A 46,280-nucleotide genomic window follows, 5' to 3' on the forward strand; every position below is an offset into this window, starting at 1 on the left:
ACGCTCCAGCACAATCGTGCGCAGTCCCTCCGACGCGCCGTACACCGCCGCGGCCAGACCGGCCGGCCCGCCGCCGATAATCATCGTGTCGTATTCAGCGAGGCGCGCCTGTGTCTGCAGACCCAGCAAGCCGGCGAGCTCGCGTGTCTCGGGCCGGTGGAGCACCGTGCCGTCGACGAGGCGCAGCGCCGGGCATTGCTCCTCCGACGGACAGGTTCCGGGCCAACGCGCCGGCAGCTCGGGCGCGTCCGGCGTCATCCAGTCGTAGCTGATCTGGTTGCGGGCGAGGAAGTGACGCAGCGCGGTGCAGGCGTTGTCCCAGCGGCTGCCGATCATCGTGACGCGGGCTTTGGGCGGCTCGGCGGAGAGGCCCTGCAGGCCGCCGATGCGCTCGCGGGCGAGCGCCCCCATCTTGAGCGCGACGTCCGGCGAGGCGGCCGCCAGCACGTAGTAACGCTGGGCATCCACCCGCATGACGCGCGACGGTTCAGCGGCCCGATAAGCGCCTGGAAACGGCGAACTCAGCGCGAGCGGCACTTCGCCGAAGATCGTGCCGGGCAGGCGCCAGCCCAGCGTGCGCTCGACACCGTCGAACGTTTTGATGACTTCCATCTTGCCGGTCAGAACGACATATAGCGCGCGCTCTCCGCCTTCATGGACCGCGAACTCCCCGGGGCATAGGCGAATGTCCGCGGACGTGTGCGCGAGATGGTCCAGTTCGTCGTCAGTGAGTGTGGCAAACAGGGGTACCGCGCGGATGTCGTCGATTGTCAGCATGGCAGCGTCCAGACAGGCAAAGGAGATTAAGCTCGGTCCAGTTGGGGCGTGACGTGAACGGATGCCGCCATTGCGCGGAGGATCGCATGCAGTCCGAATCAGTATAGAGCTTCCGGGTCGCAACTACACAGCGAAAGGGTGGCGCCGGGTTCGTTTGGCCGCACATGCTCGCCTGCGAGAGTGATCCGATCTCGCCAGATGGTTCGCAATGCGAATTGAATGAGGGCGCGGCGAAGTTAAACCGCATGGTGCAGGTTGACGGATTTCCGGCCCCTTGGGGGCCGGCGGCGCGCGAATGCGCGCGACAGGCCTACTGCGTGCCGCTACGTGGAACCGGCTGAGAGGTTGGATTGACTCCGGCGGATTTCCTCACCAGTTCCTGCGTCATTGCGGCGGAGACGGAGTTCGAGCCGTGGCTGTCCTGATAGATGGGCGGACTCTGGACCGCCGGCGGCATCGGCATTGACGGATCGGGCTTGGCCGACTCCTTGACCAGTTGTTGCGTCATCGCGGCGGCAACGGGGTTCGCGCCGTGGCGGTCCTGATAGTCGGGTGCGGTCCGTACCGGCGGCGTGAGCGGCATGGACGGCATCGGCAGTGACGGATCGGGTTTGGCGGATTCGCTCACCAGTTCTTGCGTCAGCGCTGCCGCGACGGGGTTCGAACCGTGCCGGTTCAGATCGTCACGTGCACGCGCGGTTTGCGGCGCGGGGATTGGCTTCGCAGCGAAGGACGCGCGCGCTTGAGCCGGCGCTGTTGCAGGAGCGGGTTGCTGCTGTTGCTGCTTCGGCGGCGGTATCTGCGGCTGCGGTGCCTGAATTACATTCGCGGCGACAGACTCGCGCGTGTGCGCCGGTGCGGTTGCAGGTGCGGGTTGCTGCTGCTGCTGCTGGATTTGCTGCTGCGGGGCCTGAATCGCATTCGCAGCGATGGCCTCGCGCACTTCGGGCTGTGCGGTTGCAGGTGCCTGTTGCACCACTTGTGGCTGTTTGGGCGGCTGCGGTGCTTGCGCTGTTTTGCCGGCGCCTGCGATCTTGCCTGTGACTGTGGTGGACTGCGGCGTGCGAATTACGCTGCCTTCGGTGACATGCGTGTCATCGAAACGGGAATCGACCCCCGTGTTCACGGCGGGTTGGGTCAGCTCCGCTTCCGGCGCTTTCTTGGACTGCTCATCGTCTTTGGGAATCATCAGGTAAGAAACGAAGCCCAAATCGAGCAGAACCAGCCCAACGATCAATGCCTTGCCTGTATTCGTCATATCCAATATCTAGTCGTTCAGGTGATGCGAACGACCCATGATAATCGACCGCGCAGAAATAATTTGGCAGTGCATTGGGACATGAGTTCCCGTTGCAAGCGCCAAGCCTGCTCATTCTTATGCATTTGTCGTGCCAGTTCGAGGCCGCGAAGCCCGTCACACGGCGTTCCGCGCCGGTACGGCGCGTCGTTGGCACAATCAGCAGAACGAGCAAAACGGCTATCAGGTGGTCCGACCCTCCGCCGCGCAGGGCATTTTTTACCAAGACGGCTCCCTAAAGGAGTGCGTATGCTGGGTGTACTCAGTCAATTCATCCGAGGACATCAAGGTGCCGCACTATCTTTGCCATGAGCAGCCGGACTTACTGGACTTCGAAACGACCGTCATTGCCTCGCGGCCCGGCGCGGTCGTGCTGGCCCGCTCCGCCTTGCATCCGGGCGGCGGAGGCCAGGTGCCGGACGCGGCCACGTTGACGCACGCGCATGGTGCGGCGCGCATCACCGGCATCGCGGCGGAAGGCGACGTGCTGTGGCATCTGCTCGATGAACCGCTCGAGCTGAGCGGCGACGTGCACGTGGCCATCGACGCGGCGCGCCGCTCGACGGTGGCCCAGCTGCACACCGGTACGCATATTCTCAACGCGCTGGTGTATCAGCGCTTTGCCGGCGCGCTCGTGACCGGTGCGCAGATCAACGCCGACGGCACCGCGCGCATGGACTTCGATCTGCCTGAGGCGGATAACGACGCACTGCGCTTGCTGGAGGAGCCCGTCAACGAGGTGATCCGCAGTGCGATGGACGTGCGCACGTACTACGTCAGCGCCACGGAAGCAAAATCAACCGAGGGCCTGATCCGCAGCCTGTCGGTGGCGCCGCCGCCGACGCCGGACGGCACGGTGCGCATCGTCGAGATCGGCGATCTGGACCGGCAGGCGTGCGGCGGCACGCATCTCACCAATACCGCGCAGTCGCGGCCGATCCGCATCGCGAAGATCGAAAACAAGGGCCGCCGCAATCGCCGTGTCAGAATCGAGCTGGTTTAACGGGGCAGGTGAGAATACGGATCATGGAGATATCCGAACACGGCGCGGAACACGGCGGGCCCGAAGTGGTTTGCTGGCGCGACGGCGCACTCGACGGTGCGTGCCTCGCCACGGCCCGTTATGGCAACCACAAGTTCGACCGGCACTTGCATGACGAACTCGTGATCGTCATGACGGAGGCCGGCGCGGGCCAATGTCATACGCGCGCGGGCAGTGACATCGCCGGACCTGGCAGCGTGCTGGTGTTCGGGCCAGGCGAATATCACAGCGGCGAGGTGTGGGAAGGCCGCGAATGGATCTATCGCGCGATCTATCTCGACATGGAAGGGCTCGGCGCGCTAGGGGCAGTGTTCTCGCCCGACTCGCGCACCGACAAGCCACTGCTGATCCCGCCAGGGCTCTATCAGGACGCGCACCTCGCGGGCCTGCTGGTGAAGGCCCATGCGAGCCTCGACGAGCAGGGCGGCGCTTCGCTGATGGAGCGTCAGGCGAACTGGTGGGCCGCGATGGGGATGCTGGTCGGGCGGTATGGGCAATCGGTCCATGAGTCAGGCGAGCCGCGCCGCGAAGCGCGCAAGATGGAGCAGGTGCGCGAGTACGTCGCCGCCAACTATGAGCGCGATATTCCGGTCGACGAATTGGCTGAACTGGTGGGGCTGAGCCGCTACTACCTCACGCGCGCGTTCAGCAAGGCGTTTGGCTTGCCGCCGCACGCGTACGCCACCCAGGTGAGGCTGCTGGCGGCCAAACGCATGCTCGCGGCCGGACACACCGCGGCGACGGCCGCGGCGGCGGTGGGCTTTTACGATCAGAGCCATCTCAACCGGCTGTTCAAGCGCGCTTATGGGATCACGCCGGGCACGTATGCGGCTTTGAAGCCGGGCCATTAGCGGGCTCTGCTGTTTACTCAGTTGTTCATCATCCGTTCCCGGTGCGGAACGACCCACGAACGGTCGAATCTGCCGTCGGCAATCGACTGCAACGCCGCGGTTTCTTTGGCATGCTGCCGCCGCGCGCCCTGGATCACCGCTTCCACATCGGCAGGCGCGATCGCGAGCAAACCGTCTTCATCGCCGACGATGATATCGCCGGGATGCACCACCGTGCCTCCAACCGTGACCGGCACGTTGATTTCGCCCGGCCCGTTTTTGTAGGGCCCGCGATGCGTGACGCCGCGCGCGTACACCGGGAAATCTTGCTGGCGCAATGCCCCGACGTCCCGAATCGCGCCGTCGATCACAAGACCCTGCACGCCGAGACTCCGCGCGAAGCTCGCCATGATCTCGCCCATCAGCGCCTGGGTGAGTTCGCCCGCGCCGTCGATCACCAGCACGTCGCCGGGGCGGCAAAAGTCGAACGCGCGATGAATCGCGAGGTTATCGCCCGGGCGCGTGTGCACGGTGACCGCGGTGCCCGCCATGGGCCGCGGCCGATGATACGGCCGCAAGCCGACCATGCCGCTCGCGCGCGCCATGTTGTCGCTAAGGAGCGACACGGCCAGTTCACGCAATGCGTCGAGTGTGGCCGGGTTGGCCTGCGGTGCGGACTCGTATTCGCGCCATCCGATTGGATTCATACCGTTGCTCCCTGTGCGGCGAATTGTTGATCGAGTTGACGTGACAGCCGCGCATACACGGCGCGTGCGTTGTCTTCGTAGATACGTTGGCGATCCACCTCGCTGAGCCAGTCGATGGCATCGATATAGCGGCGGGTGTCGTCGTAGTGGTGGCCGGTTTCCGGATCGATGCCTTGCACCGCGCCGATGGTCTCCGACGCGAACAGGATGTTCTCGACCGGAATGACCTTGGCGAGCAGTTCAGCGCCGGGCTGGTGGTAGACGCAGGTGTCGAAGAACACGTTGTTCAGCAGATACTCGCTCAGCAGCGGGCGCTGCATGTCTTGTGCGAGTCCGCGATAGCGACCCCAGTGGTACGGCACCGCGCCGCCGCCGTGCGGAATGATGAAGCGCAGCGTGGGGAAATCGGCGAACAGATCGCCTTGCAGCAATTGCATGAAGACAGACGTATCGCCGTTGATGTAATGCGCGCCGGTCGCATGGAAGTTCGCATTGCATGACGACGAGACATGAATCATGGCCGGCACGCCGAGTTCGACCATCGCCTCATAGAGCGGATACCACGAGCGGTCCGTGAGCGGCAAACCGGACCAGTGGCCGCCAGACGGATCCGGATTCAGATTGCAGCCGATAAAGCCGAGTTCTTCGACACAGCGCCGCAATTCAGCGATGCAATTCGCGGGCGGCACGCCTGGCGCCTGCGGCAACTGGCACACACCGGCGAAGTTGCGCGGGAAGAGTTCGCATACGCGGTGCACGAGGTCGTTGCATTCGCTCGACCACACCGCGTTGGCTTCCGCGCCCGCGAGGTGATGGCCCATGCCGGCGGCGCGCGGCGAGAAAATCGTCAGGTCGGTGCCGCGTTCGCGTTGAATTCTCAGCTGGCCGGATTCGATGCTCTCGCGAATCTCGTCGTCGCTGATAACCGGGCGCGGTGGCGGTGTGCCGCCGTCTTTCAGCGCGGCGACCTGCTGCGCGCGCCAGGCCTCGTGCTGGCGTGGCGAGGTGGTGTAGTGGCCGTGGCAATCGATGATCATGGGTGAAAATCCAATTGGTGATCCTAAATAGTGCGCGTGGTGTCCCGGCGCGTGCGGTACGTGCTTCAGGCGCGTGGCGCGGGGTCGCCGGCGGGGAGTGAGATAGCGTCGTCCTCGGCCGGTGTGACTCGCATCACGAGGGCGATGATCATCGCGACCACAAGAAACGCCGCGATGGTCAGCAAGGCCAGCTTGAAGTTGCCGGTCGCATTGCGCACGAGGCCGATGCTCCACGGTCCGACCAGTCCGCCGAATTGCGCGATTGTGTTGATCAGCGCGATCGTCGCGGCGCCTGCCGCACCGGTTCTGAACGACGACGCCAGGCTCCAGAACAGCGAATTGCCCGAATAGATGAAGAGGCCGGTCACGCACAGCAGGCCATAGGCGATCATGGGGCTGGGTGCGTACGCGCTGCCGGCAATCGCCAGCGCGCTCATGCCGTACACGAATGCGAGGTGCTTCTTGCGGTCGCCCGTGCGGTCGGAACTGCGGCTGATCAGGAAGGTACCCAGCACGCCGAGCAGCGGCGGCGCGGCGGACAGAAAGCCGACTTCGAGATTGGTCAGGTGTCCGAGACTCTTGACGATCTGCGGCAACCACAGGAACAGGCCATATATACCGACCAGCGCGCAACCGAACAGGCAAGCGAGGCTCCATACACGGATATCGCCCGCCACGCGCAGCAGCGGAACATGCGTGTTACCGCCCACTTGCTCGCGTTCCGCCGCGAGGGTCGATTCGAGCCAGCGCTTTTCGTCGGCGGACAGCCACGCGGCGTCCACCGGGCGCTCGGTCATGATGCGCAGCGTCAGCAGGCCGAGCAGCATGGCGGGCACGCCTTCGAGGATGAACATCCATTGCCACCCCTGTAAGCCAAGCACGCCGTTCGCGTAGGTCATCAAGGCGGTCGAAATCGGCCCGCCCAGCACGGCCGAAAACGAGCCGGCAATGATGTAGCCGCCCACCGCACGCGCCCGGTAGCGCACGGGAAACCATTTCGTCAGATAGACCGCGACGCCCGGCAGAAAACCCGCTTCCATCACGCCGAGCAGAAATCGCAGCACGTAGAAGCTCGAATCGTTGAAGACGAACGCCGTGGCCGCCGCGACTGCGCCCCACGTCAGAAGAATGCGCGCGATCCAGCGGCGCGCGCCAACGCGATGCAACAGGAGGTTGCTCGGCACTTCAAGGAGCATGTAGCCGACAAAGAAGATGCTGCCCGCAAAGCCGAACACGGCCGGGCTGAAACCCAGCTGCTTGTTCATATCCAGTGCGGCAAAACCGATGTTGATCCGGTCGAGGTAGTTGAAGAACATCATCGCGAAGAGCAGGGGCATCAGGCGCCCATACACTTTTCGCATCGTTACTGCTTCGTCGATCGAACTCATTCTGTCTCCTGCCTGTTGGCGACGGCCATAGCCGTGGCGGCGTTCTAGTCATGTATGGGTCAATGATAAGAACGCGCGGAGGCGGAGTCCAAGACGGTTTGCTTATGCTTCTATAATTTTTTTCTTATAGTGTGGCGTCCGCCAGCGGCGCGGGAAGGCAGCCTAGAAAGGCGCGCAGGTGGGGGGAGGTGTCGTCGGTGCGAAAAGTGGCCGCGAGCGTCGAACGGTATGACGAACCGGGACCCTCGAGATGGCGGAAGGCGACATCCGTGCGCCCGTGCCGTGCCACCGATTCGCCGATGAACGTCACGCCCAGCCCCGCGGCCACCAGCGCAATCGCGGTCTGGATCTCGTACGCCTCGTGCGCGATGAGCGGGGTGACACCCGCGTCGCGGTAAAGCGACTGCACCGAGCGTTTGAACTGGGCGTTCTGATGCTTCGGATACAGAATCAATGGCGTATCCGCGAGATCCGCGATGCGCACGGTCTTGTGCGCCGCAAGCGGATGGTTGGGATCGAGCGCGGCCATCACGCGTTCGCGCAGCAGCGTGAGCGACGTGCAGCCTTCCACCGTCGACGGTTGCCGGCCAATGCCGATGTGTATGCGCATGTCGCGCAGCGCATCGGTCTGTTCCTCGGTGAGCATTTCGAAGAGTTTGAGTTCGACCTGCGGAAACGCGGTGTGGAATGCCTTGAGCGCGGGCGGCAGGATGCTGTACATCGACGAACGCGTGAAGCCGATGCTAAGCCAGCCGCGCCGGCCGACGCCGATTTCCTGTGCGACGAGCGTCACCTGTTCCAGCGAGCCGAGAATTTGCCGTGCCTCGCTGCAGAGATAGTGGCCGGCTTCCGTCAGGCTCAACGGGCGCCTTGCGCGATCGACGAGCTGGGTGCCGAGGCGTTCTTCGAGTGAGCGGATCTGCTGGCTCAGCGCGGGCTGCGCGATATGCAGGCGCTCCGCGGCACGGCTGAAATTGAGTTCCTCCGCAAGAATCACGAAGCACTGCAGGGCTCTAAGATTCATTTCGGTGTTCCTGGTCTCCGGTAGGCAGAGGATAACCGCATCGGCGAAAGCGGAGGCGGCATGTCCCGTCGAATGACCCGCGCACTCACCCTCTGCGCCGTGGCCGGGTCGATGCAGGAGCGTCGTAGCGGTCTGGACCAGAGGGACGTGAAGTTGTATCGTTTGAAGAGGGGAGAGGAACTTTCTGCTGAAATTCCGTGCTGGAATAGCGCGAGTTCTTTTCATTACGTTGCGAGGCCAGGGGGATTTGATGGCACGCACACGAACGGTCGAACGGCGCATTCTCTGGATGCTCGTACTCTGCATTGCCGCGACATGTCTGGCAACTGGCGCAGCGCTGCTGTTCGAGTTGACGATCGTCAGTCGCGCGGTGAGCGATTTCAGACAGGACGAGACGCGGGAGAAGGCGCGCATCGCCCACGGTGGGCAGGTTACGCTCGGTGAGCGCCTCAATCCGGCCTACCTGAAACGCTACGACCTGGATCCGGGGCAATACGCCGATAGTCAGGGCCATTTTTCACCAACTGGCGCCGACTGGCAGCGATGGAGGCTTCGAACCAAAGCGGCCGCGACAGTGATGTGGCTCGGGCACGATCCACCAGGTATATGGTGGACGCTGCTACAGATCAGATGTGTCGATCGCTTTCCCCAAGCTCACGCTGATAGCGAGCCGATCGTCGACGTCGCGGATGCATGCCTCGGTCAGCCGCACTGATTGGCGCAATGTTCACCGGATGCGCGAGGGACGGCGGGCGGGGCAGGAGATGATGCCGGCCGGCACAGTGAGCAGGCACTGTCACGCAAGCGGTGAAAGGAGCGCAGCGAACATGAGCATCACGCTTAATCACACTATCGTGTACGCGCGGAACAGGGACGCATCGGCGGCATTTCTCGCGGAAATACTTGGACTTTCCGAGCCGAAGCCGTTCGGGCCGTTCCTTGCAGTGCAACTGGATAATGGCGTCACGCTGGACTTTTACAGCGATGATCGGCAAACGCGGCCGGACCACTATGCGTTTCTGGTGAGCGAGACCGAGTTCGATTGCATTCTCGCGCGAATACAGCGCCGCGGATTGCCCTACTGGGCGGATCCCTTTCACCGTCGGCAGAGCGAGATCAATACGAACGATGGCGGTCGAGGCACGTATTTCGAAGATCCGAGCGGCCACAATCTCGAGATCATCACGCGGCCATACGGCAGCGGCGCATAATGGACATTCTCCACCTGTGAATACAGGAGGATGTATGCGCATCCTGGTGGTCGGGGCAACAGGGCTCCTCGGTAAAGAAATCGTCGGTTTGCTGTCGTCCGATCACGACGTGATCGGGGCGAGCCGCAAAGGGTCGGCCATCGCCGTCGACATTTCGAGCAAGGAATCGATCGTCGCGATGTACAGGCAGGCACAGCCGCTGGATGCGGTGGTGTGCGTGGCCGGCACCGCAAGATTTGCGGCGCTCGACACGCTCGCAGACCATGACTTCGCGTTCAGCCTCGCGAACAAGCTGATGGGCCAGGTGAATCTGGTTCGCTGCGGCGTATCGGGCATCAAACAGGGCGGCTCGATCACGTTGACGAGCGGTGTGCTCGCGCATCATCCGATTGCGGGCAGCGCAGCGGTGAGCATCGTCAATGCCGGCGTGGAAGCGTTCGCCCACGCGGCGGCGCTCGAACTGAAAGACAGGCTGCGCGTGAATGTCGTGAGTCCTGGCTGGGTGGCCGAAACGCTTGAGGCAATGGGGCGCAATCCGAACGACGGCGTGCGCGCGTGGGTCGTCGCGCAGGCGTTTCGCAAGTGCGTGGAAGAAGACATCACCGGGCAGGTCGTGTCGGCAACTCATTGACACGCACCATGACAGATTGCCTCTTCGCGGCGCCCGATCTCATCGCGGATGCCCAAACCAGATTCGACGCGCTGACGAATTACCAGACGACAGTCCGCTCGACACCGTCCGCAGGCGTTCCAGTCGAAGTCCGCTATTGCTACCGCAAGCCGGGATTCATCCGGATGGATTTCATCCGCCCGCATGCCGGCGCCGTCCTCGCCTACAATCCGGAGACGGACAAGGTGACGCTCTGGCCATTCGGCTTTCATACGTTTCCGCGGCTTGCGCTCGCGCCCGACAATCCATTGATTCAAGGCCCGAACGCTCACCGTATCGATCGCTCCGATATCGGTGCCCTGCTGGGGCAGATCCGTGAACTTCAACGCCATGGCGAGACCCAAATCGTGGGCCACGAGGCGCTTGGCTCGCGCCACTCCGTACATCTGATTATCTCGGGCGCGCCGGAGCACGACGCGGCCGGCGGTGCGTGCTATCAGCTGTGGCTCGACGTGATGACCGGTCTGCCGATCAAGGTGATCCGCGCAGACCGACGCGGCGAACTGATCGAAACGGTACTGATGGAAGACCTTCGCGTCGATTTGCCTGAAATCGAGCCGTTTCTATAACACTTCCACATGCTGCCCGCGTCACGCACCACCGTTCGCGAGCGTCGGCTTCCTGGGGGTCAGCCTTCCCGAGGGTTCTCGTCAAGGTTGCTCGCGAACCCGGCCTTTTTGTGCGAACCGTCGCAGAACGGTTTGTTGTTTGAGTGACCGCATCGGCATAACCAGACTTCATCCTTGCTCACCTCGATAGGCTTACCGCCCTGAGTGATGATCCTGAATTCACCCTGGATGCGGTATGGGCCGTCATTGATCGGCGTGACGATAGCAGTTGGCATTTGCGTCTCCCATGGCGTTGAACCGGACGCCGCACAGTATTTTTGCAAACGGGTTGTTGCTGCCGTGGAGCATGGCGGTTCGTTAGAGGGCAGTTGTGTGAGGTTGACGATGAGATCAGCACGATGATCGGCTGAAGTCTGAACAACCTTCAACTCCTGGACAAGGCGAGGCTGAAATCCGCGCGGCGTGGCTACGGCCGGGGAGAATCGTCGCGCTGTGGCGATCGCCTCCCGGTCAGCATCCGGAGGATTTTCTTTAGGATACGCTCATGCTGCTCCAGTGCCACTTCGAGTGTACCTGCTCCATAGCTCTTGTTGTCTGGCGTTTTCATTCCGGCGATGCGCGTCACGAACAACAGGGCCTCCCCGGTACTCGTTTCGCAGACACCGCGGAAGCGGGTCGTGACCGTCACTCCGGATTCTTCCAGCAATGTGCGGCGGAAAGTCAGTTCGTTCTCAGACATCCAGCGCAACCACTCGCTGCTGTCGAACACCTCGACAGGCTTGTCCTTCTCATCGAGGACGTAAAATCGTTCCCACTTGGGCGGGATAGCGCGGGATTTCATATTTCAATGGGAAGGCGCGAGCAGGAAGCCAATCGCCTCCTGCCACCAGGCATCGTCGACGCGGCCGATCCAGTCGTTATGTTCAGCTGCCTTCAGCACCCTCAGTTGTCTCGGTGCGGCCAGCGAGTTGTAGAGCGCTTCGCCGAACCGCGGGGGGACTATGCTGTCGCGTTCCGCAATCACGATGAGAACAGGGCGGCCGAACGACGCCAGGTGGCTCATGCTGTCGTATCGGTCGCGCAGCAGCCACTTCATGGGCAGCCACGGATAGTGGTAAGCGGCGACGTGCTCGAGTCGATCCCATGGCGTGATGAGCAGCAAGCCCGCGGTCTTGTCGCGTTCACGCGAGCCGGCCGAGGCCACCACGCCGGCCCCGAGCGATTCGCCGATGAGCAGCAACGGCGCGCCATAGAGGCGCTGCGCCAGAGCGATGGTCTGTTGGGCATCGGCGACCAGACTCTCTTCGCCCGGCGTGCAGTCGCGCGGCCCGTAACCTGGATATTCGGCGAGGATCACGCGCAGCCCGAGCCGGGTGAGCGCTGCGGCGTAGAACGAACGGTGCCCGGCATGCCCCGCATTGCCATGAAAGACAATGACAGTGGCGCGCGCAGATCCGGCCGGCTCGGCCACGAGGCCTCGAAACGCCTCAGGTGTCGGCCAGGCGCGAAGTCCGCCGGACACGAGGTCCTCGATTGCGGCCTTCTCAGGGAAGTAAATAAAACGATCCTGCAAGATGGCGACTCCTGCGAACACGGTCAGACACGCGACGGCGAGACGCAGCATCGACCCGGCGAATTTCATCGCATCGGGCCCGATCTATCAATCTCCGTTACAGTGCCGCGATGAACTCGTGCCACGGCGTCGCTTGCAGCGTCTCGGTGGCGGCGTGTCCGTAGCCTCGGATGATCAACGCCGCCAGTTCGAGCTGTTTCAGATCGTTCGACTCAACAACGTCCACGACGTCGAAGCGCCCGAGTGTCAGATAGCTATCCTTCCAGGTGACTGCAGGGCATTCGGCGCTGATCTTGCCGGCCACTATGGCGGCGAGTTGCTTCAGGTCCGCGGGATCCTTGAACGCGTCAGGAGCGAGGCGGCTGAGGATGACATACGTTGCCATGACATACCTCCGTGCAAAAAATTGCTCCGCAATCAGGCACGGCAGTCATGCAAAGTAAACGGCCGCGTGTCGAGCGGATGCGTTGTTGGGCGTCTTGATGGCGCCGAAGTACAAATAGCCGCGGCGGGTTGGACCGGGGCCGGATTCGACCCTCATCCCTGGACGACATGAGCACGCGAAAGGCGGTTTTCTAGTGTAGGCCATAATCGTTCGCCTGCTCCGATGTGTCCCCGAAGCTCGGGCGTTGGGCTATCAACGAACAGTATCCTGCGTCCGTTGCTTTGCCGTTTTGCCCATCGCAGCGATACGCGCCGGCCGACACGGTTTCCGCGCTCCACTAAACTCTATGCGGTCTATCATGGTAGGAATAGCATTCATCAGCGCAGGAGCAAATCATGCCCTTCGATCCGTCCGCTGAGCCGGGTGACAAACCTCTCGACCCCGCGCAGTCCCCATCCGGCACGACCCGCAAGAACGGCTCACAGGGGTCGACAAAACCCGCGAAAGACAACGTTCCCGACGCCGAAGCGGCAGAGCCCGTGCCTCATGAGCATCTTCCAAGCCGGAGCGACGACAACTGATACGACGGATTGAGCGCTCTTCTGGAGAGGGTCATGAAATTCGACTACAAGGAGTTTCACATCGACGCGTCGCCACTTGATGAAGGTGGCCGCTACTACGGTCGCGCAAAGATTTACCGGCGCTCCACCGCGGGTGGCGAAGCCGTCGAGGTGAAGTACTCGGGTGACCTCGGAGACTACCCCTCCGATGCTGACGCGTTCGAGGCGGCACAGCGCTGGGCGATCCAGTGGTGCGACCAGCACGGCGTTTAGGAAGCGAACTACACCTTTCCGGGTCAATGTGACAACGCCGCAGGCACTACTGAGCAGGTGCGTGCGCCTTGCGTTGCTGTGCGCATTCCGACGTGAACGCCATGCTGGCCTGATCCGGCGTCATGCGCGGCGCGTCCGGACTGTAGATTTTTTCGATGATGGCGTTGACCGCTTTTTGATCGGCCGGATCCTTGTAGTATTTGGCCGCCTGATCCAGAGCTTGCGCTTTGGTCTTTTTGTGCGAACGCCAAGAGGCTACCTGGCCGGCGATATCGCCGAGCGCAAAACACTGATCGCTGACGGTTTGCGCAACGGCTTGAGCGGCCGGTTGCGCGAGGCACACCGCAAGCATCGTGGAGACAACTACGCGTTTCATTCCCGGAATCCTGACGATAGATGAGCGATGGTGCGAAAGTGCGGGCAGGCGCCATCGCGGCGACCCAACGGGTCAACAAGTGCGTAGTTTATCGGGAAGTGACACCCTCCGTGTTTTACCTGTCGAAGAAGGGGAAGCCGCCTCCGAAGTCGGATTTTTTGTATTAGGCAATTTGAAACCAATCGGCACTCTATGGATTGCTTGTCCTTGAGAGTGACTGTTGTGCGCCCGAACAATGGAGCGGCAGGAATTTAGGATTATTTACGTTATAGGAATTAGAGGCATTGCATTTTGGACGCTCGTGGATACCTGATTCGAGCCCGGTGTGACCGGGCTTAAAGCGGTCACCAACATTTGTCATATTGCTCTCCGTTGGAATCTTTACCTCATTTTACAAGTTGGCTCGCGGATGCGGAGTACGCTAAAAACCCGAAAACAAGACGGGTAACTTATAACGTGGAACACGCTCGACGTACCGCTTGAGACCGGATGGCAATGCACGCTCATCCCGGCAAAACAATACGACGCCATGATGCGAAGAGGCTACGACGACCAGCAGCTTGCGGAAGACCGGCGCATCTTCGCCGGATATTTCCGGCCAAATCTGGACCTACGCTCAATCACGGGTGAGAACGCGCTGCGCACTATCCAGACCTACGCCCGCAACTTCCTGAACCTGGCGCACTGGAACCTCCCGACCGATAACGCGGGGATCCGCAAGCTGCTGTGCGATGCGGTCGCGTGCGGCCGACTCGTGCCAGTGGTGAACCGCGAATACAGCGGCCTGCCGCGAGTGGCACAGCCCGATCCCGCGCCGGAGCGCTGGCCTGCGACGCTTAATCCGCTACCCAATCTTGGCGCACCGGTCAGGGTCGATGACGATGACTTTGACCTGCTTGGCATTGTGGAATCGGCGGCGGGCGCTTTGCTGGGCGGCGGTGACGATAGTTCGGACAGCGGCTATGATGCCGACGACTGCGCATTCGAGGAGGACGCGTTCAGTAGCGATAGCGGCGAATCGACACCACTCAGCGATGCGCAGTCATTCGAATACAGCGAAGACATGCCGGAAGGCGATTCATTCGACATTGCAAAAACCCCTAACGAAGGCGACCCAGGGACGTGGTACACCAACCCCGGAAGCGGCCAGATGCGCAGGTACGGTGACGATGGCCAACCGGTTGTTGATTTCGATTTTGACCACGACCATGGACAAGGCGTCCCGCACGCACACAATTGGGACAATGGGGCGCGCGGCCCCGGAGTTGCTTTTTCGCCGTTGTAGTCAGTCCTATTGGAGACCCTATGAATACAGCTACATACACTGACATTCGAAATATTGCGGATTTCCCGACTTTTCACGATGCTGAGCTATATGGCATCGACCATGACATCGAGGGACGTTCTCTTGAACTTCGCTTTCGCCGAGTGGGCGGCGAACTTGAGGCGCTTAAATTTTCGGGCGTAATTGCACAGCGCATGGTTGATTTCGCTGGGCAGAATGTAGCGTCAAGGCTTCTGATTTCGCATAGGTATGCGTTTACGCTGCTTGAGGTTCGCGGATGGATTCAGTGGATAAATAGTCGCGATGATTCGAAGGCGGCAGTCATCGGCGAAGAGAAAGGCCAGGAGTACGTGCGGGATTTCGCTGCTGGACGCCGGTTTTTGTTTGTTCTTGAGCCGTCGTGCGGAGCCGAATTAGCGGTGCTGTGCGAGTCGGTGGCGCTCAGGCAGTGATCCGCCGTCAACAACAAAAAGCCACCCCGAAAGGCGGCTAGACTGCCCGTTGCCGGGCGGCGCCGGCATAGCGCCGGCCCCTGTCACGTATTCAATGCCCAAACGACTCCGCCTTCGAAGCAGAACCCTCCACTGCATGCGGACGTGCCATCTGCTTGATCAGCAAAGCCACGCACGAAATCAAACCCGCCACCGCGATCGTCGCGAAGATGCCGGAGAACGTGAAGTGGCGGCGCGTCAATTCGGCCACGAGGAACGAGCCCGCAATCCCGCCGAAGCGCCCGATGCCGAGCATCCACGCCACGCCCGTGCCGCGGCCTTCGGTCGGATAGAACGCGGCTGCGAGTGCCGGCATCGACGATTGCGCCGTATTCATCAACACACCTGCGACGAACACGATCAGCACCAGCGCGCCCACATTGCCGGCCGCCTGGCCGATGAAGTACACGCTCACCGCGGTTAATGCATAGCAAGCCGCGATAATGCGGTTCGCGTTGAAGCGGTCCATCAGCACGCCGCATACCACCGCACCCACGCCGCCGAGCGGGAACAGCGCGGAAATCAGCGTCGCGCGCTGCGGCGTGAGTCCGGCGTCCTTCAGCAGGATCGGCATCCAGTTGATCGACGCATAGAAAATCACGAGGCCCATGAAATAGGTGACCCACAGCATCACCGAGCCGACGATGTACGAGCGCGAGAGCACCACGCCCATGCCCTTGCCGCCGGTTTGCGGCGCGGTTTCGGTCATGACGAAGGCATTGGCCTCGCCGGCATCGCCTGAAATGCGCGAGAGCGCCGCGCGAATCCGCTCAACCGGCTTGCCGTTGGCGACCATGTAGCGCACCGACTCCGGCATGTTGGTGAGCAGTACGATCATCAGCAGAAGCGGGGTGATGCCGCCGAGCATCAGCACGCTGCGCCAGCCGAAATGCGGGATCATCCACGCTGCCAGAAAACCGCCGAACGCGGCGCCGAGCGGAAAGCCGCAGAACATCAGATTGATCAAAGTCGCGCGGCGGTGGTCCGGGCAGTATTCGCCCATCATCGTCACGGCGTTCGGCATGGCCGCGCCGAGACCGACGCCGGTGATGAAGCGCAGCGTGGTCAATTGCTCGATGCCGGTCGAGAAGGCCGAACCGAGGCAGGCCACGCCGAACAGCAGCACCGAGGCGAGCAGCAGCACGCGCCGTCCGAGCCGGTCCGAGAGCGGCCCCGAGGCGAGCGCGCCGCAAGCGAGGCCGAACAGCGCGGCGCTCAGCACCGGCGCGAGCGCCGGTTTCGTGATGCCCCACTCGGCGATCAGCGAAGGCGCGATGAAGCCGATCGCGGCCGTGTCAAAACCGTCCAGCAGGACGATGATGAAACACATGAAGAAAATGAGCCACTGGAACGGCGAAAAAGGATGTTCGTTGATGAAGGTTTGAACGTTCACGGCGGTGCTGCGGCTCATGATGGTCTCCTGATTGCAAAAAGGCCCGTCACGACGAGCCTTTCCTTTTTATACGATCGTGCGCCGCCTGGAAGCGGTGCACGGTGCCTGCGCCGGCCGCGAACATGGCTGCGTGAAGACGACGGTGCGCTTCGACAAGGCATAGTACCCGGACAGGTTGATCTGCTGGTACTGCGTCGAATTGTTCGTATATAGAACCGTGATTCTTTATGCGAACGAATCGGGACTGTAAGCAATCTGACAAGGGAGGGTCAAGGCGGGATTACCCGACTCTGCTGCAAGTGCGCCGCGACGGGGTGAGTCAGGTCGCGTTCAGCTTGCGCCACAGCGTCGTCTTGCTGATGCCAAGCGCCGCGCAGACCGCGTCGCGATCGCCGTCGTGCGCGGCGAGCGCAGCGCGGATTTCGTCGGCTTCCACATGCCGGCTGCGCTCGCGCAACGTGAGCGCCGCTTGTTTCGCGCGGGTGCGGGTCTCGGCGAGTTCAGGCGCGATCGTCTGCAGCAGGTCGCGTGTCAGGACCGGTTCGGTCGAGGCCTGCGCAAAGGCATCGGCGTCCACCTCGGCGAGCTCGACCGCGATTCGTTCTATTACGTTCTGCAATTCACGCACGTTGCCCGGCCATGTGTAGCGCTTCAGCGGTTCGGCGAGCACAGCGAGCACGGGCTCCGCCGCCGCGGCATCGGGCAGGCGCGCGGCGAGCCTCGGTTCACGTGCAGCGGCTTGCAGCAGCAATTCGACGGCGAGCGGCAGCAGGTCGGCGGGGCGCTCGCGCAGCGGCGGCAGCGCGATGCTCAGAATGTTGAGCCGGTAGTAGAGGTCGGCGCGAAAACGCCCCGCTTCGATGCCCTCGGTCAACGCGCGATGCGTCGCCGCGACCACGCGGATGTCGACCCGCATCGGCTCCGTCGAACCGAGCCGCACCACTTCACGTTCCTGCAGCACGCGCAACAGCCGGCTTTGCAGCGACAACGGCATCTCGCCGATTTCATCGAGAAACAGGGTGCCGCGGTGCGCAACCTCGATCAGCCCCGCCTTGCCGCCCTTGCGCGCGCCGGTGAACGCGCCTTCCTCGTAGCCGAACAGCTCGCTTTCCAGCAGCGCTTCGGGAAACGCACCGCAATTGATCGCGACGAACGCGAAGTCGCGCCGCGCGCTCAGCTGATGCATGCTCTGCGCAACCATTTCCTTGCCGGTGCCGCTCTCGCCGAGAATCAGGACGGTGGCGTCCGAGCGGGCATAGCGCCGTGTGAGCGCGCGCACCCGTTCAATCGAATCGGACGCGCCGACAATATCGTCGAGCCGGTAGCGCGCGCTGAACTGCTGCACGCGCTGCCGCGAACGCAACGTCCGGTCGAGCCGTTCGACCGCGCGCGATTCCTGAAACGTCAGCACGGTGCCCGCTGCCGCGCCGGTGCTCGCGAGCGGCCCGCGGTGCACGACATAGCTCACCCCCCGCACGGTGCAGAGGGTGTTGCCGTCCGCGTCCGGCAGGCTGCCCGCGAGGTCCGGCGTCAATTCGAGCAGATCGCGGCCCACCGCATGCGCCGCGTCGATGCCGAGCACGCCGGCCAGGCGCTGATTCATCGCTTCCACGCGTCCTTGCGCGTCGAGCGCGACAACGCCGTCACGCAGATGCTGCAGCAGATTGTCGAGCCGTTGGCGCCGGATCGTTTCGCGGCGGGTGGCCTGCGCGACTTCGAGCGCGGTGTCGAAGGCAGCGCGCACGGAAGCGCGCGAATAGAGAAACACCGCACCCATGCCGGCGCTCGCGGCGAGATCGGTGACGAGTCCCGGACCCACTACCGCGTCGATGCCGCGATCGCGCAGGTCGAGCACGACGCTCTCCGCGTCCTGCGCGGACTGATAGGAGGCAAAGGTCACGTCGATCCCGTACGCAGCGATGAAGCGCCGCACTTCATCGGGCGTGTCGCCGTGCGTGACGAGCGCGACCTTCGCGCCGTCGCGCCGCGCCCGCGCGAGCGCATGCATCACGTCGAAGCCGGTCGGGCTGATCAGCACGACCGGAGCGGACACGCGCGTTTTCAGATACGCGCCGTTCGAGCCGCCGGCAATCACGACGTCCGGGCGGCCCGCGCCCGCGTCCTCGATCTCGCGCAAGGCGTCTTCGAAACCGTGCGAGACGATGCGCAGGTCGGCGCGCTCGACGTACTCACCGGCGATGTCGAAAAACAGATCGCGCAGGCGGCTGATACTGACCGCCCAGATACGCGGGCGCTGGGCGGATTCGAAAGGAGGGGTGCTCAAGGCAGGAGGGCTCGTGACGGGCGGGAGAGGTCCGTCTATTATGCGCGCATCCATTTCTGATCTGAAATGAAAATTTCATTTGTGAAATGAGGTGCGGGCCAGGCCAGGCGGCGCTTTGCCGTTAAATCAGGTACTTAGCGGCCATTAGCGTGGCTGGCCCGTTCTTTGCTGTTAGGGTGTCGGTCAAAAGCATCCCCCCATGCATCTGGAGACGAACTCATGAGTGAAGCAGATAACAGCACGCCGAACGCAGGCGCATTCAAACCGAAGAAATCGGTCGCCCTGTCCGGCGTGACGGCGGGCAACACGGCGTTGTGCACGGTCGGCAAGACCGGCAACGACCTGCATTACCGCGGCTACGACATTCTCGACCTCGCGGGCGCGTGCGAGTTCGAAGAGATCGCCTACCTGCTGGTGCACGAAAAGCTGCCGACCCCGGCCGAACTGAGCGCCTACAAGACCAAGCTCAAGGCGCTGCGCGGCTTGCCCGCGAACGTGAAGGCCGCGCTCGAGTGGATTCCGGCCGCCGCCCACCCGATGGACGTGATGCGCACCGGCGTCTCGGTGCTCGGCACCGTGCTGCCGGAGAAGGACGACCACAACCTGCCGGGCGCGCGCGACATCGCCGACAAGCTGATGGCCTCGCTCGGCTCGATGCTGCTGTACTGGTACCACTACTCGCACAACGGCAAGCGTATCGAAGTCGAAACCGACGACGACTCGATCGGCGGCCATTTCCTGCATCTGCTGCACGGCGTGGAACCGTCGAAGGCGTGGGTCGACGCGATGCACGTGTCGCTGAACCTGTACGCCGAGCATGAATTCAACGCGTCCACTTTCACCGGCCGCGTGATCGCGGGCACGGGATCGGACATCTATTCGGCGATCACCGGCGCGATCGGCGCGCTGCGCGGACCGAAGCACGGTGGCGCCAACGAGGTCGCGTTCGAGATCCAGTCGCGCTACCAGAACCCGGACGAAGCCGAGGCGGATATTCGCCGGCGCGTGGAGAACAAGGAGGTGGTGATCGGTTTCGGCCACCCGGTGTACACGATTTCGGACCCGCGCAACAAGGTCATCAAGGAAGTCGCGAAGAAGCTCTCGAAGGAAGCGGGCAACAGCAAGCTGTTCAACATCGCCGAGCGGCTGGAGTCGGTGATGTGGGACGCGAAGAAGATGTTCCCGAACCTCGACTGGTTCAGCGCGGTGTCGTATCACATGATGGGCGTGCCGACAGCGATGTTCACGCCGCTCTTCGTGATCTCGCGCACTGCAGGCTGGAGCGCGCACATCATCGAGCAGCGCATCGACAACAAGATCATCCGTCCGAGCGCGAATTACACGGGGCCGGACGATCTGCCGTTCGTGCCGCTCCCCAAACGCGCGTAAGCGTGTTTAGCGAGGCCTCATGTGCGGTTGAGCGCGTTAGCGCGTAGCCGCTGCAAGTTTTCTCCTCCATTGCGCCTTTGAGAGCGGGTGCGATGAAGTTGGGCCTTGGCTCGCTGGAACCCCGAGCCAAGGCTGTTTTTTGCGGCAGCGGACCGGCACGCGTTCATCGTCCCGGCCCTGAACCGGCAAGCTAAACTACACGTACTGCCTGACTGACCCGCCAGGGAAACGCCATAAAAAGGGGCAGCTGATTGCGATCGGCCGCCGCCATCGTCCCCGGATCATTACTGTTTTGTCCCCTACGCCATGAATACTGCAAACCGCAAACGCCTTCCCGGCACCCAGCTCGATTTCTTCGACACGCGCGCCGCGATCGACGCAATTCAGCCTGGCGCTTACGACAAGCTGCCGTACACGTCGCGCGTGCTGGCCGAGAATCTCGTGCGCCGCTGCGATCCGGTAACGCTCGTCGCGTCGCTCAAGCAGATCATCGAACGCAAGCGCGAGCTGGATTTCCCGTGGTTCCCGGCGCGTGTGGTCTGTCATGACATTCTTGGCCAAACGGCGCTGGTCGACCTCGCCGGCCTGCGCGATGCGATCGCCGCGCAAGGCGGCGACCCGGCCATGGTCAATCCGGTGGTGCCTACGCAGCTCGTAGTGGACCATTCGCTTGCGGTGGAGTGTGGCGGCTTCGATCCGGATGCGTTCGCGAAGAACCGCGCGATCGAAGATCGCCGCAATGAAGACCGCTTCGACTTCATCAACTGGACCAAGCGCGCGTTCCGGAACGTCGACGTGATTCCGCCGGGCAACGGCATCCTGCATCAGATCAACCTGGAGCGCATGAGCCCGGTGGTGCAGGTGAAAGACGGCGTGGCGTTCCCCGACACGCTGGTCGGCACCGACTCGCATACGCCGATGGTGGACGCGCTCGGCGTGATCGCCATCGGCGTTGGCGGCCTCGAAGCGGAAAGCGTGATGCTGGGCCGCGCTTCGTATATGCGCCTGCCGGATATCGTCGGCGTGGAGCTCACGGGCAAGCCGGGCGAAGGCATTACCGCCACCGACGTGGTGCTTTCGCTGACCGAATTCCTGCGCAAGGAGAAAGTGGTCGGCGCGTACCTCGAATTCTATGGCGAGGGCACGGCGAAGCTGACCCTCGGCGACCGCGCGACGATTGCCAACATGGCGCCCGAATTCGGCGCGACGGCCGCGATGTTCTACATCGACGAGCAGACCATCAAGTACCTCAAGCTCACCGGCCGCGACGACGAGCTCGTCAAGCTGGTGGAGACGTATGCGAAGGAAACCGGCCTGTGGGCGGACAGCCTCGCGAACGCCGAGTATGAGCGCGTGCTGAAGTTCGATCTGTCCACGGTGGTGCGCACGCTGGCCGGCCCGTCCAATCCGCATCGCCGTTTGCCGGTGTCGGAGCTGGCGGCGCGCGGCATCAGCGGCAAGGTGGAGAACGAGCCGGGCCTGATGCCGGACGGCGCCGTGATCATTGCCGCGATTACGAGCTGCACGAACACCAACAACCCGCGCAACATGATCGCGGCCGGCCTGCTCGCGCGTAACGCGAACAAGCGCGGACTGACCCGCAAGCCGTGGGCGAAGACCTCGCTCGCGCCGGGCTCGAAAGCAGTCACGTTGTATCTGGAAGAGGCGGGCCTCTTGCCCGAACTCGAGCAACTGGGCTTTGGCGTGGTGGCGTATGCGTGCACGTCGTGCAACGGCATGTCCGGCGCGTTGGATCCGTTGATCCAGAAGGAGATCGTCGAGCGCGATCTGTACGCCACTGCCGTGCTGTCCGGCAACCGCAATTTCGACGGCCGGATTCATCCGTACGCGAAGCAGGCGTTTCTCGCGTCGCCGCCGCTGGTGGTGGCCTATGCGATCGCGGGCACGATCCGCTTCGACATCGAGAAGGATGTGCTCGGTATCGACGCCGACGGCCATGCTGTCACGCTGAAGGACATCTGGCCGTCGGACGCAGAGATCGACGCAATCGTCGCCTCAAGCGTGAAGCCGGCGCAATTCCGCAAGGTGTACGAACCGATGTTCGCGGTCTCTGCCGACACCGGCGAGAAAGCCAATCCGCTGTACGACTGGCGTCCCGCGAGCACATATATTCGCCGGCCACCGTATTGGGAAGGCGCGCTCGCCGGTGAGCGCACGCTCAAGGGCATGCGCGCGCTGGCCGTGCTGGGCGACAACATCACGACCGATCACCTGTCGCCGTCCAACGCGATTATGGCGGACAGTGCAGCGGGCGAATACCTCACGAAAATGGGCTTGCCGGAAGAGGACTTCAATTCCTATGCGACCCACCGCGGCGATCACTTGACCGCGCAGCGCGCCACCTTCGCGAACCCCACGTTGAAGAACGAGATGGTGGTCGAAGACGGTAAGGTGAAAGCCGGTTCGCTGGCGCGCATCGAACCCGAAGGCAAGGTCACGCGCATGTGGGAAGCGATCGAAACCTACATGGAGCGCAAGCAGCCGCTGATCGTGATTGCCGGGGCCGACTATGGCCAGGGCTCGTCGCGCGACTGGGCGGCCAAGGGTGTGCGTCTGGCCGGCGCGGAAGCGATCGTCGCCGAAGGGTTCGAGCGCATTCACCGCACGAACCTGGTGGGCATGGGCGTGCTGCCGCTGGAATTCAAACCCGGCGTGAACCGTCTGACGCTCGGCATCGACGGCACCGAGACGTTCGACGTGACCGGCGAGCGCAAGCCGCGCGCCGACCTCACGCTGGTGATCCAGCGCAGGAATGGCGAGCGTGTCGAGGTGCCCGTCACGTGCCGGCTCGATACCGCTGAAGAAGTTTCCATCTACGAGGCCGGCGGCGTGTTGCAGCGCTTTGCGCAGGACTTTCTCGAGTCGTCGAAGGCGGCGGCTTGATCCAACAGGACACGACTTTCATGGCCTATCAACCTCAGATCAAGATTGCCGCCACCTACATGCGTGGCGGCACCAGCAAAGGTGTGTTCTTCCGTCTGCAGGATTTGCCCGAGGCCGCCCAGGTGCCGGGCGCCGCGCGCGATGCACTGCTGATGCGCGTGATCGGCAGCCCCGACCCGTACGGCAAGCAGATCGACGGCATGGGCGGCGCGACCTCGAGCACCAGCAAGACGGTGATCATCGCCAAAAGCAGCCGGCCCGATCATGACGTGGATTATCTGTTCGGGCAGGTGTCGATCGACAAGACCTTCGTGGACTGGAGCGGCAATTGCGGCAATCTGTCCGCCGCCGTGGGACCGTTCGCGATCAGCGCCGGTCTCGTCGACCCGAGCCGCATTCCGCGCGACGGCGTGGCCACCGTGCGCATCTGGCAAGCCAACATCGGCAAAACGATCATTGGGCACGTGCCGATGACGAACGGCGCCGTGCAGGAAACCGGCGACTTCGAACTCGACGGCGTGACGTTTCCGGCGGCCGAAATCCAGCTCGAGTTCATGGACCCGGCCGCGGAAGAAGAGGGCGCAGGCGGCTCGATGTTCCCCACCGGCAACCTGGTCGACGACCTCGAAGTGCCGGGTGTCGGCACGCTCAAGGCGACGATGATCAACGCGGGCATTCCGACCATCTTCGTGGATGCCGAGGCGATCGGCTACAAGGGCACCGAGTTGCAGGACGCCATCAATAGCGACGACAAGGCGCTGACGATGTTCGAGACCATTCGCGCGCACGGCGCGCTGCGCATGGGGCTGATCTCGCAACTCGACGAGATCGCGACGCGCCAGCACACGCCGAAGGTCGCGTTTGTCGCGAAGCCGGCCGAGTACGTGGCGTCGAGCGGCAAGCGCGTCGGCGCGGGCGACGTCGATCTGCTGGTGCGGGCGCTGTCGATGGGCAAGCTGCATCACGCGATGATGGGCACGGCCGCGGTGGCGATCGGCACGGCGGCGGCGATTCCCGGCACGCTGGTGAATCTCGCCGCCGGCGGCGGGCCACGGGAAGCGGTGCGGTTTGGCCATCCATCGGGGACGCTGCGGGTCGGCGCCGAGGCGAGCGGGAACGGCGGCGAGTGGACGGTCACCAAAGCCATCATGAGCCGCAGCGCGCGCGTGTTGATGGAAGGCTGGGTGCGGGTGCCGCCAGCGGAGTGAGCCGCTCACGGCGGCGATATCACCTGGAAACTGGTTCCAATAAATATTTTGCGAACCGGGCGTCAGCGCACATACCATGTGTTTGTGTCAATACGATGATCGCTGTTGCCGGGCATTGAGCGCTTCCCCGCATAACGGCGGAGCTTACGATGCTTTCGATGCGGCGTCACGATAACAGCGGCGGCCAGCGATAAAGCGAGGCCGATCGCTGCACATGGGGGGGCCGAAAATAATGAACGTCTTCGATACGTGGCTCATTGCGCTCATTCACAACGCGGCGGTTCCTTCTCGAGGCTTCGTCCATCTTGTCGAACTGGTTGTCGACATGAACCTGTTCAAGGGGCTGATCCTGATCGCCATGCTCTGGTGGATCTGGTTTAGGCCGGTCACATCATCGGGTCAGGACAGCGCGGCTGTCCGGCAATATCACCGCGAAATTGTCGTGATCGCCATTGCGAGCGGCTTCATCGCGCTGTTGGCCGGCCGTTTGCTGGCCCACCATTTGCCATTCCGGCTGCGGCCCATGTATGTACCTGAGTTGCGCGCGTATTTTCCGGAAGCCAACGTGGACGAGCCGGTGCTGCGAACATGGAGCTCGTTTCCGAGCGATCACAGCATGTTGTGGTGCGCGGTCGCCATGGGCATCTTCTTCGCTTCGCGGCCCGCAGGCATCTACGCGCTATTTCACGCCATCGTGCTGATCGGGCTGCCGCGCATCTATCTCGGCTTGCACTACCCGACCGACGTGCTGGGCGGCATCGCGCTCGGCATCGGCATTGTCTGCGTGATGAACATCAGGGCAATACGCACGCGCTTCTGCGCACCGATCCTGGCGTTCGCGCAGTACTCACCCGGCGTGTTCTTCGGCGCCGCGTTCGTGCTGAGTTTCGAGTTGACGACGCAGTTCAGTGAACTGCGCGTATTGGCGCACGAGATGATCCACGGGATGTAGGCTGTTGCGCGCAAGTAATAAACTGGTAAGCAATCCGTATAGATAATCTAGCGAGATGTCACGCGGCGGGCTTCGATCAGCGCGCCGACCAACTCGGCATCGGCCGGCGTGGCCGGGTTGTAGACCACCAGGCTCAGATCGGGCCGGCCGTCCACGGCGAAGGCTGAAAACTCGAACGCGATCGTACCGGCCACCGGATGCCGCAGGCGCTTGACGCCCTCGGCGTGCCCGCGAACGTCATGGTCGCGCCACATCGCCGCGAACTCGGGGCTCAACTGGCAGAGTTCATCGACGAGAGCACGCACCTGGCCCGTGGCGCCGGCGCGCGCGGCATCCGCCCGGAACGCCCCCACCACGAATCGGGCGACGCTGTCCCAGTCGAACTGCGCCTCGCGCACGCGCGGGTCGCAAAACATCAGTCGCAAGACGTTGCGTTGCTTCGGCGCGAGCGCGCCGTAATCGACCAGCGCCGCGGCGGCGGCACGGTTCCACGCAGCGATGTCCCAGGTGGCCGTCTTGATCAGGGCGGGGCTGGGTTCCAGCGCGTCGAGTACGCGTTGCAGGCGCGGTGTCACCCCTTCGCTGGTCTGGTATCGCACCTCGGGTGGACGGCCGAGACCAAGCAGAAACAGGTGCTCGCGCTCGACCTCGGTCAGCAGCAGCGCGCGGGCGATGCGCTCGAGCACCTCGGCCGACGGTGCGCCGCCCCGGCCCTGTTCGAGCCATGTGTACCAGGTCGCGCTGACGTTGGCGCGCTGGGCCACTTCTTCGCGCCGCAGGCCCGGCGTGCGGCGGCGGGTCAATTCAATGCCGAAGGCCGCCGGATCGAGTTTCGTGCGACGGTCCTTCAGGTAGTTCCCAAGCAGGTTGTCTTCGGCGGCCGGCATTGTCTTACCCTGTTAAGCGCTATACCTGTATAACGTCACTACTTTACCCTGATAAGGTACGCGCCAAGAATTGCTCCTGTCTACTTCGGATCAGGAGAATGTTTATGAAAGTCTTTGTCACTGGCGCGACCGGTTTCGTCGGCTCGGCGGTCGTCAAGGAATTGCTCGGTGCGGGACACGAGGTGCTCGGTCTCGCGCGCTCGGATGCCGGGGCTGCGTCGCTCTCAGCGGCGGGAGCCGGCGTGCATCGCGGTTCGCTCGAAGAACTCGACAGCCTGCGGCGTGGGGCGCTCGCGGCAGACGCAGTCATTCATCTGGCTTTCAATCACGACTTCTCGAAGTTCGCCGAAAACTGCGAGACGGAGCGGCGCGCGCTGGAGGCGCTCGGGGACTCGCTCGAAGGCTCCGGCCGGCCGCTCATCGTCACCTCCGGCGTTGCGCTTCTGAGGCCAGGCCGTGTCTCGAACGAGGACGATGTCCGCGCTCCGGACCACGCCTTTCCCCGCATGCCGGAAGAGATGGCAGCCTCGCTGCTGGCGCGCGGTGTACGCACGTCCACGCTGCGCCTCGCCCCGTCGGTGCACGGTGATGGCGACCACGGCTTCGTGCCTAGGCTCATCGCGATCGCGCGCGAGAAAGGCGTGTCGGCCTATGTGGGTGACGGACAAAACCGCTGGCCTGGGGTGCACCGTTTCGATGCGGCCCGTCTCTACCGGCTCGCCCTCGAACAGGGGCAGGCCGGCGCGCGATATCACGCGGTCGCCGACGAAGGCGTGCCGTTCAGGGACATCGCTGGCGTGATCGGCCGCCGCCTGAATCTCCCTGTGGTCAGCAAAAGCGCCGCTGAAGCGAGCGAGCACTTCGGCTGGTTCGCCATGTTTGCGGGCGTCGATGTTCCGTCCTCCAGCCAGTGGACGCAGAATCAGTTGGGCTGGCAGCCTACCGGGCCCGACCTGCTGACCGACATCGAACAGCCGGGCTACTACGCGCATTTGTGACGCGCGGGTGCCAGCATGGACCAGAAGCAGAGCGCGCCCCCGTTCCGCTTCTTCTCGCTTCGCTTCTTCTTGCTCTGCTAGTTCCCGCTCCATTCCAAACCTCCCCACTACGGCACGGATTTGCCAGCGTCATGATTCAGTGGCTAAGATATGGCCCATCCGGCCCCAACGCGGGATATAGAGATCCACTTTGGCGGATGTGAACATCCACCGGGATTTCCGCATGTGCCGGCCTACAATGGTCGCAGTCATCGCAGCGCCTGGCACCGACCACGGTGCCGGTGTGACCTCATTCCGAACAATGTATAAGACATGGGAGCAGTCACATGCCGCGTTTCAGCATGGGATGGGCGCGGCGGATGATCGGGGTCTCTGTCGCGATCCCGATGGCGGGCTGTAGCCGGTCGCCGTCGATCAACGTGCTCGGTGCGTACTTTCCAGACTGGCTGTTCTGCATCGTCGCGGGCGTGGTGCTCGCGATCGTCGTCTACATCGTTCTTCAGCGCTTGCAATACGCTGACAGGCTCGGACCGGCTGCCGTGCTCTATCCCGCGTTCGTCACCTTCTTTGCCCTCGTTGTCTGGTTGATCTTCTTCCAACATTGACCTCCTGACAGGTGGCTGCCATGACAACACCCGCCAGCAAACCGCCGAAGAAAGCATGGCCGGCCATCGTGATCGTGTTGATCACCGTGGCGCTGCTTGTCTTCGTCATCGTACTGATCGACCGTTCGCCGCGTACCGACGATGCCTATGCTTACGCGGACACCATCGACGTGGTGCCGGAGGTCAACGGGCGCATTGTCGAGCTTGCGGTGCACGATAACCAGGCGGTCAAGCAGGGTGATCTGCTGTTCCAGATCGACCCGCGGCCCTACCAGGATGCGCTCACGCGCGGCAAGGCGTCGCTCGTCGCACTCAACCGGCAGATCGAGCTCACGCAGCGCTCCGTCAATGCGCAGCAGTACAACGCCGAGTCGGTGCGCGCGGCCGTCGAAAGCGCACGGGCCGCCGCCGCGCAGGCCACCGATACATTGAACCGCACCGCGCCGCTCCTGCGGAACGGCTATGTCTCCGCCGACGACGTCGACCGCTTGCGAACCACGCAGCGTGCCACCCAGGCCCAGCTCAGCGCGGCGCAACTGCAGGCGCAGCAGGCCGCGGCGGCGGTCAGCGGTGTGGATGCGCTGGTCGCGCAGCGCGCGGTCATCGAGGCAGAAATCTCCATCGCCGAGCTGAACCTCGAATTCTCGACTGTGCGCGCGCCGTTCGACGGGCGGGTCGTGTCGCTGAAAACGTCGACCGGACAGTTTGCTTCCGCGCTCAAGCCGGTGTTCACGCTGATCGATACGCGCCACTGGTACGTGGTGGCGAATTTCCGCGAGACCGAACTCAAGGGAGTCCGCACCGGCACGCCGGCCACCGTCTATCTGATGAGCGATACCGGCCAGCGCTTTCGCGGCGAGGTCGATTCGGTGAGCTATGGCGTGTCGCCCGACGAGGGCGGCTTCGCGCCGCCCGGCGGCTTGCCGCGCATTCAGCGCAGCCTCAACTGGGTGCATGTTTCACAGCGCTTTCCGGTCAAGATCCGGGTCGACAACCCGAACCCGGAACTGTTTCGCATCGGAACCTCCGCCGTTGCCGTGCTGTATCCGGGGCACGGCGGCGACGCGCAACGCAACTGAGGAGCAGGCATGCGCCTCGCCGACTATCTGCCGGACCCGCTGCTCGATGCCGGTGCGTTTCTGCGCACCGAACTGGCGGACTATCCGGGGCGCGTGAACGTGATGTTGCGCTGTGTGCTGACGAGCGCCATCGTGATCGTCGCGTCGATGGCACTCGAGGTGCCGTCGCTCGCGCTCTCGCTGCTGGTGGTGTTCTACGTCACGCAGTCGAACGTGGTGATCACGCGGCTGGTGGGCATCATGTTCATGCTCGGATCGACGCTCGCGATCGGCATCTCGATCCTGTTGCTGAAGTTCACGTTCGACTATCCGCTCATTCGCATCGTGGTGGCGAGCGTGCTGTTCTTCTGCAGCGTGTACCTGATGCGCGTGCTGAAAGTCGGCCCGATGTTTTTTATCGTCGCGATCGTCGTCATCTACGTGCAGACTTTCGTCGATCAGACCGATCAGGCGGAACTGCTGATTCGCGCGGTGCTGTGGGTCTGGGTCGCGGTGAACTACCCGATCGCGCTGACGTTGCTGGTCAACACCTTGCTGCTTCCCTCCGAGCCGCAGCGCCAGTTGAAAGAGGCCATGCACCGGCAATTGATGACGGTGGATGCGCATCTTGCCTATCTGCTCGAAGGCGGTCCCACACCCGCGCCGCTCACGCCGACGGCGCTTCAGCAGGGTGCGTTGTCGCTGCAGAAGCTCCTCAGATTCGCCGCGATGCGCGACGCCGGCGTTCGTCAGGACCAGGCGTCGCAACTCGCCCGCGTGGCGACCGTGTCGCGTCTGTATCGTGGCGCGAGCGAGCTGACCGGGCAGCATCGCGTGCCGGGCGCGGCGCAACTGCCGATGATGCGTGAACTGCGCGCGAATTGCCGTGCGCTGGACGAGGCGATTGCCGCCGATCAGCCGTACCGCTTCGTGACTACCGTGACGGCGGAGCAACGCGAAGCCGCGGACTTGCCGGCCGCCGCGGGGGAGCTGTACCGGGCGCTGCATGCGTTCAGTGATCTCGACGCCGCAGCAAGGCCGGCCGGCAAACCCGCCGAAAAGGAGCCGATGGTCGCGCCGGACGCGTTCACCAATCCCGCCTACGCGCGGTTTTCGCTCAAGACGCTGCTCGGGGTGCTGATCTGCTATGTGTTCTACAACTCCACCGACTGGCAGGGCATTCATACGATCATGCTGACCTGCGTGATCGTCGCGCTGCCGAGCCTGGGCGCATCGACGCAGCGCGCGGTGCTGCGCGTCGGCGGCGCGGTGGCCGGCAGCGCGCTCGCGTTGTTCATGGTGGTGTTCGTGATCCCCCATCTCGACGACATCATCGGCCTGCTGCTGATGGCGCTGCCGGTCGTCGCGTTCGGCGCATGGATCGCGGGCGGCTCCGAGCGTGTCGCCTATGCGGGCATCCAGCTGGTCTTCACGTTCTCGCTTGCGCTGCTCGAACAGTTCGGGCCGACCACGAACCTCACGGATATTCGCGACCGGATGGTCGGGATTCTGTTGGGCGTCGGCGTGTCGACGGTGATCCAGATGTCGTTCTGGCGGGAAGGCGAAGCCGATGCGCTGCGGCAGAAGCTGGCCTCCATGCTGCGTCCCGTCGCCGCGCTGCTGCGCACGCCGCTCTCCGCCGCGGCGACGCCGGAGCAGTTGGCCTACGCGCAGCAGGAGCTGCGAACCTGGGGCGTGCTGGCCGATTGCGAGGCCATGCTCGCGCGCGTCGCGCTGGAGCCGGGCTGGCAGGAAGGCGAGCAGGCGCAATTGACGCTGCGCGCGCAAACGGTTCTGGCTCAGGGGCGTGAAATCATGCTCGCCGGCAATGCGCTTCACAACGCCCTGGGCGCGGACGAGGCGCGTCTTGGCGAGCCGGCGCTGAATGCGGTGCGCGCGCTTCAGGCGCAGGCCGCCGCCGCGCCGGAGCGCTATGCGGACGACCTGGCAGCGAATCCGCCGGTGGCGCACGCGCCGCGGCGCGTGGAGCTCGCCACGCTTGCGGCGCAACCGCTCGACGGGCCGCTGGTGGCCAGTGCGCGCCATCTCGCGCGCCAGGTGGGGGGGCTGCCGGACTGGCGGGTGGCGCCCCGGCCTTTGACGACTCTTCGCGAGGCGCACGGACATGACGAGGCATAAAGGGGCTCCTGTGCGTTCGCGGCACTTTGGCGGCGCGCTGGCCGCCGTGCTGGCGTGCGCGCTGGCCGGTTGCGCGCTGATCCACCACAACGGCACGCCCTATGCGCCGATTCCGCCCGAGCAGATTCAGCTTGCCGGCGATATTCATCTCGCCCGCGACGGCTGGCCCGCCGCGCGCTGGTGGACGGCTTACGGCGATCCGCAGCTCGACGCGCTGATCGAGCGTGCGCTGGCCGACGCGCCGACCATGGTGGTCGCGCGAACCCGGGTGGCGCAGGCGAAATCGGACGTCGAACTCGCACAGGCGGGTACGGGCTTGCAAGTGGTCGCGTTGGGGCTGCTCGATCGCGAGCATGTGTCGGCCAATGGCTTTATCGGACCGTTCGCGCGGAACGAACCGGCGCTAGGTCTCACCGGCCCGTGGTACACCGAGGGCATTGTCGGGCTCGGCGCAAGTCTTAACATCGACATCTGGGGCAAGCAGCGCGCCCAGGTGGCGGCGTCGCTGGGCGTGCATAACGCGCGTCTCGCGGAGGTCTCGGCGGTCGAACTCGAAATCTCCGCCGACGTCGCGCAGATTTATTACGGTATCCAGACCAATTACCAGCTCATCGATCTGCTGGAGCAGTCGCAACAGGTCACGGCGTTCGCGGTGGAAACACACTCGGCGCGCGCGGCACGCGGCCTGGAGTCGCGCACCCTGGTCGAAGCAGCGCGCGCGCAGCAACTGGCCGTGCAGCGGCAGATCGTTGCCGCACGCGGGCAGATCAAGCAATTCCGCGAGTCGTTGCGGGCGCTGCTCGGCGCCGGGCCGGCCAATCTGCCCGACATCGAGCCCGTGCCGCTGCCGAAGTCGCAGGCCAGCTTGCCGGCCACGCTGTCTTACGATCTGCTGGCGCGGCGACCCGACCTGCAAGCGTCTCGCTGGCTCGTCGAGTCTTCGTTCGACCGCATCGACGCCGCCAAGGCCGCGTTCTACCCGAGCTTTGACATTAAGGCGTTCTTCGGCGTTGACGCGCTGCATCTGGGCGACCTGTTCACGCATGCGAGCCAACAGATCAATCTGATTCCCGGTCTGACCCTGCCGATCTTCGACGGCGGACGGCTCAATGCGAATCTCGGCGGCGCGCGCTCGGCGAGCAACATACTGATCGAGCAGTACAACCAGGCGGTGCTCAACGCGGTGCGCGATGTCGCGTCCACCGGCAGCCGCCTGCAGGATCTGGACGCCGAAACGCAACTGCAGACGCAAAAAGTGCAGGCCGTCGCGTTCGCGCGCGACAGCGCCGAAGCGCACTACCGGCGCGGCCTCGAAAGCCGCCTCACGGCGCTCGAGGCGCGCCAGCCGGTGATTGCCGAGCAGGTGGCGCTCGTCAGCCTCGACGGGCAGCGGCTCAGCCAGGAAATTGCGCTCGCCAAGGCGCTGGGCGGCGGCTATCGCGCCGAAACGCCCGTGGAACTGAAACCGCGCTGAACTCACCCATGCCGCTCCCCCGTTCAGGGGATGGTCCGGCACCCTTATTGAACCGAAGATTGCCTCACTCGGGATGCCAGTGAGCGCGCCAAGCGACGACGAACCTGCGTCAGCCCGTGATCCATTTCTGGACTCAAGGAGATTTCGATGCAGGACGACGTGCAAAACCCGACGCCCACCGCCTATGCGTACCCGCTGCTGATTAAGCAGTTGCTGCATACGCCCTTCGCGCAGGCCGCGGACCAGGAAATCGTCTATCGCGGCCAGCTGCGCATGACCTATGCCACGCTGCAACAACGCATTGCGCAGCTCGCCAACGGCCTGAGCCGGCTCGGTGCGAAGTTCGGCAGCACCGTCGCGGTGATGGACTGGGACAGCCACCGCTATCTCGAGTGCTATTTCGCGGTCCCGATGATGGGCTCCGTGCTGCAGACGGTCAACGTGCGGCTCTCGCAGGCGGAGATTGCGTACACGATCAACCATGCCCGCGCGGAAATCCTGCTGGTGCACACCGACTTTCTGCCGATGGTCGAGGCGATCAAGGACCAGCTGGAAACGGTGCGCACGTTCATTTATATCGACGAACCGGGCAGCGAAGCCTCCGCGCACACGATTCCGTTCGCGACCGAATACGAAGCGATGCTGGCCGCGAGCCCGACGAGCTACGACTTCCCCGATTTCGACGAGAACACCCGCGCCACGACGTTCTATACGACGGGCACGACGGGCCTGCCCAAGGGCGTCTATTTTTCGCACCGCCAGCTCGTGCTGCACACGCTGACCGTGATGGGCGCGCTGGCGAGCCCGGTGTCGGGTCAGCGCTTTCACCGCGGCGACGTGTACATGCCGCTCACGCCGATGTTCCACGTGCACGCGTGGGGCATGCCGTACATCGCCACGGTGCTGGGCGTGAAGCAGGTCTACCCCGGCCGCTATGTGCCGGAAAAGCTGGTGCAACTCGTGCGGGACGAAGGCGTGACGTTCTCGCATTGCGTCAGCACGATCCTGCACATGCTGCTCGGCTGTGCCGAAGCGAACTCGACCGACTTCAGCAAATGGAAAGTCGTGATTGGCGGCGGCGCGCTGCCCCAGGGTCTCGCGCGTGCCGCGCTGGCGCGCGGCATCGACATCTTCACCGGCTACGGCATGTCCGAGACCTGCCCGGTGCTGAGCCTCGCGCAGCTTCCGCCCGGCAGCGAGACGCTGGACCTCGAGGAAGAGGTGCGTTTGCGCTGCAAGACCGGCCTGCCGGTTCCGCTCGTCGATCTGCGCATCGTCAACGATGAGATGGAGGACATGGAGCACGACGGCAAGGCCTATGGCGAGGTCGTCGCGCGAGCACCGTGGCTGACCCAGGGCTACCTGAACAATCCTGAGGCCTCCGAACAACTGTGGGCGGGCGGCTATCTGCACACGCAGGACATCGCCAATATCGACCCGACCGGCAATCTGCAGATCACGGACCGCATCAAGGACGTGATCAAGTCGGGCGGCGAGTGGGTCTCGTCGCTTGAAATCGAAAACCTGATTTCGCTCTATCCGGGCGTTTCCGAAGTGGCGGTGATCGGCATCAAGGACGAGAAGTGGGGCGAGCGTCCTGTCGCGCTGGTGGTGCTCAAGGCCGACGCGGCGGCCACGGCGGAAGAGATCAGGGCACACGTGATGACGTTTAGCGCGACTGGGCAGATTTCGAAGTACGCGGTGCCGCAGATCGTCAAGTTTGTCGACGCGCTCGAAAAGACCAGCGTCGGCAAGATGAACAAGAAGTGGTTGCGCGAACAGTTCGCCTGACCGGACACAAGGAGCACACGATGAGCATCAAGGAATACAGCCTCGCAAAAATTGACGACTTCGTTGGCCGCGAATTGGGTCTGTCGGATTGGGTCGTCGTCGACCAGGCACGCATCGACGCATTCGCGCAATGCACGGGCGACCAGCAGTGGATTCATGTGGACGTGGAGCGCGCCCGTCGCGAGAGCCCGTTCGGCGGCACGATCGCGCACGGTTATCTGACGCTGTCTCTGCTCGCGGCACTCGCGATCGAGATCGGCCTGATTCCCGAGGACGCGTCGGCGGGCCTGAACTACGGGCTCGACAAGGTGCGCTTCATGACACCCGTGAAGGCCGGAGCGCGTGTGCGCAACCGCGTGACGCTGGTGTCGGTCGAGAAAAAGGGCGGCGGCCGCGTCATCGTCAAGACGATGAACGAGCTGCAGATCGAGGGTGAGGACAAGCCGGCGCTGATCGCCGAATCCCTGGCGATGCTGGTGGCGTGAGCCGGATCGCGTGACGAAGACAAAGCAGTTGTTTGAGGAGTACCAGAATGGCAGCCCCTACTGAAAACCAGCCGCGCAACACCTCGCCGGACGAACTTGCAGCGTCCGCCGCGGAAGGCATGCTTGGCCCCAACCCGTTCGTCGGATTGCGTCCGGCCGATATTCTCGCCACGGCGCAGCAGATCAGCACCCAGGCATTGCGGCAACCCGCGCTGGTGGTCGAACAGGAAGCGGCGCTCGTACGCGATCTGATCGCGGTGCTGGGCGGCAGCGCGCCGTTCACGCCGCCGCCGGGCGACAAGCGCTTTACCGATCCGGCCTGGCAGGACAACGCGTGGTACCGGATGACGATGCAGGGCTATGTCGCGTGGCGCAATGCGCTCAGCGGATTCATCGAGCGCTCGTCGCTCGATGCGAAGACGAAGGAGCGCGCACAGTTCGTGATGTCGCTGTTCACGGACGCGCTGTCGCCGACCAACACGCTGCTCGGCAATCCGGCGGCGCTCAAGAAGATCGTCGAGTCGGGCGGCGCGAGCCTGCTGGGCGGATTCAAGAACTATGTGACGGACCTCCTGAAGAACCAGGGCATGCCGGAGCAGGTCGACCGGACGGCGTTCCAGGTCGGCAAGAATCTCGGCACGTCGCCGGGCGCGGTGGTGTTTCGCAACGAAGTGCTCGAACTGATCCAGTACGCGCCGTCAACCGGCCAGGTGTACGGCCGTCCGCAACTGATCGTGCCGCCGCAGATCAACAAGTTCTACGTGTTCGACCTTTCCGAGGGCAAGAGCATCGTCAACTATCTGGTGAGCAACGAGTTCCAGGTGTTCGTCGTCAGCTGGCGCAATCCCACGGCGGCACAGCGTGATTGGGACATGGACACCTACGTTTCCGCACTAATCGAGGCCATCGCGGCGGTACGCGACATCACCGGCAGCGACGACGTGAATCTGCACGGCGCGTGTTCTGGCGCGATGACGATCTCGGCGCTGCTTGGGCACCTCGCGAGCCGCGGCGAGAAGACCGTCAATGCCGCCACGCTGATGGTCGCCGTGCTGGACAACACCACGGATTCACAGCTCGGCCTCTTCGCGACGCCGGAAGCGATCGCGGCCGCCAAGCAGGGCAGCACCTCGCGAGGAGTGCTGGCGGGCGAGGAGATGGGCCGTGTGTTCGCATGGCTGCGGCCTAACGACCTGGTGTGGAGCTACTGGGTCAACAACTACCTGTTGGGCAAGACGCCGCCGGCTTTCGACATCCTCTACTGGAACAACGATACGACGCGGCTGCCGGCCAAAATGCATGGACAGCTGCTCGATATCTTCACGGGCAATCTGTTCAGCAAGCCGCGCGCGCTGACGGTGCTGGGCACGCCGATCGATCTGTCCGAGGTGACGTGCGACAAGTACGTGGTGGCCGGCATGACCGATCACATCACGCCGTGGAACGGCGTCTACAACTCGGCGCGAACCTTTGGAGGCAAGACGCGTTTCGTGCTGAGCTCGAGCGGCCATATTCAGAGCCTGATCAACCCGCCGGGCAATCCGAAGGCGAAATACTTCTCCAATCCCGAACTGCCGGCCGATTCCGATGCATGGCTCGCCGCCGCGCAGACCGAAAAAGACTCCTGGTGGAGCAACTGGCGCGACTGGCTGACAGAGCGCTCGGGTGAGCGGCGCGCTGCGCCGGCGTCGCTCGGCAATGAACGGTATCCGTCGATCACGCCCGCGCCCGGCACCTACGTCATGGAAGCTTGATGTACCCCGTTGGCCGTGTCGTCACGGCATGGCCGGCGTTTCTCTTAATGTCGTTTTTCTGGAGTATGAAACATGGAATCAACCAACCCTAACAGCCTGTTCGCTGAATACACGAAGGTGCTCGGGCAGTTCAAGCTGCCGGGCGTCGATGTCGCCGCATTACTGGCAACGCGCCGCAAGGATATCGAAGCCCTGGCAGAGGCCAACACCACGGCGCTCGCGGGCGTGCAGTCGCTCGCCAGCAAGCAGGCGGAGATTCTGCGCACGACGATGGCCGAGCTGCAGACGCTGGTGACGCGTCTGACCCCGGCGGGCGGGCAGACGGCCGCGAACACCGGTGAAGTGGTGCAACAGGCGTTGCACAAGGCGCTGGCGGATATGCAGGAACTCGCGGATACGGCTTACCGTGCCCAGACCGACAGCTTCGCGGTGGTCACCAAGCGCGTGGCGGAACACGTCGAGGAGCTGAAGTCGCTGCTGCAACCGAAGAAGTAAAGCTGCACGGCAATGCGAAACCACGATGCTGCGAATGCAGCATCCTGCCTATTCTGTCGTGTCATGAGGTTTTCCGGATGAACGAAATGGCTATGAGCCCCGAGTCTGTTACCAGCATGCAAATCCAGACAGTCGATCTGGACGGCCAGCTTCTGCGCGTCGCGGTCCGGCAGGGCAGCGACGCCTCGCCGCCGCTGCTCATCTTCAACGGTATTGGCGCGAATCTGGAACTCGTGGAACCGTTCGTCGAGGCGCTCGAGGACGTGAGCGTCATCATCTTCGACGTCCCGGGTGTGGGCGGCTCGCCCGCGCCGCTTGTGCCGTACCGCTTCTCGACGCTGTCCGTGCTCGCCGACAAGCTGCTGACGCGGCTCGGCTATGACAGCCCCGTCGACGTGCTCGGCGTATCGTGGGGCGGCGCGCTCGCGCAGCAATTCGCCCATCTGTATCCGGTGCGCTGCCGCCGGCTGATTCTTGCCGCGACGTCGCCCGGCGTCATCATGGTGCCGGCGCGGCTCTCGGTGCTCTCGAAGCTGATCGGCCCGCGCCGCTATACCGATCCGGCCTATATGCAGCAGGTCGGCGCCGACATATACGGTGGTGCATACCGGCGCGATCCTTCGCTGCTGCGGGAGCATAGCCGCCACATTCAGCCGCCGCGCGGCCGTGGCTATCTTTATCAGCTGTTGGCGGCGTCGGGCTGGAGCAGCCTGCCGTGGCTCGGCGGCCTGCGTCAGCGCACCCTCGTGCTGCACGGCAACGACGATCCGATCGTGCCGCTGACCAACGCGAAGATTCTCGCCGCCCGCATCCGCGACGCCACGCTTCATGTGATCGACGACGGACACCTGTTTTTGATTACGCGCGCGAAAGAAGTCGCGCCCATCGTGCGCCGCTTTCTACGCCAGGAGGCGGTGTGAGTTTGCCGGGCGGCGATGCAGCGGCGCGTGCGCCGGACGCGGCGCCGCAGCCCCGCAACACACAGAAGGCCGTGCGCCTGCAGCGCATGCGCCGCACGGCGACGTGTCTGCTCGTGCTCATGATCGCGCTGCTAGGGGTGTGCGTCGTGTGGCAGGGCCGGTATCCATCGCTCGCGCTCGCGCGCGCTTTCGCGGAGGCCGGCACGATCGGCGCGATCGCGGACTGGTATGCGGTGGTCGCGTTGTTCCGGCGTCCGTTCGGACTGCCGATCCCGCATACGGCGATCATTCCGCGCAACCAGCAGCGCATTGCCGAGAGTCTCGGCAACTTCGTCGAAGAGCATTTCCTGACGCCGGAACTCATCGTCGGCCGGCTCGGCGGCTATAACGCCGCGCAAGCGCTGGCCGGATGGCTCGCCGAGCCGCCGAACAGCCAGGCTATCGCCGATGTGGTGACCGCCGCGCTGCCGGAACTGCTGAACGGAATCGACGAGACGCAGGCCGCACGATGGTTCGATTCGCTGGTGCTGCCGCAACTGCGCACGCTCGACGTGTCGCGCGCGGCCGGTGGCATCCTGGCGGTCCTGACCGATCGCGACCGGCATCAGCCGCTGCTCGATCGCGGTCTCGCGACGCTGGAGACGTGGCTCACCGTCAACGTGGAGATGATCAAGGCGAAGTTCAGCGCGGCCTCGCGATTCACGCCCGCGCCGATCGACAACTACATCGTCAATAAATTCGTCGAAGGCATCATCGCGCTGTTGCACGAGGTCGCGGCGAACCCTGAGCATGCGTTGCGCCGTCAGTTCGACGAGGCCATGCGCGATCTGATCGTGCAGTTGCAGAGTTCGCCCGTGCACCGGCGTTTCGGCCGCTCGCTCATGCGCGATTGCCTGCGCTATCTGCGTGAGGGCGGTTACGAGCGGGTGCTGCTCGATCATGTGCGGGCGTGCGTGAGCGCCGATCTCGAGCGCGCGCAGCCGGTGCTGGGCAGCGTGACGGCAGCGATGCTGGTCGCGCTCGGCAAGGGCCTCGGCAGCGATCCCTCGATGCAGCACAGGCTGAATGCGTGGTGGCTGGCGCTCGCGCGGTCGCTCGTGGTGCGCTTCCGGTCGCAGCTCTCGATGCTGATTACCGAGGTCGTGAAAAGCTGGAACGCCGAGGACGTCAGCCGCAAGATCGAAACCGAGATCGGCCGCGATCTGCAATACATCCGCATCAACGGCACGTTCGTGGGCGGCCTCGTGGGCGTGCTGCTCCATATCGCCACGGTGGTGGCTGCACAGGTCTGAACCGGGCCCGAACCTGGCCTAAAGCTGGCCGACCAGCCCCAGCGCCTGGGCGCGCGCCACCGCTTGCGCGCGCTTGTCGACGGCGAGCTTCACGAAGATGCTCTTCACATGCGACTTGACCGTCTCAGGCGCGATCCCGAGCGTGCGCGCGATTTCCTTGTTCGACTGCCCTTGCGCGATCAACTCGACGATGTCGCGCTCCCGCACGCTCAGCGCTTCACGTTCGGCGTCGCGCTCGGATTTGCTGTCGCGCTGATAGAGCGCCCGCCAGCCGGCGAGCAGGCGGTCGAGGTACGCCAAGCTGTCCTTCGTCTGCGCCGTGCTGCGTGTTTCGTCGCGCACGGCCTGCAGCAACGCGCCGATCTCCGGCCCGTGGTCGAGAATGGACTGGTAGATGCCCATGCGCATCGCGACACCCAGCACCTCGCGAAAGGTTTCGACGGCGCGTTCGCGCTCATGCGCGCTCAGCCAGACTAGCGCGAGCACGGTGCGCAAGCGCAGCGCCAGGTAGTCGCCATGGCGGATTTCGAGGCCGCGCAGCGCGCCGGTCAGCAACTCGACGGCGTCCGCGGTCCGGTTTTGCGCCAGCGCCAGGCAGGCCGACGCCAGGGCGCGGTAGGTTTCGATTTCAGGCGAGACAGTGCCCATCGACGCCGCCAGCTGATCGAGCTGCACGACGCAGGCACTGGCTTCGGTGAGCCTGCCTTCGGCCAGACAGAGCCGCGTACGTTCGACGAGCGCGGCCGCGGTGAGCCTGTCCCAGCGGCGCCCATAACCCACCGCCTGGGCGTGGTCGAGCAGCGTGTAGGCGTGAGCCGTGTTCGCACGAGCGACGGCGATCCGCGCCAGCAGCCGGTAGGCGATCAACATGCTGTCGAGCAGGACTGCGGCGTCGATGACCGGCATCAGGTCGGTGAGCAGGGCCTCGGCTTCGTCGAGCCGGCCCTGCTCGTAGCGGATCTGTCCGAGCATCGGCGCGCATAGCGCGACGGCGATGGACTGCGGGCCGGAGTAGTGTTCGGCGAGCCGCATCGACTCGGAAAAGTAGCGCTCGGCCAGCCCGAAGTGCATCTGCTGCATTTCCGCGTGGCCCAGCAGACAGAGCCGGTAGGTCGACGCGAACACGTTGCGCTGGTCTTCCTCCATTGAGTAGGGGATCCAGGGCGTCGCGTAAAGGGCTTCGAGATTGCCCGCTTTCCAGTGCCCGTAGCGCACGACATTGGTGACTACGTTGGTGGTCCAGATATCCGTCGAGGGCCGCATGAGGCAGGGTTGGGCGATGGCCATCGCCCGTGGGGCGTCGTCTTGCAGCGCGGCCACCACGGAACGGATTGCCTGGCATTCCCAACGGATATCATCGGGCGACGGGTTGGCGCTCGTATCGGCCTCGCGCTCGATGACATCCAGCATCGCGAGCGCATCGGCGAAGCGCATGGCGAGAGCCATGCCCCAGGCGATCGCCAGCGTCACCTTGAGCTGGGCGCGCATCAGGTGCGCGGGGAACTGGCGCTGCCAGCCGAGCAGGGTGAGCAGATCGCCTTTCGTGACGAGCGCCATCGCGCAATGGCCCATCAGCGAGACGGCTTCGTCCGTGGCGCCGGCGGCAATCGCATGTTTGACGGCGTCGGTCCAACGCTCCTGAGCCGCGTACCACTTGCACGCGCGGCGATGCAGGTCCGGCACCTGGTCGCGCAAGTGCGTTTCGAGCCGCAGCCGCAGATACTCGCCCATCAGATGGTGATAGCGGAACCAGGTGCCTTCCAGATCCACTGGGTCGAGCAGCAGGTGGCGCGCGGCGATCGCTTCCAGCATGGCCTGGCTCGCCGCAACGCCGGTGACCGCTTCGCACAGCGGCGCGCTCAGCCGGTCCAGGATCGAGGTGCGCAGCATGAAGTCGACCATGTCGGGCGGCAGGCGTATGAGCATGTCCTCCAGATAGGCGGCAAACGGGCGCAGCGTGCCTGACGGGGCGGTCAGCTCCCGCGTGCGCTCGCCTTCGTCGCGCGGCAGCATCGACGCGGAGATGCGCAGCGCCGCGGCCCAGCCTTCGGTGCTGGCAAAGATCGACTTGACGCTGGCGGCGCGCACTTTGCCCGGGCATTCGCGCTCGACAAAGCTGCGGGTTTCATCGAGGTTAAAACGCAGCGTGGCCGCGTCGACTTCCAGCAGCTCATTGCCGGCGCGCAGCCGGGCGAGCGGCAGCGGGGGATCGGTGCGGGTGCAGAGCACCACGTGCACGTGCGACGGTGCGTTTTCGATGAAGAACGACATCGCCTCGTGAATCGGCGCGAGGCTGATCAGGTGATAGTCGTCGAGGAACAGAAAGACTTCATCCTCGACGTCGACGAGCTCGTTGATCAGCGTGGCCGCAACTGCCTGTGCCGGCACCAGCGAGGCCGCGGTCGTCAGACCGATGGCGGCGGCGCCGACGTTGCCGCACGCATGCTGCAGCGCCTGCGCCAGATGATGGAGCAGGCGAGCCGGTTCGTCATCCTCAGTATCGAGCGACAGCCATGCGACCTGTGTGCCGTTGGCCCGCAGCCGGTTGACCCACATGAGCGCGAGCGAGGTCTTGCCGAAGCCCGCGGGCGCCTTGATCACGGTGAGCCGTTTGCTTTCAGCCTGCTCGGCCAGGCGGATCAGCCGTGGGCGATCGATCAGGCCGCTCGGCAGCCGCGGCGGGAGCACCTTCGTTGCGAGAACGAGGGGAGGGTGCTTCGCAGGCGTCACTTCAGTCATGAGCATCGGCAACTCCGGGTGTTCGGGTTGACCCTGGCTGCTCTCCCCCGTTCCTGCGGCCGCGCTCCCCTGTCTGGGGGATACGGCGCGGCCTCGCGCTGAGACACCATGGATTCCATCGCGGAGATCGAAGTTCAGTCAGCCGGACAGCGGTGCGTTGCTCTCGAAATCATACGCCCAACCACCTCGAAGCAGGGGCTTGTCAGACAGATCGGCCTACGTTGCAGCGCACAAACCGGGCTGCGCGAACTCTAATTCCGCCGGGCGGCCATCACGGCGCGCCGCGCGGCATGCGTTTTATCAACATGGAGCAGTCAATGAAAGTACTTGTACCTGTCAAGCGCGTCGTGGATGCGAATGTGAGGGTCCGTGTCAAGGCAGACGGCAGCGCCGTCGACATTGCCAACGTCAAGCTGTCGATGAATCCCTTCGACGAAATCAGCGTGGAAGAAGCCGTGCGTCTGAAGGAAGCCGGGGCGGCGAGCGAGGTGGTCGCGGTGTCGTGCGGCGTGCCGGCCTGCCAGGAAACGCTGCGCACCGCGCTGGCGACCGGCGCGGATCGCGCCGTCCTCGTCGAAACCGAAACGGAACTGCAACCGCTTGCCGTCGCCAAGCTGCTGAAGGCGCTGGTGGACAAGGAGCAACCGCAACTGGTGCTGCTCGGCAAGCAGGCGATCGACGACGACTCGAATCAGGTCGGCCAGATGCTCGGCGCGCTGCTCGGCTGGCCGCAGGCGACGTTCGCTTCGAAAGTCGTGGTTGGCGCAGGCAAGGCCACGGTCACACGCGAGATCGACGGCGGCCTCGAGACCATCGAAGTCGATCTGCCGGCCGTGATCACTGCCGATCTCCGGCTGAACACGCCGCGCTACGCGACGCTGCCCAACATCATGAAGGCGAAGAAAAAGCCGCTCGACACCGTGACGCCCGACACGCTCGGCGTGGAGGTCGCGCCGCGGCTCACGACACTCAAGCTTGCCGAGCCCGCCAAACGCCAGGCCGGAATTCGTGTGGCCGATGCCGCTGAACTCGTCGACAAGCTGAAGAACGTCGCCCACGTCCTCTAATTCGCAAGGGAAGAATCATGCCTGTACTCGTTATTGCCGAGCACGACAATCAGATGCTCAAGACGGCGACGCTGAACGCCGTGACCGCCGCCGCACACCTCTCCGACGACATTCATGTCCTCGTGGCCGGCGCGCAGTGCGCGTCCGTCGCCGAACAGGCCACGCGCGTTGCGGGTGTCACCCGCGTGCGCGTTGCCGACGCGCCTCATTACGGCCACGCATTGGCTGAGAACCTGGCGGCGCTGGTGGTAAAGATCGCGGCGGAGTACAGCCACGTGATCGCGCCCGCCACCACGACCGCCAAGAACGTGATGCCGCGCGTGGCCGCGCTGCTCGACGTCGCGCAGGTCTCGGAGATCGTCGCCGTCGAATCCGCCGATACGTTCGTGCGCCCCATCTACGCGGGCAACGTGCTGGCCACGGTCCGCAGCGCCGATCCCATCAAGGTCGTGACCGTACGTCATACCGCGTTCGCGGCGGCGCCCGCGGAAGGCGGCGCCGGCGCGATCGAGGCGCTGGAGCCCGCGCCGGAACAGCCGGGCGCACGCTTCGTCGACCAGCAGCTCACCCGTTCCGAGCGTCCGGAACTGACCTCGGCGCGGCGGGTGATCTCCGGTGGCCGGGGCATGGGTTCAGGCGAAAACTTCGCGCTGCTCGAGGACCTCGCCAACATGCTCGGCGCGGCCGTCGGCGCATCGCGCGCCGCGGTGGATGCCGGCTACGTCCCCAACGACTATCAGGTGGGCCAGACCGGCAAGGTCATTGCCCCGCAGCTTTACATTGCGGTGGGCATCTCCGGTGCGATTCAGCACCTGGCCGGCATGAAGGACTCGAAGGTGATCGTCGCCATCAACAAGGACGAGGAGGCGCCGATTTTCCAGGTGGCCGACTACTGGATCGTAGGTGACCTCTTCAAGGTGTTGCCGGAACTCTCCGCAGAACTGGACAAGCTGCCGCCGGACTGATTTTTTCTCGCGGCATGACAAAGTGATGCCGTATCTATATGAACTTATATTCGCAGTCCGAAGTAATAAGGAAAACGTGATGAAAAAGATCGCCTATCTCGCCCTCATACCTGGGGTGATATGTGGCAGTGCATCGGCACAGAGTGCGGGCAGCCTCATCAGCAGCGTGGGTGGGACGTGGCTCGACTTTGGCCAGTCGTCCTCGACGGCGTTGCAGAGCACCTCGGCGGCGGGCACTTTCAACTCGCCGGGAACAGGTGGCCAGATTCACAACACGTTCACCGCCGAGCTTGCGCTGACCTATTTCATCACGGACAACCTTGCCGTCGATCTGGCGAGCGGCGTGCCGCCCAAGCTCAGTCTCTTCGCTCAGGGGACGGCGGCACCGCTCGGCCCGGGCGGCCCGACGCTCGGTCTCGGCAATCTGCAACCGCTTGCCACGACACGATCCTGGCCGCCGATTCTGTTCCTGAAATATTACTTCGGCGGCGCGCAGAGCAAGCTGCGCCCCTTCGTTGGCGCGGGTGTCAATTACACGTGGTTTTCGCACACCGAACTCAATTCGAACTTTAGCGGCGCGTTGCAGCAGTTTGCGGGGCCGGGCAGCAAGGTCACCGCGTCGCTCAGCTCGTCATGGAATCCCGCGTTCAATGCAGGGGTCTCCTATAACATCACCAGGAACTGGTACGCGACGGCGTCGGTGACGTATCTGCCGCTGAAGACGAATGCAACGGTGAACGCGATTGCCGGCAATGGGCAAACCGTGCTGACCAACAGGACGCACATCACGGCCAATCCGTGGATTACCTTTGTCGGGATCGGATACCGGTTCTGATAATGCCGGCGGTGCCCCACGAATACACCGCCCACACGCCCGCAGTTCAGAACTGCTGGGCCCTGAGCTTTTCGAACTCGGCGCGGCAGGCGTCGCTGAATGGCCCGAGGATGTCGATCGAGTTATTGGCCAGCATGTCGCGCAGTTCTTCGAAGCGCTTGTCCGGGGCGAGGTAAGTATCGACGATTCTCCGCCCGATCCGATCGGCTTCTGTCACGACGTCGGCGGAAGATTGGACGCGTATCCGGGCTATCTTGGCGAACACGCTGCCGAGCGTCGCCAGGTCCGGCTCGTTGTGCTGGAGTGCGTGCACATAGCACTTCGACGCGTCTTCAATGAACTCCCGATAGACCTCCTGCCGGCGGGCGCGGTCGTGTGCAAGCCATTCGGCCTTGACCTGAGTGTGCTGCGTGAGCCACGACGCGAGCACGGAAGTCAGGCCGCCAATGCCGGCGCCGACCAGAGCGGCGAGTGCGGAAATAAGTGATGAATTCATCGCTTAACCTTGGAAGTGTCTGTACACGACGCACGAAACTCTACCTTGAATATGCGTCAATTTGGCTGTGGTGTCGTTACACCATGCCGGACTGTATCAGTCCGGGCAAGCCCGTCATCGCGCAGCTGTTGACGCAAGGGCGCGATCTCGCGTCGGCTGAAACGCGAACCTTGCTTGAGCAATGGGGCAGACGTCACGCGGTTCGCAGTGCACTGAGCTTTGCCGCGTCGCCGATCTTTCTGGCGACTTCGATAAAGACGTGAGAAGGGGTGTCGCTCAAGGCGCGTGAGGCGTGGCACCCGGTCAGCGAGGGAACTCCACGAGGTACAGGAACACCGAACGGTTGTTCATCTTTTCCTGATTGTCGTCCGTCACCTCCGGCAGATGGCTCTTCGGCAGCTCGGCCGTGAAGACCCGCGATCCGGCGATACCCCCAGGCCCGGTCAGCATTTTCTTCACGGCGTTGGCGCGCCGCTGTGCCAGGCTATTGTTTATTTTCGACGAGCCGACGGTGTCGGTGTAGGCCATCAGAAGCAGTGAACTTCGAGGGTGCGCGAGCAGTTCATCCCTGGCGCGTTGAATCGCGGCGCGACCATCCTCGTCAATGTGAGCGCTGCCGGTGGCGAAGTAGACCGCCGGAAGGGCGGGTTCGAGT

The 46,280-nt window shown here is 63.9% G+C and carries 46 protein-coding genes (1 of these 46 only partly in view); 29 read left to right on the plus strand and 17 right to left on the minus strand.

The genetic code is table 11. The features are described 5' to 3' along the window. Both A6V37_RS18080 and A6V37_RS18085 read right to left on the minus strand, forming a co-directional pair. Positions 1 to 777 carry the 5' portion of an FAD-dependent oxidoreductase gene (locus A6V37_RS18080; RefSeq protein WP_064270590.1) on the minus strand. It extends 876 nt beyond the left edge of the window, so the window shows 777 of its 1,653 coding nt (coding positions 1-777); its start codon is at positions 775 to 777; its stop codon lies off the left edge, out of view. A gap of 310 nt (positions 778 to 1,087) precedes the next feature. Further along, a complete protein-coding gene (locus A6V37_RS18085) occupies positions 1,088 to 2,035 on the minus strand; it encodes a hypothetical protein (RefSeq protein WP_064286174.1) in 948 nt (315 codons plus the stop codon). Between the two features lie 328 nt (positions 2,036 to 2,363). Between A6V37_RS18085 and A6V37_RS18090 the strand changes: the two genes are divergently transcribed. Together A6V37_RS18090 and A6V37_RS18095 are read left to right on the plus strand one after the other, a co-directional pair. Further along, positions 2,364 to 3,077: an alanyl-tRNA editing protein gene (locus A6V37_RS18090; RefSeq protein ID WP_064270683.1), complete on the plus strand. Its 714-nt coding sequence runs from the start codon at positions 2,364 to 2,366 to the stop codon at positions 3,075 to 3,077. Positions 3,078 to 3,100: 23 nt separating this feature from the next. Further along, on the plus strand, positions 3,101 to 3,967 hold the full coding sequence (locus tag A6V37_RS18095; RefSeq protein ID WP_064270592.1) for an AraC family transcriptional regulator: 867 nt from the start codon (positions 3,101 to 3,103) through the stop codon (positions 3,965 to 3,967). A gap of 17 nt (positions 3,968 to 3,984) precedes the next feature. On the opposite strand, the gene A6V37_RS18100 is transcribed toward A6V37_RS18095, so the two are convergent. The 4 genes from A6V37_RS18100 to A6V37_RS18115 form a co-directional block, all read right to left on the minus strand. Beyond that, complete coding sequence (locus tag A6V37_RS18100; RefSeq protein ID WP_064270593.1) at positions 3,985 to 4,653, minus strand: RraA family protein; 669 nt, start codon at positions 4,651 to 4,653, stop codon at positions 3,985 to 3,987. After that, positions 4,650 to 5,690, minus strand: coding sequence for an amidohydrolase family protein (locus tag A6V37_RS18105; protein WP_064270594.1), 1,041 nt, complete (start codon positions 5,688 to 5,690; stop codon positions 4,650 to 4,652). Before A6V37_RS18105 ends, A6V37_RS18100 begins: the two co-directional genes overlap by 4 nt. Positions 5,691 to 5,755: 65 nt before the next feature. Beyond that, a complete protein-coding gene (locus A6V37_RS18110) occupies positions 5,756 to 7,078 on the minus strand; it encodes an MFS transporter (protein WP_064270595.1) in 1,323 nt (440 codons plus the stop codon). Positions 7,079 to 7,202: 124 nt separating this feature from the next. Further along, on the minus strand, positions 7,203 to 8,102 hold the full coding sequence (locus A6V37_RS18115) for a LysR family transcriptional regulator (RefSeq protein WP_064270596.1): 900 nt from the start codon (positions 8,100 to 8,102) through the stop codon (positions 7,203 to 7,205). Positions 8,103 to 8,352: 250 nt separating this feature from the next. Here A6V37_RS18115 and A6V37_RS18120 point away from each other — a divergent pair, with 250 nt between their 5' ends. From A6V37_RS18120 to A6V37_RS18135, 4 genes are all read left to right on the plus strand, one after another. Then, positions 8,353 to 8,817, plus strand: coding sequence for a hypothetical protein (locus tag A6V37_RS18120; protein WP_064270684.1), 465 nt, complete (start codon positions 8,353 to 8,355; stop codon positions 8,815 to 8,817). Between the two features lie 112 nt (positions 8,818 to 8,929). Next, the gene (locus A6V37_RS18125) at positions 8,930 to 9,313 is read left to right on the plus strand and encodes a VOC family protein (protein WP_064270597.1); all 384 of its coding nucleotides are present in this window, start codon (positions 8,930 to 8,932) and stop codon (positions 9,311 to 9,313) included. A 34-nt stretch (positions 9,314 to 9,347) separates the two neighbouring features. Beyond that, positions 9,348 to 9,944, plus strand: a complete 597-nt coding sequence (locus tag A6V37_RS18130) for a short chain dehydrogenase (protein ID WP_064270598.1) — start codon at positions 9,348 to 9,350, stop codon at positions 9,942 to 9,944. Between the two features lie 8 nt (positions 9,945 to 9,952). Continuing rightward, positions 9,953 to 10,552: a hypothetical protein gene (locus tag A6V37_RS18135; protein WP_064286175.1), complete on the plus strand. Its 600-nt coding sequence runs from the start codon at positions 9,953 to 9,955 to the stop codon at positions 10,550 to 10,552. 59 nt (positions 10,553 to 10,611) lie between these two features. Here the strand turns inward: A6V37_RS18135 and A6V37_RS18140 are convergent, their stop codons facing one another. From A6V37_RS18140 to A6V37_RS18155, 4 genes are all read right to left on the minus strand, one after another. Continuing rightward, a complete protein-coding gene (locus A6V37_RS18140; protein WP_064270600.1) occupies positions 10,612 to 10,827 on the minus strand; it encodes a CDGSH iron-sulfur domain-containing protein in 216 nt (71 codons plus the stop codon). Positions 10,828 to 11,018: 191 nt separating this feature from the next. After that, positions 11,019 to 11,393: a hypothetical protein gene (locus tag A6V37_RS18145; protein WP_064270601.1), complete on the minus strand. Its 375-nt coding sequence runs from the start codon at positions 11,391 to 11,393 to the stop codon at positions 11,019 to 11,021. Positions 11,394 to 11,396: 3 nt separating this feature from the next. Next, entirely contained in the window at positions 11,397 to 12,194 is a 798-nt protein-coding gene (locus tag A6V37_RS18150; protein WP_064270602.1) for an alpha/beta hydrolase, read from the minus strand. A 28-nt stretch (positions 12,195 to 12,222) separates the two neighbouring features. Then, positions 12,223 to 12,510 (minus strand): GYD domain-containing protein, encoded by a 288-nt coding sequence (locus A6V37_RS18155; RefSeq protein ID WP_064270603.1) that lies wholly within the window; start codon positions 12,508 to 12,510, stop codon positions 12,223 to 12,225. Between the two features lie 395 nt (positions 12,511 to 12,905). Here A6V37_RS18155 and A6V37_RS39255 point away from each other — a divergent pair, with 395 nt between their 5' ends. Both A6V37_RS39255 and A6V37_RS18160 read left to right on the plus strand, forming a co-directional pair. Next, positions 12,906 to 13,091, plus strand: coding sequence for a hypothetical protein (locus tag A6V37_RS39255; protein WP_075643516.1), 186 nt, complete (start codon positions 12,906 to 12,908; stop codon positions 13,089 to 13,091). A 33-nt stretch (positions 13,092 to 13,124) separates the two neighbouring features. Then, entirely contained in the window at positions 13,125 to 13,343 is a 219-nt protein-coding gene (locus A6V37_RS18160) for a hypothetical protein (RefSeq protein ID WP_064270604.1), read from the plus strand. A gap of 46 nt (positions 13,344 to 13,389) precedes the next feature. Here the strand turns inward: A6V37_RS18160 and A6V37_RS18165 are convergent, their stop codons facing one another. Beyond that, positions 13,390 to 13,719, minus strand: coding sequence for a hypothetical protein (locus A6V37_RS18165; protein WP_064270605.1), 330 nt, complete (start codon positions 13,717 to 13,719; stop codon positions 13,390 to 13,392). 529 nt (positions 13,720 to 14,248) lie between these two features. Here A6V37_RS18165 and A6V37_RS39260 point away from each other — a divergent pair. After that, complete coding sequence (locus tag A6V37_RS39260; RefSeq protein WP_242665915.1) at positions 14,249 to 15,004, plus strand: hypothetical protein; 756 nt, start codon at positions 14,249 to 14,251, stop codon at positions 15,002 to 15,004. A gap of 20 nt (positions 15,005 to 15,024) precedes the next feature. Continuing rightward, the gene (locus tag A6V37_RS18175; RefSeq protein WP_064270606.1) at positions 15,025 to 15,456 is read left to right on the plus strand and encodes a hypothetical protein; all 432 of its coding nucleotides are present in this window, start codon (positions 15,025 to 15,027) and stop codon (positions 15,454 to 15,456) included. Between the two features lie 91 nt (positions 15,457 to 15,547). Here A6V37_RS18175 and A6V37_RS18180 read toward each other — a convergent pair whose 3' ends face one another. Together A6V37_RS18180 and prpR are read right to left on the minus strand one after the other, a co-directional pair. Then, positions 15,548 to 16,906, minus strand: a complete 1,359-nt coding sequence (locus A6V37_RS18180) for an MFS transporter (protein WP_064270607.1) — start codon at positions 16,904 to 16,906, stop codon at positions 15,548 to 15,550. A 301-nt stretch (positions 16,907 to 17,207) separates the two neighbouring features. Further along, positions 17,208 to 19,172: a propionate catabolism operon regulatory protein PrpR gene (gene prpR / locus A6V37_RS18185; protein ID WP_064270608.1), complete on the minus strand. Its 1,965-nt coding sequence runs from the start codon at positions 19,170 to 19,172 to the stop codon at positions 17,208 to 17,210. 219 nt (positions 19,173 to 19,391) lie between these two features. Between prpR and prpC the strand changes: the two genes are divergently transcribed. From prpC to A6V37_RS18205, 4 genes are all read left to right on the plus strand, one after another. Further along, a complete protein-coding gene (prpC, locus tag A6V37_RS18190; protein ID WP_064270609.1) occupies positions 19,392 to 20,561 on the plus strand; it encodes a bifunctional 2-methylcitrate synthase/citrate synthase in 1,170 nt (389 codons plus the stop codon). Between the two features lie 306 nt (positions 20,562 to 20,867). Then, positions 20,868 to 23,465: a Fe/S-dependent 2-methylisocitrate dehydratase AcnD gene (acnD, locus tag A6V37_RS18195; protein ID WP_064270610.1), complete on the plus strand. Its 2,598-nt coding sequence runs from the start codon at positions 20,868 to 20,870 to the stop codon at positions 23,463 to 23,465. A 20-nt stretch (positions 23,466 to 23,485) separates the two neighbouring features. Further along, positions 23,486 to 24,673 carry a 2-methylaconitate cis-trans isomerase PrpF gene (prpF, locus tag A6V37_RS18200; RefSeq protein ID WP_064270686.1) on the plus strand — a complete coding sequence of 396 codons (1,188 nt, stop codon included), beginning with the start codon at positions 23,486 to 23,488 and terminating at the stop codon, positions 24,671 to 24,673. 232 nt (positions 24,674 to 24,905) lie between these two features. After that, the gene (locus A6V37_RS18205; RefSeq protein WP_064286176.1) at positions 24,906 to 25,625 is read left to right on the plus strand and encodes a phosphatase PAP2 family protein; all 720 of its coding nucleotides are present in this window, start codon (positions 24,906 to 24,908) and stop codon (positions 25,623 to 25,625) included. Positions 25,626 to 25,672: 47 nt separating this feature from the next. Here A6V37_RS18205 and A6V37_RS18210 read toward each other — a convergent pair whose 3' ends face one another. Next, positions 25,673 to 26,512: a helix-turn-helix transcriptional regulator gene (locus A6V37_RS18210; RefSeq protein WP_064270612.1), complete on the minus strand. Its 840-nt coding sequence runs from the start codon at positions 26,510 to 26,512 to the stop codon at positions 25,673 to 25,675. A 104-nt stretch (positions 26,513 to 26,616) separates the two neighbouring features. Between A6V37_RS18210 and A6V37_RS18215 the strand changes: the two genes are divergently transcribed. From A6V37_RS18215 to A6V37_RS18265, 11 genes are all read left to right on the plus strand, one after another. After that, a complete protein-coding gene (locus tag A6V37_RS18215) occupies positions 26,617 to 27,510 on the plus strand; it encodes an SDR family oxidoreductase (RefSeq protein ID WP_064270613.1) in 894 nt (297 codons plus the stop codon). A 326-nt stretch (positions 27,511 to 27,836) separates the two neighbouring features. Next, positions 27,837 to 28,115, plus strand: coding sequence for a YtcA family lipoprotein (locus tag A6V37_RS18220; RefSeq protein ID WP_242665916.1), 279 nt, complete (start codon positions 27,837 to 27,839; stop codon positions 28,113 to 28,115). A 20-nt stretch (positions 28,116 to 28,135) separates the two neighbouring features. Continuing rightward, positions 28,136 to 29,194, plus strand: a complete 1,059-nt coding sequence (gene mdtN / locus A6V37_RS18225) for a multidrug transporter subunit MdtN (protein WP_064270614.1) — start codon at positions 28,136 to 28,138, stop codon at positions 29,192 to 29,194. 9 nt (positions 29,195 to 29,203) lie between these two features. Then, entirely contained in the window at positions 29,204 to 31,312 is a 2,109-nt protein-coding gene (locus tag A6V37_RS18230; RefSeq protein ID WP_064286177.1) for an FUSC family protein, read from the plus strand. Then, entirely contained in the window at positions 31,299 to 32,786 is a 1,488-nt protein-coding gene (locus A6V37_RS18235) for an MdtP family multidrug efflux transporter outer membrane subunit (RefSeq protein WP_082902847.1), read from the plus strand. The genes A6V37_RS18230 and A6V37_RS18235 overlap by 14 nt, the downstream gene beginning before the upstream one ends. Before the next feature lie 147 nt (positions 32,787 to 32,933). Beyond that, complete coding sequence (locus tag A6V37_RS18240; protein ID WP_064270617.1) at positions 32,934 to 34,577, plus strand: fatty acid--CoA ligase; 1,644 nt, start codon at positions 32,934 to 32,936, stop codon at positions 34,575 to 34,577. A 20-nt stretch (positions 34,578 to 34,597) separates the two neighbouring features. Next, a complete protein-coding gene (locus A6V37_RS18245) occupies positions 34,598 to 35,062 on the plus strand; it encodes a MaoC family dehydratase (RefSeq protein ID WP_064270618.1) in 465 nt (154 codons plus the stop codon). Between the two features lie 47 nt (positions 35,063 to 35,109). Continuing rightward, the gene (locus A6V37_RS18250) at positions 35,110 to 36,816 is read left to right on the plus strand and encodes an alpha/beta fold hydrolase (protein WP_064286178.1); all 1,707 of its coding nucleotides are present in this window, start codon (positions 35,110 to 35,112) and stop codon (positions 36,814 to 36,816) included. Between the two features lie 72 nt (positions 36,817 to 36,888). Then, complete coding sequence (locus A6V37_RS18255; RefSeq protein ID WP_064270620.1) at positions 36,889 to 37,311, plus strand: phasin family protein; 423 nt, start codon at positions 36,889 to 36,891, stop codon at positions 37,309 to 37,311. Positions 37,312 to 37,397: 86 nt separating this feature from the next. Next, on the plus strand, positions 37,398 to 38,231 hold the full coding sequence (gene phaZ, locus A6V37_RS18260; protein ID WP_064270690.1) for a poly(3-hydroxyalkanoate) depolymerase: 834 nt from the start codon (positions 37,398 to 37,400) through the stop codon (positions 38,229 to 38,231). Then, a complete protein-coding gene (locus A6V37_RS18265) occupies positions 38,228 to 39,523 on the plus strand; it encodes a DUF445 domain-containing protein (protein ID WP_242665917.1) in 1,296 nt (431 codons plus the stop codon). The genes phaZ and A6V37_RS18265 overlap by 4 nt, the downstream gene beginning before the upstream one ends. 18 nt (positions 39,524 to 39,541) lie before the next feature. On the opposite strand, the gene A6V37_RS18270 is transcribed toward A6V37_RS18265, so the two are convergent. Then, positions 39,542 to 42,268 carry a winged helix-turn-helix domain-containing protein gene (locus A6V37_RS18270; RefSeq protein ID WP_064270621.1) on the minus strand — a complete coding sequence of 909 codons (2,727 nt, stop codon included), beginning with the start codon at positions 42,266 to 42,268 and terminating at the stop codon, positions 39,542 to 39,544. Positions 42,269 to 42,579: 311 nt separating this feature from the next. Here A6V37_RS18270 and A6V37_RS18275 point away from each other — a divergent pair, with 311 nt between their 5' ends. The 3 genes from A6V37_RS18275 to A6V37_RS18285 all read left to right on the plus strand — a co-directional run bounded on the left by A6V37_RS18275 (position 42,580) and on the right by A6V37_RS18285 (position 45,129). Continuing rightward, complete coding sequence (locus A6V37_RS18275) at positions 42,580 to 43,329, plus strand: electron transfer flavoprotein subunit beta/FixA family protein (protein ID WP_064270622.1); 750 nt, start codon at positions 42,580 to 42,582, stop codon at positions 43,327 to 43,329. A 17-nt stretch (positions 43,330 to 43,346) separates the two neighbouring features. After that, positions 43,347 to 44,294 carry an electron transfer flavoprotein subunit alpha/FixB family protein gene (locus A6V37_RS18280; RefSeq protein WP_064286179.1) on the plus strand — a complete coding sequence of 316 codons (948 nt, stop codon included), beginning with the start codon at positions 43,347 to 43,349 and terminating at the stop codon, positions 44,292 to 44,294. Positions 44,295 to 44,373: 79 nt separating this feature from the next. Beyond that, entirely contained in the window at positions 44,374 to 45,129 is a 756-nt protein-coding gene (locus A6V37_RS18285; RefSeq protein WP_064270624.1) for an OmpW/AlkL family protein, read from the plus strand. A gap of 46 nt (positions 45,130 to 45,175) precedes the next feature. Here A6V37_RS18285 and A6V37_RS18290 read toward each other — a convergent pair whose 3' ends face one another. Then, positions 45,176 to 45,625, minus strand: a complete 450-nt coding sequence (locus A6V37_RS18290; protein WP_064270625.1) for a hypothetical protein — start codon at positions 45,623 to 45,625, stop codon at positions 45,176 to 45,178. Between A6V37_RS18290 and A6V37_RS41820 the strand changes: the two genes are divergently transcribed. Further along, positions 45,616 to 45,888, plus strand: coding sequence for an anthrone oxygenase family protein (locus tag A6V37_RS41820; RefSeq protein ID WP_208607874.1), 273 nt, complete (start codon positions 45,616 to 45,618; stop codon positions 45,886 to 45,888). The two genes, A6V37_RS18290 and A6V37_RS41820, sit on opposite strands and share 10 nt — an antisense overlap. Before the next feature lie 40 nt (positions 45,889 to 45,928). On the opposite strand, the gene A6V37_RS18300 is transcribed toward A6V37_RS41820, so the two are convergent. Beyond that, a partial coding sequence (locus tag A6V37_RS18300) for an OmpA family protein (RefSeq protein WP_157447885.1) occupies positions 45,929 to 46,280 on the minus strand: 352 nt, incomplete at its 5' end.

This window comes from Paraburkholderia ginsengiterrae (genome assembly GCF_001645125.1).
Lineage (GTDB): Bacteria > Pseudomonadota > Gammaproteobacteria > Burkholderiales > Burkholderiaceae > Paraburkholderia > Paraburkholderia ginsengiterrae.

Excerpts from the sequence above, each read along its gene's own strand:
- A6V37_RS18085 (WP_064286174.1), bottom strand. The coding sequence starts at position 2,035 with ATGACGAATACAGGCAAGGCATTGATCGTTGGGCTGGTTCTGCTCGAT.
- A6V37_RS18095 (WP_064270592.1), top strand. The coding sequence starts at position 3,101 with ATGGAGATATCCGAACACGGCGCGGAACACGGCGGGCCCGAAGTGGTT.
- A6V37_RS18100 (WP_064270593.1), bottom strand. The coding sequence starts at position 4,653 with ATGAATCCAATCGGATGGCGCGAATACGAGTCCGCACCGCAGGCCAAC.
- A6V37_RS18105 (WP_064270594.1), bottom strand. The coding sequence starts at position 5,690 with ATGATCATCGATTGCCACGGCCACTACACCACCTCGCCACGCCAGCAC.
- A6V37_RS18110 (WP_064270595.1), bottom strand. The coding sequence starts at position 7,078 with ATGAGTTCGATCGACGAAGCAGTAACGATGCGAAAAGTGTATGGGCGC.
- A6V37_RS18115 (WP_064270596.1), bottom strand. The coding sequence starts at position 8,102 with ATGAATCTTAGAGCCCTGCAGTGCTTCGTGATTCTTGCGGAGGAACTC.
- A6V37_RS18120 (WP_064270684.1), top strand. The coding sequence starts at position 8,353 with ATGGCACGCACACGAACGGTCGAACGGCGCATTCTCTGGATGCTCGTA.
- A6V37_RS18125 (WP_064270597.1), top strand. The coding sequence starts at position 8,930 with ATGAGCATCACGCTTAATCACACTATCGTGTACGCGCGGAACAGGGAC.
- A6V37_RS18130 (WP_064270598.1), top strand. The coding sequence starts at position 9,348 with ATGCGCATCCTGGTGGTCGGGGCAACAGGGCTCCTCGGTAAAGAAATC.
- A6V37_RS18135 (WP_064286175.1), top strand. The coding sequence starts at position 9,953 with ATGACAGATTGCCTCTTCGCGGCGCCCGATCTCATCGCGGATGCCCAA.
- A6V37_RS18140 (WP_064270600.1), bottom strand. The coding sequence starts at position 10,827 with ATGCCAACTGCTATCGTCACGCCGATCAATGACGGCCCATACCGCATC.
- A6V37_RS18145 (WP_064270601.1), bottom strand. The coding sequence starts at position 11,393 with ATGAAATCCCGCGCTATCCCGCCCAAGTGGGAACGATTTTACGTCCTC.
- A6V37_RS18150 (WP_064270602.1), bottom strand. The coding sequence starts at position 12,194 with ATGAAATTCGCCGGGTCGATGCTGCGTCTCGCCGTCGCGTGTCTGACC.
- A6V37_RS18155 (WP_064270603.1), bottom strand. The coding sequence starts at position 12,510 with ATGGCAACGTATGTCATCCTCAGCCGCCTCGCTCCTGACGCGTTCAAG.
- A6V37_RS39255 (WP_075643516.1), top strand. The coding sequence starts at position 12,906 with ATGCCCTTCGATCCGTCCGCTGAGCCGGGTGACAAACCTCTCGACCCC.
- A6V37_RS18160 (WP_064270604.1), top strand. The coding sequence starts at position 13,125 with ATGAAATTCGACTACAAGGAGTTTCACATCGACGCGTCGCCACTTGAT.
- A6V37_RS18165 (WP_064270605.1), bottom strand. The coding sequence starts at position 13,719 with ATGAAACGCGTAGTTGTCTCCACGATGCTTGCGGTGTGCCTCGCGCAA.
- A6V37_RS39260 (WP_242665915.1), top strand. The coding sequence starts at position 14,249 with ATGATGCGAAGAGGCTACGACGACCAGCAGCTTGCGGAAGACCGGCGC.
- A6V37_RS18175 (WP_064270606.1), top strand. The coding sequence starts at position 15,025 with ATGAATACAGCTACATACACTGACATTCGAAATATTGCGGATTTCCCG.
- A6V37_RS18180 (WP_064270607.1), bottom strand. The coding sequence starts at position 16,906 with ATGAGCCGCAGCACCGCCGTGAACGTTCAAACCTTCATCAACGAACAT.
- prpC (WP_064270609.1), top strand. The coding sequence starts at position 19,392 with ATGAGTGAAGCAGATAACAGCACGCCGAACGCAGGCGCATTCAAACCG.
- acnD (WP_064270610.1), top strand. The coding sequence starts at position 20,868 with ATGAATACTGCAAACCGCAAACGCCTTCCCGGCACCCAGCTCGATTTC.
- prpF (WP_064270686.1), top strand. The coding sequence starts at position 23,486 with ATGGCCTATCAACCTCAGATCAAGATTGCCGCCACCTACATGCGTGGC.
- A6V37_RS18205 (WP_064286176.1), top strand. The coding sequence starts at position 24,906 with ATGAACGTCTTCGATACGTGGCTCATTGCGCTCATTCACAACGCGGCG.
- A6V37_RS18210 (WP_064270612.1), bottom strand. The coding sequence starts at position 26,512 with ATGCCGGCCGCCGAAGACAACCTGCTTGGGAACTACCTGAAGGACCGT.
- A6V37_RS18215 (WP_064270613.1), top strand. The coding sequence starts at position 26,617 with ATGAAAGTCTTTGTCACTGGCGCGACCGGTTTCGTCGGCTCGGCGGTC.
- A6V37_RS18220 (WP_242665916.1), top strand. The coding sequence starts at position 27,837 with ATGCCGCGTTTCAGCATGGGATGGGCGCGGCGGATGATCGGGGTCTCT.
- mdtN (WP_064270614.1), top strand. The coding sequence starts at position 28,136 with ATGACAACACCCGCCAGCAAACCGCCGAAGAAAGCATGGCCGGCCATC.
- A6V37_RS18230 (WP_064286177.1), top strand. The coding sequence starts at position 29,204 with ATGCGCCTCGCCGACTATCTGCCGGACCCGCTGCTCGATGCCGGTGCG.
- A6V37_RS18235 (WP_082902847.1), top strand. The coding sequence starts at position 31,299 with ATGACGAGGCATAAAGGGGCTCCTGTGCGTTCGCGGCACTTTGGCGGC.
- A6V37_RS18240 (WP_064270617.1), top strand. The coding sequence starts at position 32,934 with ATGCAGGACGACGTGCAAAACCCGACGCCCACCGCCTATGCGTACCCG.
- A6V37_RS18245 (WP_064270618.1), top strand. The coding sequence starts at position 34,598 with ATGAGCATCAAGGAATACAGCCTCGCAAAAATTGACGACTTCGTTGGC.
- A6V37_RS18250 (WP_064286178.1), top strand. The coding sequence starts at position 35,110 with ATGGCAGCCCCTACTGAAAACCAGCCGCGCAACACCTCGCCGGACGAA.
- A6V37_RS18255 (WP_064270620.1), top strand. The coding sequence starts at position 36,889 with ATGGAATCAACCAACCCTAACAGCCTGTTCGCTGAATACACGAAGGTG.
- phaZ (WP_064270690.1), top strand. The coding sequence starts at position 37,398 with ATGGCTATGAGCCCCGAGTCTGTTACCAGCATGCAAATCCAGACAGTC.
- A6V37_RS18270 (WP_064270621.1), bottom strand. The coding sequence starts at position 42,268 with ATGCTCATGACTGAAGTGACGCCTGCGAAGCACCCTCCCCTCGTTCTC.
- A6V37_RS18275 (WP_064270622.1), top strand. The coding sequence starts at position 42,580 with ATGAAAGTACTTGTACCTGTCAAGCGCGTCGTGGATGCGAATGTGAGG.
- A6V37_RS18280 (WP_064286179.1), top strand. The coding sequence starts at position 43,347 with ATGCCTGTACTCGTTATTGCCGAGCACGACAATCAGATGCTCAAGACG.
- A6V37_RS18285 (WP_064270624.1), top strand. The coding sequence starts at position 44,374 with ATGAAAAAGATCGCCTATCTCGCCCTCATACCTGGGGTGATATGTGGC.
- A6V37_RS41820 (WP_208607874.1), top strand. The coding sequence starts at position 45,616 with ATGAATTCATCGCTTAACCTTGGAAGTGTCTGTACACGACGCACGAAA.
- A6V37_RS18290 (WP_064270625.1), bottom strand. The coding sequence starts at position 45,625 with ATGAATTCATCACTTATTTCCGCACTCGCCGCTCTGGTCGGCGCCGGC.